Source organism: Clostridium sp. LIBA-8553, assembly GCF_057782465.1.
Genome location: NZ_CM173489.1, coordinates 2,479,877 through 2,537,547, shown reverse-complemented (window position 1 = coordinate 2,537,547; position 57,671 = coordinate 2,479,877). Strand labels below are relative to the sequence as shown.

Annotated in this window: 54 protein-coding genes, 1 riboswitch and 1 other annotated feature (2 of these 56 running past the window's edge); of the genes, 49 read left to right on the top strand and 5 right to left on the bottom strand. The window is 29.8% G+C overall.

Going from position 1 to position 57,671, the window contains the following annotated elements; translation table 11 throughout:
• Window positions 1–521, bottom strand: partial view of a DUF2953 domain-containing protein gene (locus AC2JAQ_RS11255; RefSeq protein ID WP_488456528.1) — the 5' portion only. The gene continues 55 nt to the left of window position 1, outside the view; the window shows 521 of its 576 coding nt (coding positions 1–521); its start codon is at window positions 519–521; its stop codon lies off the left edge, out of view.
• A 147-nt stretch (window positions 522–668) separates the two neighbouring features.
• Here AC2JAQ_RS11255 and AC2JAQ_RS11250 point away from each other — a divergent pair, with 147 nt between their 5' ends.
• The 3 genes from AC2JAQ_RS11250 to AC2JAQ_RS11240 all read left to right on the top strand — a co-directional run bounded on the left by AC2JAQ_RS11250 (window position 669) and on the right by AC2JAQ_RS11240 (window position 4,641).
• Window positions 669–1,544, top strand: a complete 876-nt coding sequence (locus AC2JAQ_RS11250) for a D-alanyl-D-alanine carboxypeptidase family protein (protein ID WP_488456527.1) — start codon at window positions 669–671, stop codon at window positions 1,542–1,544.
• 342 nt (window positions 1,545–1,886) lie between these two features.
• Window positions 1,887–2,867 (top strand): sulfide/dihydroorotate dehydrogenase-like FAD/NAD-binding protein, encoded by a 981-nt coding sequence (locus AC2JAQ_RS11245; protein WP_488456526.1) that lies wholly within the window; start codon window positions 1,887–1,889, stop codon window positions 2,865–2,867.
• Between the two features lie 496 nt (window positions 2,868–3,363).
• Window positions 3,364–4,641, top strand: coding sequence for an FAD-dependent oxidoreductase (locus AC2JAQ_RS11240; protein WP_488456525.1), 1,278 nt, complete (start codon window positions 3,364–3,366; stop codon window positions 4,639–4,641).
• A gap of 347 nt (window positions 4,642–4,988) precedes the next feature.
• Here AC2JAQ_RS11240 and AC2JAQ_RS11235 read toward each other — a convergent pair whose 3' ends face one another.
• Window positions 4,989–5,192, bottom strand: coding sequence for a permease (locus AC2JAQ_RS11235; protein WP_488456524.1), 204 nt, complete (start codon window positions 5,190–5,192; stop codon window positions 4,989–4,991).
• A gap of 494 nt (window positions 5,193–5,686) precedes the next feature.
• On the opposite strand from AC2JAQ_RS11235, the gene AC2JAQ_RS11230 reads away from it, so the two are divergent.
• Window positions 5,687–6,112, top strand: coding sequence for a hypothetical protein (locus AC2JAQ_RS11230; RefSeq protein ID WP_488456523.1), 426 nt, complete (start codon window positions 5,687–5,689; stop codon window positions 6,110–6,112).
• 49 nt (window positions 6,113–6,161) lie between these two features.
• Here AC2JAQ_RS11230 and AC2JAQ_RS11225 read toward each other — a convergent pair whose 3' ends face one another.
• Both AC2JAQ_RS11225 and AC2JAQ_RS11220 read right to left on the bottom strand, forming a co-directional pair.
• Entirely contained in the window at window positions 6,162–6,677 is a 516-nt protein-coding gene (locus AC2JAQ_RS11225; RefSeq protein ID WP_488456522.1) for a GNAT family N-acetyltransferase, read from the bottom strand.
• A 223-nt stretch (window positions 6,678–6,900) separates the two neighbouring features.
• Entirely contained in the window at window positions 6,901–7,515 is a 615-nt protein-coding gene (locus AC2JAQ_RS11220) for a hypothetical protein (RefSeq protein WP_488456521.1), read from the bottom strand.
• Between the two features lie 332 nt (window positions 7,516–7,847).
• Here AC2JAQ_RS11220 and AC2JAQ_RS11215 point away from each other — a divergent pair, with 332 nt between their 5' ends.
• The 3 genes from AC2JAQ_RS11215 (at window position 7,848) to AC2JAQ_RS11205 (ending at window position 10,665) form a co-directional block, all read left to right on the top strand.
• The gene (locus tag AC2JAQ_RS11215; protein ID WP_488456520.1) at window positions 7,848–8,630 is read left to right on the top strand and encodes a conserved phage C-terminal domain-containing protein; all 783 of its coding nucleotides are present in this window, start codon (window positions 7,848–7,850) and stop codon (window positions 8,628–8,630) included.
• A gap of 84 nt (window positions 8,631–8,714) precedes the next feature.
• Window positions 8,715–10,013: a DnaB-like helicase C-terminal domain-containing protein gene (locus AC2JAQ_RS11210; protein ID WP_488456519.1), complete on the top strand. Its 1,299-nt coding sequence runs from the start codon at window positions 8,715–8,717 to the stop codon at window positions 10,011–10,013.
• 121 nt (window positions 10,014–10,134) lie between these two features.
• Window positions 10,135–10,665, top strand: coding sequence for a PH domain-containing protein (locus AC2JAQ_RS11205; RefSeq protein WP_488456518.1), 531 nt, complete (start codon window positions 10,135–10,137; stop codon window positions 10,663–10,665).
• Between the two features lie 214 nt (window positions 10,666–10,879).
• Here AC2JAQ_RS11205 and AC2JAQ_RS11200 read toward each other — a convergent pair whose 3' ends face one another.
• Entirely contained in the window at window positions 10,880–11,374 is a 495-nt protein-coding gene (locus AC2JAQ_RS11200) for a GNAT family N-acetyltransferase (protein ID WP_488456517.1), read from the bottom strand.
• Window positions 11,375–11,798: 424 nt separating this feature from the next.
• Between AC2JAQ_RS11200 and AC2JAQ_RS11195 the strand changes: the two genes are divergently transcribed.
• The 42 genes from AC2JAQ_RS11195 to der all read left to right on the top strand — a co-directional run.
• Entirely contained in the window at window positions 11,799–13,877 is a 2,079-nt protein-coding gene (locus tag AC2JAQ_RS11195; protein WP_488456516.1) for a molybdopterin-dependent oxidoreductase, read from the top strand.
• 12 nt (window positions 13,878–13,889) lie between these two features.
• On the top strand, window positions 13,890–14,303 hold the full coding sequence (locus tag AC2JAQ_RS11190) for a 4Fe-4S dicluster domain-containing protein (RefSeq protein ID WP_322502800.1): 414 nt from the start codon (window positions 13,890–13,892) through the stop codon (window positions 14,301–14,303).
• A gap of 1 nt (window position 14,304) precedes the next feature.
• Window positions 14,305–15,528, top strand: coding sequence for an NAD(P)/FAD-dependent oxidoreductase (locus AC2JAQ_RS11185; RefSeq protein ID WP_322502799.1), 1,224 nt, complete (start codon window positions 14,305–14,307; stop codon window positions 15,526–15,528).
• 401 nt (window positions 15,529–15,929) lie between these two features.
• Complete coding sequence (gene mobB / locus AC2JAQ_RS11180) at window positions 15,930–16,412, top strand: molybdopterin-guanine dinucleotide biosynthesis protein B (RefSeq protein WP_488456515.1); 483 nt, start codon at window positions 15,930–15,932, stop codon at window positions 16,410–16,412.
• A gap of 27 nt (window positions 16,413–16,439) precedes the next feature.
• Window positions 16,440–16,680: riboswitch (molybdenum cofactor riboswitch) on the top strand.
• A gap of 396 nt (window positions 16,681–17,076) precedes the next feature.
• Window positions 17,077–18,297: a molybdopterin molybdotransferase MoeA gene (locus tag AC2JAQ_RS11175; RefSeq protein ID WP_488456514.1), complete on the top strand. Its 1,221-nt coding sequence runs from the start codon at window positions 17,077–17,079 to the stop codon at window positions 18,295–18,297.
• A 53-nt stretch (window positions 18,298–18,350) separates the two neighbouring features.
• A complete protein-coding gene (locus AC2JAQ_RS11170) occupies window positions 18,351–18,944 on the top strand; it encodes a molybdenum cofactor guanylyltransferase (protein WP_488456513.1) in 594 nt (197 codons plus the stop codon).
• A 146-nt stretch (window positions 18,945–19,090) separates the two neighbouring features.
• Window positions 19,091–20,104: a molybdopterin-binding protein gene (locus AC2JAQ_RS11165; protein ID WP_488456512.1), complete on the top strand. Its 1,014-nt coding sequence runs from the start codon at window positions 19,091–19,093 to the stop codon at window positions 20,102–20,104.
• Between the two features lie 83 nt (window positions 20,105–20,187).
• Window positions 20,188–21,159 carry a GTP 3',8-cyclase MoaA gene (moaA, locus tag AC2JAQ_RS11160; RefSeq protein WP_488456511.1) on the top strand — a complete coding sequence of 324 codons (972 nt, stop codon included), beginning with the start codon at window positions 20,188–20,190 and terminating at the stop codon, window positions 21,157–21,159.
• 3 nt (window positions 21,160–21,162) lie between these two features.
• Complete coding sequence (locus AC2JAQ_RS11155; protein ID WP_488456510.1) at window positions 21,163–21,591, top strand: MOSC domain-containing protein; 429 nt, start codon at window positions 21,163–21,165, stop codon at window positions 21,589–21,591.
• A gap of 291 nt (window positions 21,592–21,882) precedes the next feature.
• Window positions 21,883–22,785: a GGDEF domain-containing protein gene (locus AC2JAQ_RS11150; protein WP_488456509.1), complete on the top strand. Its 903-nt coding sequence runs from the start codon at window positions 21,883–21,885 to the stop codon at window positions 22,783–22,785.
• A gap of 262 nt (window positions 22,786–23,047) precedes the next feature.
• Window positions 23,048–24,295, top strand: coding sequence for a replication-associated recombination protein A (locus AC2JAQ_RS11145; protein ID WP_488456508.1), 1,248 nt, complete (start codon window positions 23,048–23,050; stop codon window positions 24,293–24,295).
• 367 nt (window positions 24,296–24,662) lie between these two features.
• A complete protein-coding gene (locus AC2JAQ_RS11140) occupies window positions 24,663–25,124 on the top strand; it encodes an RrF2 family transcriptional regulator (protein ID WP_488456507.1) in 462 nt (153 codons plus the stop codon).
• Entirely contained in the window at window positions 25,117–26,313 is a 1,197-nt protein-coding gene (nifS, locus tag AC2JAQ_RS11135; RefSeq protein ID WP_423237595.1) for a cysteine desulfurase NifS, read from the top strand. The genes AC2JAQ_RS11140 and nifS overlap by 8 nt, the downstream gene beginning before the upstream one ends.
• Window positions 26,314–26,315: 2 nt before the next feature.
• Window positions 26,316–26,744, top strand: a complete 429-nt coding sequence (gene nifU / locus AC2JAQ_RS11130; RefSeq protein WP_423237594.1) for a Fe-S cluster assembly scaffold protein NifU — start codon at window positions 26,316–26,318, stop codon at window positions 26,742–26,744.
• A 25-nt stretch (window positions 26,745–26,769) separates the two neighbouring features.
• Window positions 26,770–27,849 (top strand): tRNA 2-thiouridine(34) synthase MnmA, encoded by a 1,080-nt coding sequence (mnmA, locus tag AC2JAQ_RS11125; protein ID WP_488456506.1) that lies wholly within the window; start codon window positions 26,770–26,772, stop codon window positions 27,847–27,849.
• Window positions 27,850–28,050: 201 nt separating this feature from the next.
• A complete protein-coding gene (locus AC2JAQ_RS11120) occupies window positions 28,051–28,527 on the top strand; it encodes a PRC-barrel domain-containing protein (RefSeq protein WP_488456505.1) in 477 nt (158 codons plus the stop codon).
• A gap of 90 nt (window positions 28,528–28,617) precedes the next feature.
• Window positions 28,618–29,655 carry an AI-2E family transporter gene (locus AC2JAQ_RS11115; protein ID WP_488456504.1) on the top strand — a complete coding sequence of 346 codons (1,038 nt, stop codon included), beginning with the start codon at window positions 28,618–28,620 and terminating at the stop codon, window positions 29,653–29,655.
• 273 nt (window positions 29,656–29,928) lie between these two features.
• Window positions 29,929–30,099, top strand: a binding site (T-box leader).
• A 165-nt stretch (window positions 30,100–30,264) separates the two neighbouring features.
• On the top strand, window positions 30,265–32,904 hold the full coding sequence (gene alaS / locus AC2JAQ_RS11110) for an alanine--tRNA ligase (protein WP_488456503.1): 2,640 nt from the start codon (window positions 30,265–30,267) through the stop codon (window positions 32,902–32,904).
• Window positions 32,905–33,046: 142 nt separating this feature from the next.
• Window positions 33,047–33,304: an IreB family regulatory phosphoprotein gene (locus AC2JAQ_RS11105; protein ID WP_003451703.1), complete on the top strand. Its 258-nt coding sequence runs from the start codon at window positions 33,047–33,049 to the stop codon at window positions 33,302–33,304.
• A gap of 47 nt (window positions 33,305–33,351) precedes the next feature.
• On the top strand, window positions 33,352–33,765 hold the full coding sequence (gene ruvX, locus AC2JAQ_RS11100) for a Holliday junction resolvase RuvX (RefSeq protein WP_488456502.1): 414 nt from the start codon (window positions 33,352–33,354) through the stop codon (window positions 33,763–33,765).
• Window positions 33,766–33,780: 15 nt separating this feature from the next.
• On the top strand, window positions 33,781–34,035 hold the full coding sequence (locus tag AC2JAQ_RS11095) for a DUF1292 domain-containing protein (RefSeq protein WP_003459598.1): 255 nt from the start codon (window positions 33,781–33,783) through the stop codon (window positions 34,033–34,035).
• Between the two features lie 20 nt (window positions 34,036–34,055).
• Window positions 34,056–34,508, top strand: a complete 453-nt coding sequence (locus tag AC2JAQ_RS11090) for a Fur family transcriptional regulator (RefSeq protein WP_208337293.1) — start codon at window positions 34,056–34,058, stop codon at window positions 34,506–34,508.
• Between the two features lie 70 nt (window positions 34,509–34,578).
• The gene (locus AC2JAQ_RS11085; RefSeq protein WP_488456501.1) at window positions 34,579–36,246 is read left to right on the top strand and encodes a ribonuclease J; all 1,668 of its coding nucleotides are present in this window, start codon (window positions 34,579–34,581) and stop codon (window positions 36,244–36,246) included.
• A gap of 154 nt (window positions 36,247–36,400) precedes the next feature.
• A complete protein-coding gene (gene typA, locus AC2JAQ_RS11080; RefSeq protein WP_423237585.1) occupies window positions 36,401–38,230 on the top strand; it encodes a translational GTPase TypA in 1,830 nt (609 codons plus the stop codon).
• Window positions 38,231–38,380: 150 nt separating this feature from the next.
• Window positions 38,381–39,409, top strand: coding sequence for an endolytic transglycosylase MltG (gene mltG / locus AC2JAQ_RS11075; protein WP_488456500.1), 1,029 nt, complete (start codon window positions 38,381–38,383; stop codon window positions 39,407–39,409).
• 15 nt (window positions 39,410–39,424) lie between these two features.
• Window positions 39,425–40,069 (top strand): O-methyltransferase, encoded by a 645-nt coding sequence (locus tag AC2JAQ_RS11070; RefSeq protein WP_488456499.1) that lies wholly within the window; start codon window positions 39,425–39,427, stop codon window positions 40,067–40,069.
• 6 nt (window positions 40,070–40,075) lie between these two features.
• On the top strand, window positions 40,076–41,305 hold the full coding sequence (locus AC2JAQ_RS11065; protein WP_488456498.1) for a peptidase U32 family protein: 1,230 nt from the start codon (window positions 40,076–40,078) through the stop codon (window positions 41,303–41,305).
• A complete protein-coding gene (gene udk / locus AC2JAQ_RS11060; RefSeq protein ID WP_423237581.1) occupies window positions 41,305–41,931 on the top strand; it encodes a uridine kinase in 627 nt (208 codons plus the stop codon). The genes AC2JAQ_RS11065 and udk overlap by 1 nt, the downstream gene beginning before the upstream one ends.
• A gap of 120 nt (window positions 41,932–42,051) precedes the next feature.
• Window positions 42,052–43,716, top strand: a complete 1,665-nt coding sequence (locus tag AC2JAQ_RS11055) for a penicillin-binding transpeptidase domain-containing protein (RefSeq protein ID WP_488456497.1) — start codon at window positions 42,052–42,054, stop codon at window positions 43,714–43,716.
• A gap of 66 nt (window positions 43,717–43,782) precedes the next feature.
• Window positions 43,783–44,484 (top strand): RNA polymerase sporulation sigma factor SigK, encoded by a 702-nt coding sequence (gene sigK, locus AC2JAQ_RS11050; RefSeq protein ID WP_488456496.1) that lies wholly within the window; start codon window positions 43,783–43,785, stop codon window positions 44,482–44,484.
• Between the two features lie 179 nt (window positions 44,485–44,663).
• Entirely contained in the window at window positions 44,664–45,716 is a 1,053-nt protein-coding gene (locus AC2JAQ_RS11045; protein WP_488456495.1) for a type IV pilus twitching motility protein PilT, read from the top strand.
• A 78-nt stretch (window positions 45,717–45,794) separates the two neighbouring features.
• The gene (locus AC2JAQ_RS11040) at window positions 45,795–47,033 is read left to right on the top strand and encodes a cell division FtsA domain-containing protein (RefSeq protein ID WP_488456494.1); all 1,239 of its coding nucleotides are present in this window, start codon (window positions 45,795–45,797) and stop codon (window positions 47,031–47,033) included.
• A 13-nt stretch (window positions 47,034–47,046) separates the two neighbouring features.
• The gene (gene ftsZ / locus AC2JAQ_RS11035) at window positions 47,047–48,189 is read left to right on the top strand and encodes a cell division protein FtsZ (RefSeq protein ID WP_488456493.1); all 1,143 of its coding nucleotides are present in this window, start codon (window positions 47,047–47,049) and stop codon (window positions 48,187–48,189) included.
• A 513-nt stretch (window positions 48,190–48,702) separates the two neighbouring features.
• On the top strand, window positions 48,703–49,509 hold the full coding sequence (gene spoIIGA / locus AC2JAQ_RS11030; protein WP_488456492.1) for a sigma-E processing peptidase SpoIIGA: 807 nt from the start codon (window positions 48,703–48,705) through the stop codon (window positions 49,507–49,509).
• 13 nt (window positions 49,510–49,522) lie between these two features.
• Window positions 49,523–50,230: an RNA polymerase sporulation sigma factor SigE gene (gene sigE, locus AC2JAQ_RS11025; RefSeq protein ID WP_488456491.1), complete on the top strand. Its 708-nt coding sequence runs from the start codon at window positions 49,523–49,525 to the stop codon at window positions 50,228–50,230.
• 74 nt (window positions 50,231–50,304) lie between these two features.
• Complete coding sequence (gene sigG / locus AC2JAQ_RS11020) at window positions 50,305–51,078, top strand: RNA polymerase sporulation sigma factor SigG (RefSeq protein WP_488456490.1); 774 nt, start codon at window positions 50,305–50,307, stop codon at window positions 51,076–51,078.
• A 143-nt stretch (window positions 51,079–51,221) separates the two neighbouring features.
• Window positions 51,222–51,494: a YlmC/YmxH family sporulation protein gene (locus AC2JAQ_RS11015; RefSeq protein ID WP_322502764.1), complete on the top strand. Its 273-nt coding sequence runs from the start codon at window positions 51,222–51,224 to the stop codon at window positions 51,492–51,494.
• A 61-nt stretch (window positions 51,495–51,555) separates the two neighbouring features.
• Window positions 51,556–52,005, top strand: a complete 450-nt coding sequence (gene nrdR / locus AC2JAQ_RS11010) for a transcriptional regulator NrdR (RefSeq protein ID WP_423237951.1) — start codon at window positions 51,556–51,558, stop codon at window positions 52,003–52,005.
• 181 nt (window positions 52,006–52,186) lie between these two features.
• Window positions 52,187–52,891, top strand: a complete 705-nt coding sequence (locus tag AC2JAQ_RS11005; protein ID WP_488456489.1) for a purine nucleoside phosphorylase YfiH/LACC1 family protein — start codon at window positions 52,187–52,189, stop codon at window positions 52,889–52,891.
• Window positions 52,892–53,019: 128 nt separating this feature from the next.
• A complete protein-coding gene (locus AC2JAQ_RS11000; RefSeq protein WP_488456488.1) occupies window positions 53,020–54,735 on the top strand; it encodes an ATP-binding protein in 1,716 nt (571 codons plus the stop codon).
• 679 nt (window positions 54,736–55,414) lie between these two features.
• Window positions 55,415–56,752, top strand: a complete 1,338-nt coding sequence (locus AC2JAQ_RS10995; RefSeq protein ID WP_488456487.1) for a DUF512 domain-containing protein — start codon at window positions 55,415–55,417, stop codon at window positions 56,750–56,752.
• Window positions 56,753–56,754: 2 nt separating this feature from the next.
• On the top strand, window positions 56,755–57,671 hold the 5' portion of the coding sequence (der, locus tag AC2JAQ_RS10990) for a ribosome biogenesis GTPase Der (protein WP_423237569.1). It continues 400 nt past the right edge of the window; the window shows 917 of its 1,317 coding nt (coding positions 1–917); the start codon lies at window positions 56,755–56,757; its stop codon lies beyond the right edge, outside the window.

Genomic DNA, 57,671 nt, shown 5'->3' with positions numbered 1-57,671 from the left:
TTTGTGGTAATTATACCTTCAATTTCAAAAGATAAGGAATTATTATCATTAAATTTAGGTTTTATATTTTTAGAAAATTTTTTTAAGTTAAAAAATGAATCAAAAATTAAGAATAATAAAGATAAAATTTGATGTATAAATCCATAGGTTAAAGCGGTTAAAGCAGCATCTTCTGTTGAATATGTTAAACCAAATGAAAATTTTAAAGAAGGTTTAAATCTATTTCCAATCAATGATTTGAGTAATCTAGTTACATTTATTCCATAATCGGTTTTTAAAAGTCTTTTTTTTTCATCCAAAGGTTTCTTAGAAGATTTTTCTGAAGGAGATTTTTCACAGTATTCTTTACACTGTTTTTTATGTTTATATTTAATAAATCTACGTAAAGAAAATACTTTGAATTTATAAAAATAAATATTTACATCTTCTTCTGAACCAATTACTTTTATTTTAATTTTAATTGGACAAAATATTAGAACTAGAAGTAGGAATAATATAAAAAATAAAAAAAATTTTAGCACGCCATAAACCTCCTTAACATCTATACATTATTGTCAATAATAGCTTAAATTATCCAAGAATATACTAGGTTATTAAACTTATAACTTGGAAAACTAATAAGACAAGGTTTGATAGAGAAAAAAATTAATTTTAAGGAGAGATATTTCATGAAAAAGAAGATTTCAATTCTTATGATTTTTTTAATGGTAATATCTATGAGCACTAACGTTATTGTTCTTGGAAAAGATTTTGATATTCCTAAGGAAATATCAGTAGGAAGTCTAGATATTAAGTACGGAAATGGAAAACAGTGCAAAGATATTGCTCCAGATGCTCATTTTGCTATTGCTTATGATGCTAAAAACAAAAAGATTTTATATGAAAAAGGTGCCTTTAGATGTGTGCCAATGGCTAGTACAACTAAAATACTTACAGCCTTAGTAGCTATAAATTATTGTGATTTAGATGAAGAAGTTACTATATCAAAAACAGCAGCAAGTATTAGAGGGTCTAAAGTTGGATTTAGAGCTGGAGAGAAGGTGACTATGAGAGAACTTCTTTTTGGGCTTATGTATAAATCAGGAAATGATGCAGCTATTGCTATTGCAGAGCACATTGGAGGTAGCGTAGAAGAATTTGCTATACTTATGAATGATTTTGCTAGAATGCTTGGACTTAAAGATTCAAACTTTCAATCCCCTCATGGATTAGACAGCCAAATGCACTTTTCATCTGCTTATGACTTAGCTGTTTTAATGTCAAAGGCTATGGAAGAGCCATTCTTTAGAGAGATATCAGGAACTAAGGAAGTTGAAGCTACAAAATATGATTTTACTAGAAGCTATAATAACATAAATAAAATGTTATGGAGATTACCAAATGCTAATGGAGGAAAAACAGGCTATACTGGTCAAGCAGGAAAATGCTTAGTAAGTTCAGTAGATCATAATGGAAGAAACATAATTATAGTTGTTTTGAATTGCCCAACTAGATGGGAAGCTACTGAAAGAATTTATAATTATGTAAAAGAGAATTATTCTTAAAATAAAAGGTGTTATATGAAAAGTAACTTAAAATAAAACTTTGATATAACACCTTTTTTATTGTAGAGATGGCTCTAAAGTTTAATATAAATATTCTTGTAAAGCCTCTAGAGTGGAGAAGTTCTTCAAGAATAATTAATTTGTTTCTCATATATCATAATTCCATTTTAATTTTATTATAACAAGAACAGGTTAAGCATTTAGGATGTAAGGAGAAAAGCTTTAAGTTTTAAAAAATTTTAGGAAAATTTTTTAAGATTAGATACTTATTAAGGAATTTTTGTAACAACTTTTAATTGAATTGTATATTTTGATAGTAAGAACTTATATGGGAGGGTTTTTATGGATTATGAAGTAATTGATTGTATAGATGCTGGTACGGAATTTTGTCCTTGTCACTTAGCAGAAGAAGGGGAGTGCATACTTTGTTCGCAGCTTCATGGAAAGTGTTTTTGTGATTGTGTAAACTGGAAGGGAGTTTGTATATACGAAGAGTTTGCAAGTAATGGATTTAAGGCTAAGGAAGGGAGAAAAACCTTCATCTGTAAGGTTATGGATGCCTCAGAAGTTGAGGATGGACTTTTATTTATTGAGTTCAGTGCACCGCATAAACTTTGTATTGACTTACTTGGACCGGGCAAATTTATTTTTATAAGGACTAAGGATAATCCATTTTTTGATGTACCTATATCTGTTTTAGAATCTGATGCAGATAAAAATATAATAAAAGTACTTATTGAAGTTAGAGGAATAAAAACTAAAAGGCTCTTAAATACAGAGATTGGTGGAGAAATAACCATAAGAGGGCCTTATTTTAATGGAGTTTTTGGAATTAAAAATATAAATTCAACTAAGAATGGGAAAGCCCTTGTATTGTGTAGGGGAATTGGACTAGCACCAGCAGTACCTGTTATTAAAAAGTTAGTCAATGAGGGAAATAAGGTTAAAATTCTTTTAGATAAAGCACCTTTTGAGAAGAGTCATATAGAAAAATATTTAGAGGAATATGATGTTGAATATATACCTATGAATTTAATTACAAAGGGTCAAATATCAGAGGAAGCTAAAGAATTTATTAAAAATGAGGGAGCGGATTTAATTCATTGTGCAGGAGCGGATATTTTAACCTATAACCTTATTGAATATTTAAATGATTTAGGTGATGAAACTACTAAGGTATCTTGTTGTAATAATGCAAAGATGTGTTGTGGAGAAGGGGTATGTGGAAGCTGTACAGCTAGATTTGCAGGGCATAAAGTAAAGAGGCTTTGTAAGACTCAAAGTGATCCTAGAAAGATATTTGAAGATAGAAGGTTTATTTAATAGGCTATATTTTAGGTTAATGTTGATTTTTAGCTAGACTTTCAGACCTAGCTTAATTTCGCAAAGTATTGCTATCATCTACTCCAGAATAATAGCTAAAGGTTAAGTGAAAGTCCAAATTTTCAATTTGGTATCTTGAACTTATGCAATCGAACATAGTGAGATTGTATTCCTTACAAAAATAAGAAAAAGCTTCTTAACGCTATTATTCTTACGGATATGATGCAATACTAACTGCTCACTAAGATGGTCTTACAGTTCTATCTAAAAATCAATACTACTTAAAGAATAGAATCTGAATAAAAAAAGTTCGGTTTGAAATTTAATTTATAAATTAGTTAGGCTAAAGAATTTAAAAAAGTTTAATGAAGCTAAGTTTAATTTGCTGAAAGTTATGAAATAACTTTGATTTATATTAGCTTAAAGTTTCAATAATTTTAAAAAACTTTAGCTGGGGAACTTCAAAAAAAGCTTATTTAGAGAAGGGAGAGTTTTTATGAAAGTTGTTGTTATTGGTGGCGGATGGTCAGGGATTGCAGCTGCCATTGAAGCTAAAAAAATGGGAGCAGATGTAGTGCTTTTTGAAAAAACAGATTTACTCCTAGGTCTTGGTAATGTAGGCGGAATAATGAGAAATAATGGAAGGTACACAGCTGCGGAAGAACTTATAGCTATGGGAGGCGGAGATTTAATAGAAATAACTGATAAGTGTAGTAGGCATAAGAATATACCTTTCCCAGGTCATGAGCATGCTTGGCTTTATGATGTTAACCTTATAGAGGGAGAGGTTAAAAGATATGTACAAAGTTTAGGCATTGAAACTAAGATGGTTTCTAGAGTTATTGATATTAAACAAGAGGAAGATAAGATTTTAGGTATATACACTAGTGATGGTCAATATTATCCTGGTGATATCTTTATTGAAGCAACAGGTTCAACAGGACCTATGGGAAATTGCTTGAGATATGGAAATGGATGTTCAATGTGTGTATTAAGATGTCCAGCCTTTGGACCTAGAATTAGTATAAGCTCAAGATGCGGAGTAGAAGATATTCAAGGGGAAAGAGTTGGAGATGAACTTGGTGCATTTAGTGGTTCTTGTAAACTAGCGAAGGAAACACTTTCAAAGGAAATAAGAGAAGAGCTTGATGAAAAGGGATGTGTGGTTATTGAAGTTCCAAAAGAAGATGTAAATTATGATAAGTTAAATGCAAAAGTTTGTCAGCAATATGCTCTTAAAGAGTTTGCAGAGAATGTGGTGCTTTTAGATACAGGACATGCTAAGCTTATGACTACTTATTATCCTCTTGAAAAGCTTAGAAAGATTAAGGGTCTTGAAAATGTTAAATATATTGATCCATATGCAGGTGGAAAGGGTAACTCCATAAGATATTTATCAGTAGCACCAAGAGATGATAATATGAAGGTTAAGGGTGTTACTAATCTATTCTGTGCTGGAGAAAAATCAGGACTTTTTGTTGGTCATACAGAGGCCATTGTTACGGGAACATTAGCAGGTCATAATGCAGTAAGACAGTATCTAGGTATGCCTTCTTTAATACTTCCTAGAGCTACTGCCTTAGGTGATATAATAGCATTTGCTAATGAAGAGTCACAATCTAGAGCAGGAAAGAAAATTAGATATACTTTTGCAGGATCAGTTTACTTTAATAGAATGAAGGAATTAGGACTTTACACTATAGATAGAGAAGAAATTCAAAAGAGAGTATCTCAGCTTAATTTAACTGGAGTTTTTAGTAAAAAGCTTGTTTAATTAGCTTATAGTAGTATAAATTAAATAGAATTTGTAAAGAAACTTTAATGTAAAAAGACTAGTTAGGATGGTATCTTAGCTAGTCTTTTATTTTTGGCTCTGTTTTAGATGAATGTTGATTTTAGCTAGCCCTTCAGACCTACTTAATTTCGCAGAGAGTTTCTATTATCTATTTCAAAATAATAGCTAAGGCTTTTAAACTCGCTACCGCTCAAACAGAAAAAGCCTTTTAACGCTATTATTTCTCCATAGATAAAGAAACTCTAAACTGCTTATTAAGATGGTCTTACAGTTCTATCTAAAATCAACACTAGTTTAAAACATAGACTTATTTTTTGATATAAAACTTAATTTTTCTTTCTAATTTCATTAAGTATTATTGCTGTTGAAACGCCAACAACTGAAGCTAAAAATAATATTGCAAAAAATATTCCGTAAAGATAAGAATATAATATTTCGTTAGTAAAAAAATTTGCACAAGATACAGCAATTAAAAAACCTAAAACATATATGCCAATGCCTATCAAAATATATTTAGTTATTTTATTCATATCTTATTACCTACTAACATGTATTCAAGAATCACAAACATCACTCCCATCAAATGTAAATTAAAGTATATTTTATATTCATATACTTTGGTTTACAATAGAATTTGTGCAATTTGTAATAAATTAACTAATTATTAATATATCATATATTTATAATCATAGTTCTAATTCTGAAATTCGATAAAAGCATCAAATTGCTTATTCTTGTTTGAAGGGGATACACAATTGATGTTTTGGATGCTTTTAGGGTAACGAAGGAATTAAATTTCTCTTTGTTCTTTTTATTTTAATATAGTTATAAGTTTATTATATTTTTATAAATTAAATAAATAGTAGGAAGTTAAGATGATAGAATTAATTTATGTACAGTATAATTTATATAAATTAATTAAAGGAAAGCTTACTAATGAAAAATTGGTAATCAGGAAACTAAAAAAAGGGTTATTTTTTTATATTATAAGATTAGGGTATATGGGAGTATTAGGAGGAGTTATATGAAGATATGTAGAAGATGTGGAGAGGTGAACGAAGATAAAAATTTAATCTGTAAAAATGCAGAATGTTTTAGTAGAGAATTTGATGATTATGAAAAAGTAAGCAATGATGTGAAAAGTAACTTGAGAAATAAAGCTAAGATAAAGAAAAATTTAGAAACAGGTATTTTAGTGGTGTATTTCTTAATCCTTTTAATTGTAGGAACTTTTAATTTTAAAGAGTTAATGCTTTCTAAGGTTATTGCAGCTGTAGCATTAAGTATTATAGGAATTCTTTGTGTGAAATTTACAGGTTTTATTTTTGAAATTCAGTATGTTTTTTCTTTAAGGGATTCTAACAGGGAGAATATGTCTGATATGTATGATAGCTATTTAAAGTTACTTGGTATTTTAGCTTTAATATATTCAGTTTATTTATTATTTTAAATTATAGTATAGGTGTATTAGTAATACACCTATGCTATACAGATAATGCTTATTTGTCATGTGTAAAATCTTTAGATAAATATAATACTAAGTCATCATCATTTTTACAGTCAGCGTACTTCTCTAAGACCATATTATTATACCAAACCCCACTACCATCGGGAACATAACCTCTTTTTACATACATTCTCTGTGCAGGACCGTATCCGGAATGAAGTCCTACACCTAAACAAATCTTGTCAGAATATTCTTTAACAACGTTTTCGATTTTATTCAGTAATGCTGTTCCTATTCCATTTTTCTGATATTTTTCAAGAACATTAAAGTCACGAACAGTAGGAATATTCATGTTTGCAAAAGGACCATTTTCATCATTTGGAAGGAGTGTTGCATATCCAAGTACTTGATCTTCCATAGAAGCTACAAAAATTCTTCTGTCACCGTTTTTTTGTTCTTTATAATACTTTTCAAATAATGAAATTGGCTTTTCCCAGCCTTGTAATTCAAAAGCTTTATTAAATTCAAGTATATCTGATTTAAGCATATTTCTAATTTGAATATTCAATATTTTCACCTCATATTATATAAATTATCTGTATATTATCACATTCAAAATAACCTTTCAATTGTAAGTAAATATATTTTTGTACAAAAACAAGTGCTATGTACTCTTTAATATAAGGTGAAGAAAAATTTAACCCTCTTTCTTATTAAAAAAGAGGGTTAAACTAATTTTATATTTATAAGTATCAACACTTAAAAATTTTGATAATATCTTATTTTTAAACTTAAAAGTTATTTATAGCTTTTTCTTCTGCTTCAGATAAAGATATTAAATAAAGAATTACAAAGGGTTTTATTAAAAAGTTTAATACTTCTCCTACAAAAGGAAGAAGATTAACCCAAAGAATAAATATCATTGCAAAAATAACATAAATATAGTTCTTCTTGTTTACTATGGTGTGCCCTGAGATTGATATAATCATAAGTGGAGTTATTATAGCATTTATTAATAAACCTAATAAAATTAAGGCTGTTACTGGAAATTTAAATGGCAATGCTGTTATTACAACTCCTATCATAGAATTTAAAAAGGCAATAAGTATGTACCAAAATGCTCCTAGTTTTAATTTTGATTTACTAAAAACAAAAATATCTTTAAAGCTTAGATGAATATCTTCCTTAGAACACTTATCTATTGAAACTATAACACCACAATCTATTACAATAGTAAGTACAATAATGAAAAGACTAAAAATTAAATTAGCTATTTTTATTGATCCTATTGATAATACATATAGTATAAAATAACTTAAAAGGCATATAAGAAATATATTTTTTTTGTTCCCTAAAAGAACATTTTTAAAAATGCTCATGATATCTTGAAATCTAATTCTTTTCATATTTTTCTCCTTAAAATTTAAATCTTATGTAATTTTTTTTCATAATGTTATTATAATGCATTAAGGACAATAGTACTAATACTTAAGTTGATATATATTAGAAAAAAGGATTATTTATGTAAAACTAAATATAAATTCAGAGCAAAAAGATTCTATAAAAGTAGTTACACACAAACTACTTTTATAGAATCTTTTTTTGGAGAAAATTACAAAAATAAATTTTTTTAAAATTTCTACACCTGAAAGGCAAAGTTAAAAGTATTTATATAGTGAAAGGGATTTTAACATACAAATATATAAATTTTTTAGGTGTTATTTGGGGAGGGGAGTTTATGAAGTTTACTTATTTAGGATTTAATCAAAAAAAGGCTTTAGAAATGGGATTAGATTCAATTGATTTAGGAATATTAAGATATTTTGTAAATTTCATGGTGACAGGAGCTATGATTAAAAGAGAAATTGATGGTGAATTTCTTTACTGGATGCAGTATGAAAAATGTTTAGAAAATGTACCAATCTTAGGAATTAAAAGTAAATGTGCATTAAAAAGAAGGTTAAATAAATTAGTGGATGCTGAAGTATTAGTTTTTAAATTGATCAAAATAGGTGGGACCTATACTTTTTATGGAATAGGAAAGAGATATGAAGAGCTTATTTTTCATAATAAACAGATGAAAAAAGAGAGTGTAGAAATACATAGGGATTCTTATAGAAAAAAGCAGTCCGCTGAAAAGCAAAGAGGGGTCGGCTCATATGAGGAACCCCCTTCTGCTGAAAAGCTGAACCAAAATATTAATCTATTAAAAAATAATAATATATATACTTCTGTAATTGAGTATTTAAACAAGAAAACAGGAAAGAGCTTTAAAAGTAATACAACAAAAAGTAGAGAACTTATTAGGGCAAGAATTAGAGAAGGCTTTCATGAAGAAGATTTTAAAAGAGTTATAGATAATAAGGTTAAAGCATGGCTTGGAAAGGAGCAGGAAAAATATTTAAGGCCAGAAACTCTTTTTGGAAATAAATTTGAGGGATATTTAAATGAGGGTTTAGGAAAAGACTTTAACAAAGAAGAAAATTCCTGGGAAGGATGTAACAGTGATTTTTCCTATTAATGATTTTAAAACATAATCTAAAAATATATTTGTAGTCAATTAGTTTGTATTTGAGAATTAAATACTTTTAAGGGGAGAGAGAATATGAGTTTAAAAGAGAATATTATAGCTTGTGAGAAAAATATTTTAGGAACAATAATTAGAGATAATAATTATATGGTTAAAGCCTTGTTTACTTTAAGTGAAGATGACTTTTTGAGTGGAGCTAATAGACTTATATTTAAAGGGATGAATGAGCTTTATTCAAATAATATTCCTTTTGATTTAGAAGTTTTAATTAATAAGCTTATGCAATTCATAAAAAAAGGAGCTTTAAGTATAACCTATGTTACAGAAGTTTCAACTCACTGTGTTCCTTCAAGTTTTCAGAGCAATCTTAAAATTGTGAAGGAAAATAGCAATGAAAGAAAACTTTATGAAGCCTTTCATAAGGTTAAAAATAGTGATGATTCTATTGAGAAAAAGATGGAGTATGTACAAAATGTATTGGCTAACATAAATAGAGTGAGAGAGGAAAATAAGATTTATTCTATGGAAGAGATGCTTGATACATCCCTGAAAAGAGCAGAGGAAATTAGAAATAGTGAAAGTGGTTATGCTGGATTTATCACTGGGCTTAAAAGTGTTGATGAGGCAAGCAATGGCTTTGAAAGAAAAAAATTTACTATTATTGGGGCTAGACCTTCCATGGGTAAAACAGCTTTTTCTTTAGAACTTTTAGAAAGGCTTAATGGAAAAATATTATATATACAGCTTGATATGTCTGTATCTGGAATGGGAAGTAGAATTTTAGCTAGAAATACTGATTTAGAAAATGGAAAGATATCAAGGGGAAGACTTAATGAAGAGGAAGAAAAAAGGGTTAAAAATGTTTATGAAAGATTAAAAAGCGAAAAAGATATAACAATATATGAGCCAGACTCCATAACAATGCCTCAAATAAGGCTTTTAGCAAAGGAGATTCAAATTAAAAAAGGTGGCTTAGATATTATAATAATTGATCATGTAGGCATGATTAGACCAGTAACACAAGGTTCTGTATATGAAAAGAAAACAGAGATTTCCCATGGATTAAAGTCTTTAGCTAAGGAGCTTAATGTTGCCATGATAGGATTATGCCAGTTAAATAGAGGAGCAGAACAAAGAGGTGACAAAAGACCACTTCTAGGAGATTTAAGAGATACTGGAAGTTTTGAAGAGGATGCTGATATTATAATGCTTCTTTTTAGAAAGGGTTATTATAAACCTAGGGAGGATAAGAAGAATTTGAAAGAAGATGTTTTAGAAGTTAACTTTGCAAAGTGTAGAGATGGAAGAACTGGCATCATTAAGCTTAAATATAATCTTGAAACACAAAGACTTTTTGAGTTAAATGAAAAATAATATAAGGTTTGGGTTTAGAAATACTAAGTATAGCATAATAAATTTTAAGATTGGGTGTGAATGAATTATTTTAATTGATTTCCATATAATGTTATAATGATTAATAAAAGGGGGCTGCGGTATGAGAAGGTTTGGAGAAAACTTAAGGAAAAGTGAATCAAAAAAAGAGTTCTTTACTGAGAGTATTAAGAGAAGAGAGAGCAATAAGGAACTAGAAGAAATTGAAAGAGGACTTCTAGAAGGAGAAAAGATTCAACATTTTATTTCAGATTTATATGGGGACAGCAATATGTTGATAATTTTTACTACTTCAAGACTTATATATGTGGACAAACGTTACGGGGAAACAAAACAAGAAGAAATTACTTTAAGTCAAATTAAATACATAGAGAGTGATGTTGATTTTGGCTATGGAAAAATAAGAATATGTTCTGAGAAAGTGGCCTTAGAGATTGAGAAAATAACTGAGTCATCCCTTAGAAAGATATTTTCAGTGATTAAAACTTCAAAAGAAAGAGAAGATGAAAGTGTTAAAAAGTTAAGAACGGGATTTAGTCTTACAGAGCAAATTGAAAATCTTACTATGCTAAAAGAAAAAGAGATTATTTCAGGTGAAGAATTTAATAGAGCTAAAAGTTCTTTGACTCATTAATTAATGAGTAAACTTTCAAGGTTGAATAGTTATTTGCCTTTTGGAACTTTATTTAATATTAGTCTTTAAAAGATAATAGTACAAATAGTGATGTTAGTATAAAAAGTCCAGCAATGATTGTTGCTGGACTTTAGTTCGTCATAGTATAAGATTATTCATTGAGTTAATTCAGAACAGCCTAGGTAAATTGGAATTTAAATTATTATATTATTAACTATATTTGAAATAGAAATTTAACTTGTGGTATTGATTTATCTACATTATTTTCGTCAATTTTAATTATTGTACCACCCATTTTACTATAAAACTGTTGTCCAGAAAAATTATATTTATTACATGAAACAATAAATTCTGTTATACCTTGATTTTTTAATTCATTTTTTGCAAATTCAAATAATTTTGAACCAATTCCTTTTCCCTGATACTCTTTTATTATATAGAGTAAACCTATATCATGAGTATATTTATCAAATGCTCTAAGAATCTCTCCACAACTCATGTATCCGATAATTTTTGATTCATTTAAAACAATAAATAACTTTTGAGATTGCTTTTTGATCATATCTTTAAATTTATTTTCATTGTAATCAATATCATATTTATCTAATTTATCATTGGGATAAATACCTCTATAAGTTGTTTCCCATACAACTTTTTTTAATATTGCTAAATTTCTGCAATCTTCATATGTTGCAAGACGAATTTCCATTTACTTTCCTCCTCTAGATAATTTTGTATCTATAGCTTGAATTAAATTTTAAACATTCTAAATAAATGTATTTTTGTCTATATGATAATTTGATATTTAATTATACCATGATTTTCATGAAATTATAATTTGTTGTAAATAGCTGTATAATTAATTTTTATATCTATTATATGTATATTTTCAATAGAAGGAGATTGGGGGATACTGGAGTTTTGTAGACCTTAGTTTTAGGGGAAATCATATCTAGTATATTTAAATTACTATATTTGATAAAATAAAAACAGGTACAAGCATTGCTTTCTAATAATATACACAAAAAGCGTGATAATTATCATATTATTTTAGGAAACATAATGTTATAATTCAATTAAGTATGATAAAAAATTAACAATGTTTGATTATGTTTATGAACGGAGGAAAATGTATGAAGAGAGTACAATCTACATGTAACTATTGTGCACTTGCATGTAATATAGATTTTTACACAGAAGATGGTAAAATCAAAAAAGTGGTTCCTACACCTCATTATCCAGTTAATAAGGGGTTTTCTTGTATTAAAGGACTTAATTTAGATAAACAATGCACTAAATTTAAAGGTTCAAAAAAGCCTTTACTTAAGATGGAAAATGGAGAGAGAAAAGAATTAGAATGGAATGAAGCTTTTGATCTGTTTGCAGAAAAAATGACAGCCATTCAAGAAAAGTATGGTAAAGAGAGCGTAGCTTATATAAGTACAGGACAATTACCAACAGAAGAAATGGCTCTTTTAGGCCATGTAGGAAGAACTTATATGGGAATCAATGGTGATGGTAACACTAGACTTTGTATGGCTACAGCAGTTGTTGCTCACAAGCAAAGTTTTGGATTTGATGCACCTCCATATACATTAAATGATTTAGAACTTTCAGATACTATATTTTTTATTGGAGCAAACCCAGTTATAGCTCATCCAATAGCTTGGGGAAGAGTTAGAAAAAATAAGGATGCTAAAATAATCACTATAGACCCAAGAAAATCTGAAACAGCTATGAACTCAGATATGTGGATTGATATAAAAACTAAGGGAGACTTAGCTCTTTTCTATACTTTAGCAAACGTGCTTATAGAAAAAGGATGGATAGATGAAGAGTATATAAATAACCATACTGAAGGTTTTGAAGATTTCAAAGAACATGTTAAAAAATATACTTTAGAAGATGTTGAAGAGAGAACTGGAATCTCTAAAATGAGAGTTTTAGAACTTGCAAAAATAATCCACGAAGGAAAGAGAGTTTCATTCTGGTGGACAATGGGTGTTAACCAAAGTTATGAAGCTGTTAGAACAGCCCAAGCCATAATAAACTTAGCTTTAATGACAGGAAACATTGGAAGAGAAGGTACAGGTGCTAACTCTCTAACAGGTCAATGTAATGCTATGGGATCAAGAGCATTTAGTAATACAACTGGTCTTTATGGTGGTGGAGAATATGACAATAAGGAAAGAAGAAAAGTTGTTGCTGATATTTTAGATATAGATGAAGAAATGCTTCCAACAAAGCCTACTCTTCCATATCCTGCAATTATAGATGGAATAAACAAGGGTGAGATTAAAGGATTATGGGTAGTTTGTACTAACCCAAGACATTCATGGACTAATAATGAAACATTTAAAAAGGCTATGGAAAACTTAGATTTCTTTGTTGTTCAAGATATATATGAAGATACAGATAGTTCAAGCGAATGTGATTTATACCTACCTTCAGTTCCTGCAATTAAGAAGGAAGGTGTCTTAATAAACACTGAGCGTAGACTTTCTGCCTTAGTTCCTGTTTTAGAGAAGGAAGAAGGAGAATTAAGCGACTATGAAATATTCTTAGGAATTGGAGAAGCTTTAGGAATGGGTAGCCTTTTAGATAAATGGAGAACTCCAGAGGATGCTTTCAAACTTCTAAGAGAATGTAGTAAAGGAATGCCTTGTGATATTACAGGGGTATCTTATGAAAGATTAAGAGGTTCTAAGGGACTTCAATGGCCTTGTAGAGAAGGAGAAGAATTAAAGTCAGATGAGAGAAGACTTTTTGAAGACGGAAAATACTATACTCCAAGTGGAAGAGCTAAATTTGTATTTGAAGATGTAGCTGAAAATCCAACTGCTACAAATGAAGAGTTCCCATTTAACTTCAACACAGGAAGAGGAACAGTAGGACAATGGCATACTCAAACTAGAACAAGAGAAATCCAGGCTGTAACTAACATAGTTCCAGAAGTGGCTTATATAGATATAAACAGAAAAGATGGAGAAAAGCTTGGCATAAAGCAAAATGATGAGGTGTTAGTTCATTCATCAAATGGAGTTACATCTAAATTCACTGCTAGATTAACTGATAATGTTAAGGAAAAAGAGTTATATGCACCAATACATTACATAGAAACAAATGCATTAACACCATCTATATTTGATCCTTATTCAAAGGAGCCTTCATATAAGACAGTTCAAGTTAATATAGAAAAGGTTAGAAAGTAGGAGGGATTTACTGTGAAAAGAATAAAAATAGATAGAGATAAATGTGTAGGATGTTTAACATGTACAACTGCTTGTATAGTTGCACATGATTCAGAGGACACAAGAAGTAGAATAGCTATAACAAGTGAAGGTAAATACACTCCTATTTTCTGTAGACACTGTGATAGACCAGAATGTGTTTATACTTGTATGAGTGGAGCAATGAAAAAAGATAATGAGACTGGTTTTGTAACTTATGATAAGTCAAGATGTGCAAGTTGCTTTATGTGTGTAATGGCATGCCCTTATGGTGTTTTAAAAGCTGAGCATGAAATGAATAAATATATAATGAAATGTGATATGTGTGCAAATACACCAGAAGGAACTCCTCAATGCGTTGCAAAATGTCCAATGGGAGCAATAACTTTAGAGGAGGTAGAAGAGTAATATGAGATATGTTGTTGTAGGTGCATCAGCCGCTGGAATAAGTGGAGCAAAAACTCTTAGAGAAATAGATAAGGATGCAGAAATAATATTAATATCAAAAGATGAAAATGTATATTCAAGATGTATATTACATCATTATATAAGCGGACATAGAGATGTTGAAGCTTTAGATTTTACAGACAAAAACTTTTTTGAAAAATATAATATAGAATGGAAAAAAGGTCTTGAGGTTACTTCAATAGACCCGATGGCACATATTTTAACTCTTTCAAATGGAGAAGAAGTTAAATTTGATAAAGTATTATTAGCTACAGGAGCTTCAGCATTTATTCCTCCTATAGAGAATTTAAGAGGAGCTAATAATGTAGTTGGCTTAAGAAATTTAGATGATGCTATCAAAATAAAAGAAGAGGCAGAAAAGGTTAAAAATGTAGTTGTTTTAGGGGCAGGACTTGTAGGAATAGATGCTATTGCTGGCCTTGTAGGAAAAGGACTAAATGTTACTTTAGTTGAAATGGGTGATAGAGTTCTTCCTATACAACTTGATAAATATGCTTCTTCAAAGTATGAAGAAAGATTTGAGAAGGCAGGAGTAAGCTTAAAACTTGGTGTTAGAGCGGAAAAAGTTATTGTTGATGAAAACAACAATCCAAAAGCATTACTTATAAATACAGGAGAAGAAATTCCTTGTGAACTTATAATAGTTGCTACTGGAGTAAGATCAAATGTAGCCTTCTTAAAGGATAGTGGAGTTGAAACTGATAAGTTTGGTTTAATAATAAACGAAAAAGGTGAAACTAATACAAGAGACGTTTATGGTGCAGGAGATATTACAGGAAGAAATCCAATATGGCCAACAGCAGTAAAAGAAGGTATAATAGCTGCTAATAATATGACTGGAAATGAGATATTCATGGAAGATTTCTTTGGTAGCAAAAATACAATGAACTTCCTAGGTCTTACAACAATGTCTTTAGGAAATGTAAATTCTCCAGATGATTCTTATGTAGAAGAAATAGAGATTGATGGAGAAAACTATAAGAAGATAATCCATAAAGATGGAAAGATATATGGAGCAATAATTCAAGGAGATTTATCTTACGCTGGAGTTTTAACTCAACTTATAAAAGAAAAGATAAATGTTTCAAGAGTTAAAAAGCCATTATTTGAAGTTGATTATGCAGACTTCTTTAACATAAAAGAAAACTTAGAATACACTTACTAGTGGCTAAAAGTAGAGCTCTGTTTTAGCATGGGTTGATTTTTAGCTAGACTTTCAGACCTAGCTTAATATCGCAAAGTATTGCTATCATCTACTCCAGAATAATAGCTAAAGCTTTTAAACTCGCTTCGCTCAAACAGAAAAAGCTTCTTAACGCTATTATTCTTACATAGATAATGCAATACTAGTTGCTCATTAAGATGGTCTTACAGTTCTATCTAAAAATCAACAATAGCTTAAAACAGAGACAAAAGCAAAAATATATTATAGATAATTAGTAAGTTATAATTTTTCAGTTAGTATTATAAAAGCTGAATTATCTTAAAAAAAGAGCTATAATTCTATTAAGTAAATATATCTTATATAGTTTGTGTATATATGCTTTGTTAGGAGGGAGTAGAGCCTTGGCTAAAATTATTAATGTGGTTGCAGGTTGCTCTAATACAGGAAAAACTGTTTTAATAGAAGGGCTTATAAAAGAGCTTAAAAAAAGAGGAAAGAGTGTTGCTACCATAAAACATGATGTTCATGGATTTGATATAGATAAAGAAGGAAAAGATACTTGGCGTCATAGAAAAGCTGGGGCAGAGGCTGTTATAATTTCCTCTAAGAAAAGAATGGCTTTAATAAGAGAAGTAGAGGAAGAAATTCCTTTAGAAGAGCTTATAGATCAGGTTAAAGATTTTGACTTCATAATAATAGAAGGTTATAAAAAGAGCCCATATAAAAAATTAGAAGTTTTTAGAGAAGGAGTTAGTAAAGAGATAATAACTCCAAAGGAAAAACTTATAGGAATTGCTAGTGATGCTCCATTATCACTAGAGGAAGTTAAAGTTGTTAATTTAAATGACTATGAAGAAATTGCTGACCTTGTAATGGCAGATTAGTATAAAAGTGCGTTAAAGCACTTAATATAAAACTTAACTCTCCAAGCTTAAAAATCTAAGGAGTAATATCTATGATTTTTAATCCTGGATTACTAATATATTATATACCTTATTAACATTAACTTTTTACTCAACAAAAAAATAAATGTTTAAGTAATATTATTTGGAATTAAATTTATTATAATTTTTTATTTTAGTAATCCACAGGGTAGGGTTTGAAAGAACTTTGCCTCCACGTACTTTGGGAAGGAGAATAAGCAAAACTTTGAAACTACAAAAGGCTTAAGAAATTTACAAAATAGTATATCTTAAAAACTCACTATTTAATTATTTATTGAAGAGTTTAATTGTTTAGGATTAAAGAATGATAATAAATAAACCTTGCTAAGTTAACTAAAATAACACTTATAATTCTTTAATTAGTAGACAGAGGTATCTGAATTTTGAAGATTTCATTGATTAGTTATGTTTTGAAGTTTCAGTGTTAGACGATGTTTTAAGTGAATATTGATTTAAGATAGGGCTTTAAGAAAGTCTTAAAAATCAACAATAGCTTAAAATAGAGTCTAATATTATGGTCTAAAAAGACTATTTAATGCTTATTATTCTTGTTTCTATAACAAAAATAATAGGCATTTTTATTTTGTAAAGGGATGGTGATATTTTGGAAAAATTTATAGCTTTAGAAGAAGCTCTTGAAATATTAAATAAGCATACTAAGGCTTTAAAAAGTGAGGTTGTTAGCATAAAGAATTCTTTAAAGAGAGTTTTATATGGTGATGTTAAATCAAAGATTAATAATCCTCCCTTTAACAAATCAGTTTTTGATGGGTATGCTTTTAAATCAGAAGATTCTAAGGGAGCATCAAAAGAAAATCCTGTAGAACTTAGAATAGTAGATGAGATATTTGCAGGAATGTGGCCTAAAAGAGAGATTAGAAAAGGTGAGGCTGCTAGAATCATGACAGGAGCTCCAATTCCCATGGGAGCAGATTGCGTTTTAAAACAGGAAGAAACACATAGAATAGGAATTTTAGTTAAAATATTTAAGGAAATGAAGACTTGTCAAAACATTTCCTTTATAGGAGAAGATATAAAAGAAGGAGATCTTTTAATTAAGCAAGGAAAAAGACTTGATTATGCTGATTTAGGCATAATGGCAAGTTCAGGTATAACTAATGTTCATGTATACAGAAAACCAAAGGTTTCCATAGTGAGCACTGGTGATGAAGTGTGTGATATACATTGCCTTTTAAAAGCTGGGAAAATATATGACAGTAATTTATATAGTTTAGGTGGAAGAATAGAAGAATTAGGATATGATGTTTTATCAATGGAGCATGTTGGAGATGATATTCAAGCCATAGGAAAGGCAATAGAAGAAGCTTTTCAGGAAGCTGATGTGGTTTTTACAACTGGAGGTGCCTCAGTTGGAGATAAGGATCTTATGCAAGATGTTGCTGAGAGTTTAGGTTTTGAAAAGTTATTTTGGAAGATAAAAATAAAGCCAGGTTCTGCTGTTGTTTGTAGTAAAAGAGGAGATAAGCTTTTAATAAGCCTTTCAGGAAATCCCAATGCAGCATTAACAACCTTTGAGTTATTAGGAAAACCAGTTCTTAAGAAGTTAGAAGGAGAAGAGGAATCTGTATGCATTAAAAGAGAAAAGGGAGTTTTAATGGATTCTTTTAATAAGAAAAGTCCACAAAGAAGGTTTTTAAGAGGAAATATAGTTTATAATGAAAGTGGAGGTAAGGTTTACATAACTCAGATTAAAAGTGGAAATGGAATTTTAAGTTCTCTTTTAAATGCCAATTGCCTAATAGAAATTGAGGCTGGAAATGAAGGCTTGAATACTGGAGACATAGTAAATATAATAAAATTATAATAAAAAACAATTTTGTTATAATTTGAAAAAAATATAGGAGCTTTATTAAGGTTATGAAAAAAAGTGCTGCTATTTTAGCAGGAGGAAAAAGTAGTAGGATGAATTATAGAAACAAGGCTTTTTTAGAGTATGAAAATAATTATTTCATAGAAAGAATAATAAAAGCCTTAGAGGATTATGAGGAAATAATAATTATATCAAACAATCCAGATGACTATAAAACCCTAGGATTAAAAGTTTTTAAGGACATATATCCTAATCAAGGTCCATTAAGTGGAATTCATTCTGCTTTAAATCATATTAAAAATGAGTATTGCCTAGTTGTTGCCTGTGATATGCCTTTTATAAATAAAAATGTAGTTAATTATTTAGGAAATATAAAAGAAGACTATGAAATTTTAATTCCTGAAGTAGAGGAAAGGTTACAACCTCTTTGTGCAATATACAAAAAAAGTTGCAAAGAACTCATGGAAAAAGAACTTATAAATAAAAGTAATAAATTAATAAAAACTTGTATGAAATTTAATGTGAAAATAATTAAAGAATTTCCTTTTATAGAAGAGATACATAAAAAAGAAATGAAGAATTTTTATAATATAAATACAGTTGATGAATACAAAAGTTTAATAGAAAAAGTAGAAGAATGATAACCTTTTATTACATAAGAAACACTAAAGGGAGGTGAACTGTTTAAAGTTATTTGAATTAATTAATATTTTAAGAATTAACTAAAAATTAGTGTTTATTTAAAATGGGGATTGAATTGAGAATAACTTATATAAACAGGATTAGTATGAAACAAATAAGAGTTGAAGATGCAATTGGAACAATATTATCTCATGATGTAACTCAAATAATACCAGGAAAATTTAAAGGAAGAGCTTTTAAAAAGGGACATGTAATAAGAGAAGAAGATATAGAAAAACTTTTATCTATAGGTAAAGAGCATATTTACGTATGGGAGAAAGAAGAAGGAATGCTTCATGAAAATGAGGCTGCTGAAAGATTAAAAGACTTAGTCTGTGGAGAGGGATTAAGCTTTGGAGAAATAAAGGAAGGTAAGATAGAATTTATAGCCAATAAGGATGGGCTTTTAAAAATAGATAAAGAAAAATTATTAGAGCTAAATATGTTGGGAGAAATAATAGTTTCTACAATACATGGAAACTTTCCAGTTAAAAAAGGAGATAAGGTAGGAGCTACTAGAGTAATTCCTCTTGTTATAGATGAAAAGAAAATAATTGAGGCAGAAAATTTAATAAAAGATAAGCTTATAGAAGTTAAGGATATAAAAAAGAAAAAGACTTTTGCCATAACTACAGGAAATGAAGTTTATAGTGGAAGAATAAAGGATGCTTTTGGTCCTGTTCTTAAAGATAAACTTAAAGAGTTTGATATAGAAATGGAAAGACAAGTTATTCTTCCAGATGATAAGGAAAAAATAATAGAAGAAATAAAAAAAGCATTAGATGAAGGTGCTGAGCTTATACTTTGTACAGGTGGAATGTCTGTTGATCCTGACGATGTAACTCCAACAGCTATTAAGGAATGTGGTGGAGAGTTAGTAACATATGGCTCACCAGTTTTACCAGGTGCAATGCTTCTTTTAGCGTACTATAATGATGTTCCTATTATAGGAATTCCAAGCTGTGCTATGTATGCAAAAAGAACAGCTTTAGATTTAGTACTTCCAAGAGTTTTAGCAGATGAAAAATTAACTTTAAGAGATATTGCAGAGTATGGACATGGCGGACTTTGTTTAAACTGTCCAGTATGTACTTTCCCACACTGTTCTTTTGGAAAGTAATTATTTAAGAAAGAGGCTTTGTTTTATGAAAATATTGATTTTTAGAAAATCAAGTTTATTATGTAGAAAAAGTAGGTGAAAAAGTGAGGGATAGGTATGGAAGAGAAATTGATTATTTAAGGATTTCTCTAACTGATAAATGTAATCTTAGATGTGTTTATTGCATGGAGAAGGATTATAACAACTTTATTGAAAATAATAAGCTTATGACTTTAGATGAGGTGCTAAGGATTGTTAAGGAATGTGCAGCCCTTGGAATAAAGAAGGTAAGACTTACGGGAGGAGAACCTCTTGTGAGGGATGGAATCGTAGACTTGATTAAAAATATTAATAAAGTGCCAGGTATTGAAGAGATTTGTCTAACTACTAATGGAATTTTATTAGGTGATAAGGTAAAAGAACTTAGTGAAAATGGATTAACAAGAGTAAATATAAGTTTAGATACATTAAAAGAGCATAGATTTAATGAAGTAACAAGAGTAGGAACTTTACATAAGGTACTATATTCAATAAAAAAATGCCTAGAAAATAATGTTAAGGTTAAGATAAACGCTGTTATATTAGAAGATTTTAATAAAGATGAAATTTTAGACTTAGTAAATCTAGCAGAAAAAAATCCTATAGATGTTAGGTTTATAGAACTTATGCCTATTGGAGAAGGTAAAAAGTTTAAGGGAGTTACTAATAAAGAAATTTTAGAAATCATAAAAAAAGAAGAAATAGTATTAGATAATGGAAAAACTTTAAGATTAAATGGACCTGCTAAATACATAAATATAGATGGATTTAAAGGAAAAGTTGGTTTTATAAGTGCCATGAGTGATTGTTTCTGTGAAGATTGTAATAGGATAAGAGTTACTCCAGAAGGATTTATGAAGCAATGTCTTCATTGGAAATATGGGGTTAACTTAAAGGATAAAATGAGAGCTGGAATAAGTGATGAAGAGCTTAGAGAAATAATCAAAAAAAGTATTTATGAAAAACCTGAGAAACATAATTTTAAAGTGAAAGAAAAAGATGAAGATAAAAGATTTATGTATGAAATAGGAGGATAAAAAATGAGCAAGGTAAGAGCTATTTGTATAAGTGAAAAGAAAGGAACAGCTAAATTTCAAGTTGATAAGGCTGAATTCATAGAGGATTTCGGAATTAAAGGGGATGCTCATGCTGGAAAGTGGCATAGACAAGTAAGTTTATTAGCCTTTGAAAAAATAGAGGACTTCAGAGCAGATGGCGGAAATGTAGATTTCGGAGCTTTTGGAGAAAACTTAGTGGTAGATGGAATAGAATTAAATAAACTTCCTATAGGACAAAAAATAAAAATTGGTGATGTTCTTTTAGAAGTAACTCAAATAGGGAAAAAGTGTCATGATAAATGTGCTATATATTATCAAGTAGGAAGATGTATAATGCCAGCGTATGGTATATTTACTAAAGTTTTAAAAGGTGGAATCATATCACTAGATGAAGAGGTAGAACTTCTATAATAAATCAACATTTACTTAAAATAAAGTTTAATTAAGTAACATCTTTGATAACTCCACTAGATAAAGAATTAATTTATAAGATTTAAAGAGGGTAAAAAGAATATCTATATACCAAAGATTCTAATTTTTTATTAGAATCTTTTTTGTTGTATAATTACTAATATATAATGCGTAGGTTGGAAAAAGTAATTTTAAAAGTTAGTAAATATTTATTAAAATTTGATTTGTATTTAGTTTTTTTATTTGAAATAAGGTTTTATGCTTAATTTTAAAGGATTGGAGGACGATTAATTGAACATTGTATTAGATATTAAGAACAGGTTATCTGTATTTAAAAATTTCTATGATACTATTAGGGTAGTAGATCCTATAAAAAAGAAAGTTCTTTCAGAACATATTGATCAAAATTGTAATCAAAAGTTAACTATTAATGGTGATTTTTCTAAGGTTAATTGTCATGAAATATGGAAAAAAATTTCAGGATGCAATAACTGTGTAGCTAAAAAGGCATATTTAGAAAATGACACTTTTGTTAAGTTAGAGCACAATGAGAGAAAAATATTTCTGGTTATAGCTTCTCCTGTAGAAATTGAAGGAAAAAGATATGTGGTTGAACTTTTGAAAGACGTAACAGAAAATGGCGAGATAGTGGATAGATGCGAAGAAACCACCTATTTAGATATAAAAATGAGTAATATTGGAGAAACTCTTGTTAAAGATTATTTGACCGGGGTTTACAATAGAAGATACATAAACCATAGACTTTCAAAAGAAATAGAGAGAAATTTAAATAGAGATATGCCTACAACTATAATAATGGCAGACATAGACTGTTTTAAAAATATAAATGATACATATGGGCATTTGATTGGAGATAAGATATTAAAAGATTTTGCCGTTGTTTTAAATGAAAATATTAGAATAAGTAGTGATTGGATTGGAAGATATGGAGGCGAAGAGTTTTTAATTGTTTTAAATGATACTGATAAAAAAAATGGAGTTCTTGTAGCTGAAAAGCTTAGAAAGATAGTTGAAAATAAAAAGTTTATATATGATGATATAAAAATAAGTTTAACAGCTAGCTTTGGAGTGTTTGAAATTTTAAAAAAAGAAGATATATCTGATATAATAAAACATGCTGATAATAAACTTTATAATGCTAAAATAACAGGAAGAAACAAAACTGTGTTTTAAGTGAAAATCCAAATTTAAAATTTAATATCTTAAATTTATAAAATCGAACTTAGTGAGATTACATTTCTAAAAACAGAAAAAGTCTATTAATTCTATTATTCTTTCATAGATAAAATTAGAATTTAATTGCTCATTAAGACTGTCGTACAGTTTTATCTAAAATAGTCTAAACAAAGTCTTAATATATGGATAGTTCACTATTTTAGGTAAACTTGAAAAGATATTATTAAATAGAGTTAAGAGAGGAGGTAAGTTATCAAAGTTGAGACCTTTAGCAGATATTATGAGACCTAAAAGTTTGGAAGATATGGTTGGTCAAAGGCATATTATTGGAGAAGGAACTCCTTTAAATAAGCTTATTAAAAATAAAAATATAATGAACTGTATTTTTTATGGTCCACCTGGAGTTGGAAAAACCACTTTAGCTAACATAATTTCAAATTATACAGATAAAAAATTTTATAAAATAAATGCTACTACATCTTCAATAAAAGAAATACAAAGCATTACTTCAGATATAGATAATTTATTAAATTTTAAAGGAATAATACTTTATATAGATGAGCTTCAGCATTTTAATAAAAAGCAACAACAGGCTCTTCTTGAATTTATTGAAGATGGAAGAGTTGTCTTAATAGCTAGCACTACGGAGAATCCATACTTTGTAATTCATAAGGCTATATTGAGTAGAAGTACTATATTTGCTTTTGAGCCTGTAAGTACAGAGGATATAATAATTGCTTTGGAAAGAGCTGTTAGCAAGCTCGAGAAGGAAGGATATAATATTTCTATTGAGGAGAATGTCCTAAGATATATTGGAGAAATAGCTCAAGGAGATGTTAGGAAAGCTTATACAGTATTAGAGTTAGGTATTAAATCTCAGGATAAAGATAGTATTGTATTAACTAAGGACTATATAGAAGAGTTAGGACAATCTAATTTAAAATCCGATGCATCTGGAGATGATTATTATAATTTACTAAGTGCACTTCAAAAAAGTATAAGAGGAAGTGATCCAGATGCAGCGGTTCATTATTTAGCAAGGCTTATTAAAGGTGGAAATATGGATAGCATAGTCAGAAGGTTAGGGGTTATTGCTGCTGAAGATGTAGGACTTGCACATCCTAATGCACTTCAGGTTGTAAATAGTGGAATAGATCTTTGTTTAAAGATAGGTATGCCTGAGGCAAGAATAATATTATCAGAACTTGTAATTTATTTGGCCACTCTTCCTAAATCAAATAGTGCATATATTGCAATAGATAGTGCCTTAAGTGATTTAGAAAGAGTCAATGCAGGTGATGTGCCAAAACACTTAAAAGATACTCATTATAGTGGAGCAAGCAACTTAGGGGTAGGTGGTTATCTATATCCACATAACTATCCAAATAGTTACGTAGCACAGGAGTACATGCCTGAAAATATGAAGGGAAAAGAATATTATAAGCCTAAGAATAATAAGTACGAAGAAAGTATAAAGGCTTATTGGAAAAATATTAAGAATAAATAAATTTAGTTTTAGGCTTCGTTTTAGATGAGTGTTGATTTTTAGTTAGCCCTTCAGACCTAACTTACTAAAAATCAACATTAGTTTAAAATATAGCTTAATTTTAAAAGGAGTTTAAATTTTGTCATTAGAAAAAACATTTAATTTGAGTCTTTTTTGTAAATATACAAGACTTAAAAGCGTTATTTTTATGATTTAGTAAAAACTCCTTTAATGTTGTGATTACAAGGAACAAACTGGATAAATTTGCTTAAAAATATTTATTTCTTTTAGTTAAGAATAGGTAAATATTATTGTTGACAAATTTACTCGGTTTTGATATTATAATCACATAAAGTACATCGAATTAGTCAGATTTAGAGGTGATTAAATGAAATTATCTACCAAAGGAAGATATGGTGTAAAAGCCATGGTTGATTTAGCTATAAATTATGGTGGGTCACCTGTGTCAATAAAATCAATATCACAAAGACAAAATATATCTGAATATTATCTAGAGCAATTATTTAGTTCTCTAAGAAAAGCTAAGCTTATAAAAAGTATTAGAGGAGCTCAAGGAGGATATATTTTAAATAGACTACCTGAAGAAATAACAGTAGCAGATATTATGGAAGTATTAGAAGGTCCAATAGAAATATCTGAATGCTTAGAAGATGTAGTCTGTAGTAATGTTGATTGTTGCGCAACTAGACTTTTATGGAAAAAGATAAAAACAAGTATAGATGAAGTTACTAATTCAGTAACTCTTAAAGATATAGTAGAAGATTATAAAGCTATGAAAGAAAAAAGTGAAGCTTTAAAAATTGTTAGTAGGAGTGAAGAAAATGAATAATAGAGTTGTTTATATGGACTACTCAGCAACTACATATGTTAAACCAGAAGTATTAGAGGAAATGTTACCATACTTCACAAATAAATTTGGAAATCCATCAGCATTTTACGGAGTTTCAAGAGAATCAAGAATGGCTGTAGATACTGCTAGAGAAAGAGTAGCTAAAGTTTTAAATGCAGATACAAATGAAATCTACTTTACTGGTGGCGGATCAGAAGCAGATAACTGGGCAATAAAAGGAATAGCTTTTGCTCATAAGAACAAAGGAAATCATATAATAACTACAAAAATAGAGCACCACGCTGTATTACATACTTGCCAATGGTTAGAAAAACAAGGATTCGAAGTAACTTACTTAGATGTAAATGAAGAAGGATTCGTTGATTTAGAAGAATTAAAAAATGCTATTACTGATAAAACTATCTTAGTTTCTGTAATGTTTGCAAACAACGAAATAGGAACTATAGAGCCAGTTAAGGAAATCGGTAAAATCTGTAGGGAAAGAAAAGTAATATTCCATACTGATGCAGTTCAAGCTGTAGGAAATGTTAAGATAGATGTTAAAGACATGAACATTGACTTACTTTCATTAGCTGGACATAAAGTTTACGGACCAAAAGGAATCGGAGCTTTATATATAAGAAAAGGTATAAGAATAGATAACTTAATCCATGGTGGTGGCCAAGAGAGAGCTAGAAGAGCTGGAACTGAAAACATCCCTGCAATAGTTGGATTAGGAAAAGCTATGGAAATCGCTGGACAAAATTTAGATGAGCATATAGCTAAAGTTTCTAAGTTAAGAGATAGATTAATAGAAGGATTATTAGAAGTACCATTTACAAGATTAAACGGACCAAAAGATGGTAGCAAGAGATTACCAGGTAACGTAAATGTATGCTTTGAGTTTATAGAAGGTGAAGGAATACTTCTTTCATTAGACTTCGAAGGAATCTGTGGTTCAAGCGGAAGTGCTTGTACATCAGGATCATTAGATCCATCACACGTGTTATTAGCAATAGGACTTCCTCATGAAATAGCACATGGATCATTAAGATTAAGCTTAGGTGAAGGTACAACTGAAGAAGACGTAGATTACGTATTAGAAAAAGTACCACCAATAATTGCAAGATTAAGAAGTATGTCACCATTATGGAAAAACCATTTAAGAGAAGTAGAAGGAGAGAATTAATCATGATATATAGTGAAAAAGTTATGGATCATTTCAGAAACCCAAGAAATGTAGGAGAAATAAAAGATGCTAACGGAATCGGAGAAGTTGGTAATGCTAAATGTGGAGATATAATGAGAATATATCTTAAAATAGAAAACAACATCATAGAAGATGTTAAATTCGAAACTTATGGATGTGGATCTGCTATAGCTTCATCAAGTATGGCTACAGAGCTTATAAAAGGAAAAACTGTAGAAGAAGCTTGGGAATTATCAAATAAAGCTGTTGCTGAAGCTTTAGATGGTCTTCCACCAGTAAAAATGCATTGCTCAGTATTAGCTGAAGAAGCTATACACAAAGCTATAAACGACTATAGAAAAAGTCAAGGTTTAGAACCTTGGGATATGAAAGAACATTCACATGACATACATGAGCATGTTCACGGCTAAGAATAATAATTAAAGTGGTGATTTTGTGACAAAGAAAAAGGTTGTTATAGGTATGAGTGGCGGAGTTGATAGCTCCGTTGCTGCTTACCTTTTAAAGGAACAGGGATATGATGTAATTGGTGTTACAATGCAAATATGGCAAGAAGATAAGGAATATGAAGAGAGAGAAGGTGGATGTTGTTCTCTTTCAGCCGTTGATGATGCAAGAAGAGTTGCTCAGAAAATAGGCATTCCTTTTTACGTTTTAAACTTTAGAGATAGTTTTAAAAGAAACGTAATAGATTACTTTGTTGATGAGTACATACAAGGAAGAACTCCAAATCCATGTATTGCATGTAATAAATATCTTAAATTTAATGAGCTTTTACAAAAAGCTAAAGGTATAGGTGCTGACTATGTTGCTACAGGTCACTATGCTAAAATTGAAGAGAGAGATGGAAGATTCCAACTTATAAGAGCAAATGATGACAGAAAAGACCAAACATATGCTTTATATAATTTAACTCAAGAGCAGTTAGAGCATACTTTAATGCCTTGTGGAGAATACACTAAGGATAAGATTAGAGAAATTGCTAAAGAAATTGGTCTAGATGTTCATAATAAGAAGGACAGTGAGGAAATATGCTTTATTCCAGATAATAATCATGGAAGATACATATGTGAAGCTGCTCCAAACAAAGTTAGAGAAGGAAACTTTGTTGATAAGCAAGGAAATGTTTTAGGAAAACATAAAGGAATAGTTTATTACACAATAGGTCAAAGAAAAGGCTTAGGATTAGCTCTTGGAAGACCAGTATTCGTTACAGATATAAACCCTGTAACTAACACAGTTGTAGTTGGACCAGAAGAAGATATCTTTAAAACTGATTTAGTTTGTAAAGAGGTAAACTTAATATCTGTAGATGAACTTGAAGGGCCAATGGAAGTTGAAGCTAAAATTAGATATTCAGCTAAACCAGCTAAGGCTACTATAAGTCCTATGGAAAATGGAAGAGTTAAGGTTTCTTTTGAAGATAAACAAAGAGCCATAACTAAAGGCCAATCTGTAGTTTTCTATAAAGATGATTTAGTTGTAGGTGGAGGAATAATCGAAAGCCTACTTTAATAAAAAGCTCCCGCAAGGGGGCTTTTTTATTTTAGCTTTTTATAAGTTTTTAGAGAATATTGTTCGAGAGTTAATGAACTACGCTTAATATGGAAATAATTCTAAAATAAGATTAAAACTACGTATTTTTTGGAAAGATATAGATAATACTAAATATATTACTAATGACTTTGCTTGAATTAGGAAGGGATGACTTTTAGGATGTATAGAGTAAGAGATTTAATTGGCCTTAAGGTTTTTGATTCTAATGGAAAAAAGGTTGGAGTTGTATGTGATCTTGCTATGGATTATTTCAATGGAAAAATCATGGGATTCATAGTAACAAAAAAATTATTTTCAAAGAGAGATTATGTAGATTTAACTAATGTAATTTCCTTAAGTGAGACTATTATGGTTCAAGGAGTACATATACATAAAGGATTAAAATTTAGCGAAATAAAAAATTTTGATCTAATAAATAAGGATGGACATATGATTGGTATATTAGAGGATATTTTAATAGACTATGATTTTTATATAAGAGGACTAATTGTGGTTGGGGGAATCTTTGATAAGTTTAAGAATGGAAAAAGAGTTGTTCAACTAAAAGAGACTATTTTGGGAGAGGAGAATATTTTGTTTTTGGGTAACAAGAATATAAATATGAGAATGCTTCCTGCCAAATGTTATAAAGACTAAATAATTATTTAATCAGTTTATAAAAGAGAAAGGATTATTCTATTATTTGTCTTAGATTATTTTTGATATTAAGTGAAAGAAGGAGTTAGAATGTTTGAGGCTTTGAAAAATAAAAGAAAATTAACTAGAAATATAATCATTATATTGATAGTAGCTTTATTTATATTTCTTTTCTATAAATTTGAAGCTTTTAGAAATACGGTTCTCATAATAATAGCATCAGGAGTTTTTGCATATATTCTAAAACCTTTAAATAGAGTTCTGTATGAAAAAACAAAACTTAATAAGAACTTTTTAGCTATGGTTGTGGTAGTAGGAATAATTCTTCTAATATTATTCTTTTTCATGGCTCTAATTCCAAGTATGTTTAAAGAGGGAGAAAGCTTTGATGGCCTTATAAATAGTATTGAAACTTTTATAAATGACTTATCAATGAAAATGAAGTTTATGGATTCAGGAGTTTTTAATGTTATTGAGGTTCAAGCTACAGAAAAATTGAATATATTTATAGCTAACTTTGCTAATAATATTATAAATAATTTAATTGGATTCTCTGAAAATATTTTAGCTTTTGCTGTAATACCGGTTTTAGCTTACTATTTTTTAGCTTATGGAGAGTTGCTTTCTAATAAATTTTTATATTTTTGCCCTATGAACAAAAGAGCCTTATTAAAAAATCTTGGAAGGGATATAGATAGGGTTTTAGGTAAATATATTTTAGGTCAATTGCTTTTAAGTTTATTAGTTGGAGTTATGACTTTTATAGGGATGCTCATATTAGGTTTAAAGTTTCCATTATTATTGGCATTCTTAAATGCCTTATTAAACATAGTACCTTACTTTGGAGCTATTTTAGGAGCAATTCCAGCGATTATTGTGGCACTAGTGGAAGGGCCAAGTAAAGTTTTATGGGTTATATTAACTTTCTTAATAATTCAACAAATAGAAGGAAACTTAATAGCACCTAAAATTACAGCAGAGAGTATAGATATGCATCCAATATTAATCATAATATTGCTTTTAATTGGAGAACAAATAGGAGGGCTTATGGGCATGGTATTTATAGTTCCTATAGCAGTTATAATTAAGGTGATATATGAAGATTGGGATTATTATATGTTTTTATAAAAGGCTAATATTTTAAACTCATATTGATTTTTAGATAGAACTGTAAGAACATCTTAATGAGTAGTTAAATCAGAAGGACTAGCGAAAAATCAACATTCACTAAAACAGGGTCTTATAAGAAGACATAGCCAAAAGAGAAGTTTAGTATTTGTGTGAAATATTTAAGTTTAACATATAATATAAAGGAATTTTAATGAAATAGACATACATATAATTGGCAATTATATTGACATGTGAAGAAATTTTTCTTATAATTTGCCTATAATAACTAAATAAAAAGCGTTGACGAGAATGAGTAGGCATTTATCTTTTATCCAGAGAGGAAGTGGGTGGTGAGAACTTCTTAAAAGAGGTGTTGAAGCTATCTTTGAGCTATATTTTTTAGAGTGATGTAGTTTTACATAATTAGGGTGGTACCGCGGAGCATAGGCTTTCGTCCCTTGAGTTTTAGGGGTGTTTGTTTTTATGTTCTTTTTTTGTGTGTAAAACTAATGATAAAATAAAAAAACTTATCTGATAGCTGAGTAAATTTTTATTCTGTTTTAAAGAACAGAGAGATTAAAGATTGAAGCAAAAGGATAAATACATAAAATTTGGAGGTAAAGAATTATGAAATTCATGGGAGCAAATGAATTAAGAGAAAAGTACTTAAGCTTTTTTGAAAGCAAAGATCATTTAAGATTACAATCATTTCCACTAGTACCTAAAAACGATAAGAGTTTATTATTAATAAACGCTGGTATGGCACCTTTAAAGCCTTACTTCACAGGATTAGAGGAACCACCAAAGAGAAGAATAACAACTTGTCAAAAGTGTATAAGAACTGGTGATATAGAGAATGTTGGTAAGACTTCAAGACATGGTACATTCTTTGAAATGTTAGGAAACTTCTCATTTGGAGATTACTTTAAAGGAGAAATAATTCCTTGGGCTTGGGAGTTCATAACAGAAACTTTAGGAATTCCTAAAGATAAGTTATATGTAACAATATACTTAAATGATGATGAAGCATATGATATTTGGACTAGTAAAACAGATGTAGATCCAAGCAGAATATTCAGATTAGGAAAAGATGATAACTTCTGGGAAATCGGAGTAGGTCCATGTGGTCCATGTACAGAAATCCACTTCGATAGAGGAGAAGGAAAAGTTGAGACTGTTGAAGAGTTCTTAGAAGCATCAGATGCTGATAGAATAGTTGAATTCTGGAACTTAGTTTTCACTCAATTTGATAAAGATGAAGAAGGAAACTATAACGAGTTAGCTCAAAAGAACATAGATACAGGAATGGGTCTTGAGAGAATAGCTACAATAATGCAAGGTGTTGATAACATCTTTGAAATAGATACAGTTAAAAATATATTAAACAAAGCATGTGAATTAACAAATGCTAAATATGGAGAAGATAAAAACACTGATGTATCATTAAGAATAATAACTGACCACGGTAAGAGTGTTACTTTCTTAATATGTGATGGAGTTCAACCATCAAACGAAGGAAGAGGATATGTTTTAAGAAGACTTCTTAGAAGAGCTGCTAGACATGGTAGACTTTTAGGGGTTAAGGGAATATTCTTAAATGAAATGGTTGATGCAGTAGTTGAAAACTATGGAGAAGCTTACCCAGAGCTTAAAGAAAAAGCTGATTACATTAAGAAGATAATCAAGTTAGAAGAAGAAAGATTTAATGAAACAATAGATTCAGGTATGGATATACTTATGAGCTATATTTCAGAAATGGAAGAAAAGAATGAGAAAGTTTTATCTGGAGCTAAAGCTTTCAAATTATATGATACTTATGGATTCCCTCTAGAGCTTACTCAAGAGATCTTAGAAGAAAAAGGATTAGAGTTAGATATAGAAAACTTTAATAAAGAAATGAAAGAGCAAAGAGAAAGAGCTAGAAATGCTAGAGGCGAAAGCAGCTACATGGGAAGTGAAGAAAGTCCAGTAAACAAGGTTGATGCTTCAATAGTTACTGAGTTTGATGGATATGTTAACTTAGAACTTAACTCAAAAGTTATAGTTTTAGGAAACAACGAAGAATTCAAAACTGAACTTTCAGAAGGAGAAGAAGGATTCTTATTAACAGAGAAAACTCCATTCTATGCTGAAATGGGAGGTCAAGTTGGAGATAAAGGTAACATAACTTCAGAAACTGGAATGGCAATAGTTACTGACTGTAAGAAGAATGTTGGTGGAAAATTTGTTCACTACATTAAAGTTGTAGAAGGAAGCTTAAAAGAAGGTCAAGAAGTTAAATTATCAGTAGATGCCTCAAGAAGAGCTAATGTATGTAAAAATCATACTGCAACTCATATGTTACATGAAGCTTTAAGAGAAGTTCTAGGAGATCACGTAAACCAATCAGGTTCATATGTTGATGAAGAAAGATTAAGATTTGACTTTACTCATTTTGCAGCTTTAACTGAGGAAGAATTAGAAAAAGTTGAATTATTAGTAAATGAGAAAATAATGACTGTAGCTGTAGTTGATACAAAAGAAATGTCATTAGATGAAGCTAAAAATAGTGGAGCAACTTGTCTTTTTGACGAAAAGTATGCTGAAAAGGTAAGAGTTGTTGCTGTTGGAGATTTCTCAAAAGAATTATGTGGAGGAACTCACGTAGCTAACTCAGGAGAAATTGGATTATTTAAGATAGTTTCAGAGTCAGGAGTTGCAGCTGGTATAAGAAGAATAGAGGCTGTTACTGGAATAAGTGCTTTAAAATTCATGGAACTTAAGAACAATATGCTTAAGGAAGCTGCTTCAATGCTTAAGTGTAATGAAAAAGATGTTACTAAGAGAATAGCAGCTCAATCTCATGAGTTAAAAGAAAAAGATAAAGAGATAGCAGAACTTAAAGCTAAATTAGTTCAAGGTGCTGAAGATGACATATTAAATAACAAAGTTGAAATAAACGGAGTTGAATTAGTTACAGCAGAGCTTAAAGATGTTGATGGAAACTCATTAAGAGATTTAGCTGATAAGGTTAGAAATAAATTAAATAACGGAATAGTTGTTCTAGCAAGTGATAATGATGGAAAAGTAAATCTAGTAGCTATGGCAACTAAAAACTCATTAGCTAATGGAGTTCATTGTGGAAAAGTTATTAAAGAAGTTGCATCAGTTGTAGGAGGCGGTGGAGGTGGAAGACCTGACATGGCTCAAGCTGGTGGAAAAAATCCAGAAAATATAGCTAAAGCATTAGAAAAAGCAAAAGAAGTTGTAGAATTACTTGTAAAATAGTTGTACTTTTATGTAAATATAGTTTATAATGATTATAAAGTAAAGCGTGAATAAAAACTAATTTAAAAGATAATAATATATGTAGATATATAAAATAAATATATTTACTGTAAGGGGGTGAGCTGCTAGTAAGCAGCGTGTTATGAGTAACAATTTTGATCACACAATGCAGTTTGATTTTAGTAAAAATAAGGAAGATTTAACTAAATCAATATTAACTGATGTATACAACTCACTAAAGGAAAAAGGCTATAACCCGGTTAATCAGCTAGTTGGATACTTAATTTCAGGTGACCCTACTTACATCACTAATTACAACGGGGCAAGAGCTTTAGTAAGGAAACTGGAAAGAGATGAAATACTTGAAGAAGTTATAAAATCTTATCTAGAGATAAAATAACAAAGAGTGCCCGAAAGGGTACTCTTTCGTTTATATAAGGAGATTCAATGAGAATTTTAGGTTTAGATATCGGAAGTAAAACTATAGGCGTCGCTGTAAGTGATCCACTTGGATGGACTGCTCAAGGTGTAACAACTATAAAGAGAGATTGCTATACTAAAGATGTAGAGGCAGTTATGAAAATATGCAAGGAATATGGAGTAGAAACTATAGTTGCAGGTATGCCAAAAAACATGAATGGAACAATAGGACCTTCAGGAGAGATGGTAAAGGGTTTATGTGAACAAATCCAAAAATCTTTTGATGGTAAGATAGAGTTTTGGGATGAAAGACTTACAACTGTTGCTGCTCATAGAGCGATGTTAGAAGCGGATTTATCAAGAGCAAAGAGAAAGAAAATAGTCGACAAAATAGCGGCTACTTATATATTACAAGGATACTTAGACAGAATATCAAAGTAAAAAAGGAGAAATAATATGAATAACGATTTACAACCAATAGTTTTAGTTGATGAAGAAGGAATAGAAACAACATTCAACGTAGTAACTAAATTAGATATAGAAGAGAAAGAATATTTCTTATTATCACCAGAAGGTGAAGAAGATGTAGTTATAGCTATGCAAGTTGTTCAAGATGAAGATGGAGAAGAAACTTTAGCTCCAGTTGAGAATGATTTTGAAATTGAAATGATAGAAGAAGCTTATGCAACTTTATTCGCAGAAGAAGAATAACGGCAAAGTGAGGTTTTAATATGGCAAATATAGCTTCAGTAGATTTTGATGCTTTAAAAGAAGAATTAAAGAAAAAAGGATATAAGTTAACTCCTCAAAGAAGAGCCATAGTTGATACTATAATACAGAATGAGGGGAAGCACTTAACAGCTGAGGAAATTTATGACGAGGTTAAAAAAAGTTGTCCAGAGATTGGATTAGCTACCGTTTATAGAACAATAATTCTTCTAGAAGAGATGGGTGTAATCTATAAATTAGATTTAGAAGATGGATGTAGTAGATATGAGCTTGCTCATGATGATGAAGAACACAGACACCATCACTTAGTTTGTAATAAATGCGGAAAAGTTTTTGAGGTTGAGGCGGATTTATTAGACGAATTAGAAGAAGAAATTGAAACTAAATATGGTTTTGAAATATTAGATCATACAGTAAAGTTTTTCGGAATATGCAAGGATTGTAAAAATGAATAGAGAAATTTTCTCAAATGAGGAAACCTCTTTTATACATAAGCGTATCACTACAAAAAAGAGGAGGGAAAATATGAAACGTGAAAAACTAAAGGTTAAAATTATACCTTTAGGTGGTTTGAACGAGATAGGTAAAAATCTAACTGTTATCGAGTTTAAAGATGATATAATCGTAGTTGACTGTGGACTTAAGTTCCCAGACGAAGATATGTTTGGTATTGATATAGTTATTCCAGACATATCATATCTTGTTAAGAATGCAGATAAGGTTAGAGGAATATTTTTAACTCATGGACATGAGGACCACATTGGTGCCTTACCATATGTGTTAAAAAATTTAAATGTACCTGTTTACGGAACAAAACTTACTTTAGGAATAGTTGAAACTAAATTAAAAGAACATGGTTTATTAAGTACAACAGAACTTATAAGAGTTAAACCAAGAGATATTATAAAATTAAAGTCATCATCAGTTGAATTTGTAAAAACTAATCATAGTATAGCAGACTCAGTTGCTATAGCAGTACACACACCATTAGGAGTTGTACTTCATACAGGTGACTTTAAAGTAGACTATACTCCAACTGACGGAGAGGTAATGGATTTTGCTAGATTTGCAGAGCTAGGAAGAAAAGGAGTTCTTGCAATGATGGCTGACTCTACAAATGTAGAGAGACCAGGATATACAATGTCAGAAAGAGCTGTAGGAGAAAATCTTAAGAAAATATTTATGGGAGCAAAGGGAAGAATAATAATAGCAACATTTGCTTCAAATATACACAGAATACAACAAATCGTTGAAGCTGCTGAAATGACAGGAAGAAAGATTGCTGTTTCTGGAAGAAGTATGGAGAACATAGTTCAGGTTGCTATAGAACTTGGCTATTTAACAATAGATAAAGATTCTTTCGTTAGCATAGATGCTATAAATAAATATCCAAATGAGCAAGTTGCAATAATAACTACAGGAAGCCAGGGGGAGCCAATGTCAGCTTTAGCTAGAATGGCATCTTCAGAGCATAAAAAAGTTAATATCATTGAGGGTGATACTGTAATAATATCTGCTACTCCTATACCAGGAAATGAAAAGTTAGTTTCTAAGGTTATAAATCAACTTTTCAAAAAAGGTGCAGAGGTAGTATATGGGAAATTAGCCGATGTCCATGTTTCAGGTCATGCTTGTCAAGAGGAATTAAAGCTTATGCAGGCACTTGTTAAGCCAAAATTCTTTATACCAGTTCATGGTGAGTACAGACATCTTAAGCAACATGCAGAGCTTGCTGTTGATGTAGGATTACCAGAAAAGAATTTCATGATAGGTGAAAATGGAGATGTTATAGAAATCACTAGAGATTCAATTAAAAAGAATGGATCTGTTACTTCAGGTCAAATCTTTGTTGATGGTCTTGGAGTAGGTGATGTAGGAAATATAGTTCTAAGAGATAGAAAGCATCTTTCACAAGATGGAATACTTACAGTAGTCGTTACTATTTCTAAAGAAACTGCTTCAGTTGTAGCAGGGCCAGATATTATATCAAGAGGTTTTGTTTACGTAAGAGAATCAGAAGATTTAATGGATGAAGCTAAGCAAATAGTAAAAGACGTCTTAAGAGACTGTGAGAAAAAAGGAATATGTGATTGGGCTACTATGAAATCTAGTATAAGAGATGGACTAAGAAGTTTCCTTTATGAAAAAACAAAAAGAAAACCAATGATATTACCAATAATAATGGAAATATAAAAAATTTTAGATGATAATGTATAATGTAACTGTTTAAGTAAAAATGTTATGTTGACTTTTTTGAATCTTAACAGTAGAATCTAATAAGGTAAAGAAAATTGGGTACTTTAAAAGTATCCAATTTTTTATGCACATAAAATTGGAGGAATATATAATGAGTAACGAATTCACAAGAAATGACATTAGAAATATAGCTATAATCGCCCACGTTGACCATGGTAAAACAACTTTAGTTGACGCATTATTAAGACAAAGTAACGTTTTTAGAACAAACGAAAAAGTTGAAGAGAGAGTAATGGACTCAAACGACTTAGAAAAAGAAAGAGGAATTACTATCCTTTCAAAGAACACTGCTGTTCACTATAATGGAATTAAAATAAATATAATAGATACTCCAGGACACGCTGACTTCGGTGGAGAGGTTGAACGTGTACTTAAAATGGTTGAAAGTGTTTTACTTGTAGTAGACTCATATGAAGGGGCTATGCCTCAAACAAAATTCGTTTTAAGAAAAGCTCTTGAGTTAGGATTAAAACCAATAGTTGTTATAAACAAAATCGACAAGCCAGATGCTAGACCAGAAGAAGTTATAGATGAAATCTTCGAGTTATTCTTAGAGCTTGGAGCAGATGACGAGCAATTAGATTTCCCTATAGTTTATGCTTCAGCTAGAGATGGAGTAGCTACAATTGATATAGATGAACCAAAAGATAACATGAAAGACTTATTCGATACTATAATTGAAAAAGTTGAAGCACCAAAGGGTTCAATAGAAGATAGCTTACAAATGCTAGTTACAACTTTAGATTCAAGTGAGTATGTTGGTAAAATAGCTATCGGTAAAATAACTAGAGGAACAGCTAAGAAAAACCAACAAGCGGCTGTTGTAAGACAAGATGGAACTGTAACTAAATTTAAGATATCAAGTCTTTACACTCATGATGGATTAAAGAGAGTAGAAGTTGATGAAGCTCAATTAGGAGATATAGTTGCAATAAGTGGTATATCTGATGTAAATATTGGAGAAACTATAACAGATGCACAGAATCCAGAAGGATTACCATTTGTTAAAATAGACGAGCCTACATTAAACATGAACTTCATGGTTAATGACTCACCTTTTGCTGGTAAAGAAGGAGATTTCGTAACTTCAAGACACTTAAGAGACAGATTATTAAAAGAGTTAGAAACTAACGTAAGTTTAAGAGTAAATGAAATAACTCCAGACTGTTTCGAAGTAAGTGGAAGAGGAGAATTACATCTTTCAATACTTATAGAAACAATGAGAAGAGAAGGATTTGAATTCCAAGTTTCTAAGCCAAATGTTATAACTAAAATTGAAGATGGCGTTAAGGTTGAGCCAATGGAGCACTTAACTATAGACGTTCCAGAAGAATTCATGGGACCTGTTATGGAAAAATTAGGACCAAGAAAAGCTGAGATGGTAAACATGACTTCAGCAGTAAATGGATACTCAAGATTAGAGTTCAGAGTACCAGCAAGAGGTCTTATAGGATTTAGAAATGAATTCATGACAGATACAAAGGGTAACGGAATAATGAACCATGTATTTGATGGATTTGAAAAATACAAAGGAGAAATCCCAGGAAGAAGTAGAGGATCAATCGTAGTATTTGAATCAGGAGAAGCAGTTACATACGGATTATTTAATGCTCAAGAAAGAGGAACTTTATTTATAGAACCAGGTACAGAGGTTTATGCTGGAATGGTTTGTGGAGAATGTTCAAGAGCAGAAGATATAGATGTTAATATATGTAAGAAAAAACAATTAACTAACACAAGATCATCAGGAGCTGACGATGCTTTAAAATTAACTCCAGTAAGACAAATGTCACTAGAGCAATGCTTAGAGTTCATAAATAATGATGAGTTAGTTGAAGTTACTCCAGTAAATGTAAGAATGAGAAAGAGAATTCTAGATAGTGCTGAGAGAAAGAGAGCAATAAATAGAAGCAAAAAATAATTAAATTGAATTTATAGATAAATTTTGAAAAAGTAACTTTGTTTATATAAACAAAATTTAGTAAAACAAGTTTGTTTTTACAAAAAAAAGATTTATAATTAGATAAATGGCTTCCCGGCCATTTATCTTTAAATATAAGGGGGTACTACTGTGAAAAAGCTAAAAAGCTCTAAGAGTATGGTCTTAATAGCCGTATTTTTAATTTTACTTTTGATTAACTTAGCTGTATTTATAGTAAAATATAACTCGATAAAAAATAACCCTTTAGAGTCTAACAAATCAACTATAACATTTAAGGTTGAGAATGGAGAGTCACTTCATGGTCTTTTTCAAAGATTAAACAATGAGAATATACTTAGAAGTTCATTCTTTTCTAAGATATACATAAAGTTTAATGATGTAAAAGAAAGCATAAAACCAGGAACATATACTGTTGGTAGTGATATAAATCTCCCAGATTTTATAAATGTATTAACTGAGGGAAAAGTATCAGAAGCTAAGGTAACTTTTCCAGAAGGTTATACAGTTGATGATATAGCTAATAAGTTAGAAGAAAGTGGAGTATGTACTAAAGAGGAGTTTATAAAGGCAGTTAAAGAGTATCCATTACCGGCATTCATAAAACCTAATAAGGAAAGAAAATATGAATTAGAAGGATTCTTATTTCCAGATACATATACATTTCCTAAAGGAACAACACCAACTCAAGTTGTTGAGATGATGTTAAATAGGTTTAAGCAAGTAATGAGTGAGATACAGAGTGAATTAGGCATTACAATTCCAGATGACCAGTATGAGAAATATGTAACTATAGCATCTATGATTGAAAAAGAAGCTAGAGATGATAGTGAGCGTCCTGAAATAGCATCTGTTATATATAACAGAACAGAAAAGGGAATGCCATTACAAATTGATGCAACGGTCTTATATGCTTTAGGAGAGCATAAAGATACAGTGCTTTATAAGGATTTAAAGGTAGATTCACCATATAATACATATAAAATTAAAGGACTTCCAGTCGGACCAATATGTAACCCAGGAAAGCCTTCACTTTTAGCTGCAATAAGACCAGCTAAAACAGACTACATATATTATTTATTAAATCCATCAGATAATAAACACTATTTCACTAATAGTTACGAAGATTTCTTAGCTAAAAAGAAAGAATTTGGATACTAAAATTTGGAGGAGCAAATGAGTGGAGTAACCTTTGACTATATGGAAAAGTATCTTAGAGATCTTATTCCAGATAGAAATGATGAATTAAAAGAGTTAGAAGACTTTGCAAAAGAAAATAAAGTACCTATAATCCAAAAGGAAGGTGCTAAATTTCTTGAATTTATGGTAGCTATGAATAAGCCAAAGAAGATTTTAGAGCTTGGAACAGCTATAGGATATTCTTCAATACTTATGAATAAAGCTACTAATGGAGATTGTCATATTACTACAATCGAAAGAGATGATAATATGATAAAATATGCTACAGAGAATATCAAAAAATTTGGTTTAGAAGATAAAATCAAGATTTTACAGGGAGATTGCTTAGAAGTTTTAGAAAGTCTTGATGAAAAATTTGATATGATATTTATGGATGCAGGTAAAGGGCACTATAATCACTTTTTACCAGAGTGTTTAAGACTTTTAGAGGATGACGGAATTATAATAGCAGATAATGTATTGTTTAGAGGAATGGTTGCTTCTGATGACTTAGTAAAAAGAAGAAAAATAACTATTGTTAAAAGAATGAGAACATATTTAGATTTAGTCTCGAAGGATGAAAATCTAATAACAACTGTTATTCCTATGGGAGATGGAATTGCGTTAACTAAGAGGAGGTAAGCAAACATGAGAAAACCAGAAATATTAGCACCAGCAGGTAGCTTAGAAAAATTAAAAACAGCAATAGATTTTGGAGCAGATGCAGTTTATATTGGAGGAAGTAAGCTTAATTTAAGAGCTTTCGCTGATAACTTTACTAACGAGCAAATAGCAGAGGGAGTGAAGTATGCTCATGATAGAGGAAGAAAAGTTTATGTTACTATGAACGTATTCCCTCACAATGATGATTTAGAAGGATTAGAAGAATACATAATTGGTCTAGATAAGTTAAATGTAGATGCAATAATTGTTTCAGATCCATCAATAATCATCACTGCAAAGGAAGTTGCACCAGACTTAGAAATACACTTAAGTACTCAAGCAAACAATGTAAACTGGAAGTCAGCTAAGTTTTGGCATAACTTAGGAGTTAAGAGAATTGTCTTAGCTAGAGAACTTAGCTTCAAAGAAGTTGAAAAGATACATGAGAACTTACCAGAAGAATGTGATTTAGAAGCTTTCGTACATGGTTCAATGTGTATGGCATACTCAGGTAGATGCTTAATATCTAACTATATGACAGGAAGAGATTCAAATAGAGGAGCTTGTTCTCAAGCATGTAGATATAAGTATTACTTAATGGAAGAGAAGAGACCAGGAGAGTATTTCCAAGTTATAGAAGATGATAAAGGTACATACATAATGAACTCAAAGGATTTATGTATGATAGAATATATTCCAGAGCTTGTTAAGAGTGGTATATACTCATTCAAGATAGAGGGAAGAATGAAGAGCCCATACTATGTTGCAGCAATTGTTAAAGCTTATAGAGAAGCTTTAGATAAGTATTGGGAAGATCCAGAAGGATATGAATTTGACCAAAAGTTAATGGATAATCTATTAAAGGTTAGTCACAGAAGATATCACACAGGATTTTATTTTGGAAAATCAGGTGAGCAAGTTTATGAATCATCATCTTATATAAGAGATTATGATATCGTAGGAGTTGTTAGAGATTATAACGAAAAAACTCAAGTTGCAACTATAGAACAAAGAAACAGATTATTCGAAGGAGATACAGTAGAAGTCTTAACTCCAGTTGGAGACTACTATGAAATCCAAATGAATGATATGAAAGATGAAAAAGATGAAAAAATAGATGTTGCTAACAAAGCTCAAATGATATTCAAGGTTAAAATAGATAAGCCTGTAAAGATAAATGATATGTTAATTAAGTGCAAGGAGGCAAACAGCTAATGAAGAGACCAATTTTTATAGGAATAACAGGTGGTACTGGTTCAGGTAAAAGTACAATAGCAAAGGAAATATACAGACAATTTGGTGAAGAATGTATTGCTATGATAGAGCAAGATTCATACTATAAGGATCAAAGTCATTTAACAATGGAGGATAGAGTTAAAACTAATTACGATCATCCACATGCGTTTGATAATAACCTTTTAGTTTCTCATTTAGAATCACTTCTAAATGGACATTCTATACAAAAACCAAGTTATGATTTTGCAATACATAACAGAGTTGAAGAAACAACTACAGTTGAACCAAAGGAAATTGTTATTGTAGAAGGAATATTAATCTTAGAAGATCCAAGAATAAGAGAGCTTCTAGATATAAAAATTTACGTTGATACAGATGCCGATGTTAGAATCATAAGAAGAATGGTCAGAGACATAAACGAGAGAGGAAGAACTATAGAGTCTGTTATAAATCAGTACTTAAATGTAGTTAAGCCTATGCATAACCAGTTTACAGAACCTACAAAGAAATTTGCAGACATAATAATACCAGAAGGTGGACATAATAAAGTTGCTATAGATATTATTGTTGCAAAAATAAAAGAGGTTTTAGGACAATACGAATAATATTATTAGTTGAATATTTATCTTAGAAAGTTTACTTAAATAATAAGACAAAATTAATAAGATATTGCTGAATAAAATACCCCTAACTTGGCTAGAATTTTAGCCAGGAGGGGTATTTTTATGTTTAATAGGAAAAGAAAAACACAAATTAAAAATAGATTATTAAGTTTAGTTTCTTTGCTACTTTTATCATTAATATTGCTTAATATGCGGGTTTATTATGTTCAAAAAAAATATAGTACAACAGAAACGGGAAATTTTAAGGGAAATCATAAACAATATGAACAAATTTCTGACTACAATTATTCTCTTCTAGATAGAAATGGAAAGAGTATGTTTGAGTATGATACTAAATACAAGATAGTTATAGATTCTATGGCCTTCAAATTAAATAATTTAAATCAAAACTTAGAAAATATAATGGCTTTTAATTATATTATGAAATCAGAGGACAAGGATTTTTCCTTTGATTCTGTAGTTAGAAATGGAGGTAAATTATACTACGATGTATCGAAAGATAATTTTGATAAAATAAATAGCTTAAAAAATATAAAGGGAGTTTACACTTATGTAGCTCAAGAAAAGAAAAAAGATGAAAGTTGGAAGATAGAGAATATGTTAACTTCTACTAAAGGTTTTGCCTTGGTAGAAAATGAAAATAAAAAGGTTGAGACAAAGGAAATTGATAAAGGAGAAAAGTCTCTAGAAATGATAATAAATAAGGAATTAGAAAATAATAAAGATCCTAAAATTGTTTTTGAAAGAGACCATGATGGGCTATATGGAGAAGGAGAGTATGATATACCAGAGAGCAATCTAAATGTTAAATTAACATTAGATAGTGAAATGCAAAAAATAGTTAGAAATGTATTAGCAAAAGAAGAATATAAAACATTTCAAAATGCTGGAGCTGTTCTTATTGATAGTGCTAGTGGAGAAGTATTAGCCTTAGCACAAAAAAACGAGGGAACACCTAATGTTGTTTTGGGTTCTGGAAGCATTAGTGGATATGAGGCAGGATCCATATTTAAAATTCTAACTTTAGAAGCAGCTATGGAGTTAAAAGGGATTAACCTTTCAGATGAACTAAGATGTGATGGATTAGTTTGTAAAAAAGAAAAAATACATGGAACAATAAGCGTTAGAAAAGCCTTTGAGGTTTCTTGTAATGATGTTTTTTCTAAACTAGGAGCTGAAATCGGCACAAAAGGTCTTTTAGACTTTTCAAAAGAACAAGGTATTTTCTCTTCAGTTTTAGGCTTAGATGAAAAAACAGGAATGGAAACTAAAGGAGCTGTACCAGAGAATGTTAGTATAACTAACCTTTCTATTGGTCAATCAATGCAAACAAGTTTAATTCAAATGGCTGGAATAATATCTCCAGTTGTTAATGAAGGAGAGTATGTACAGCCATATATATTAAAAGGATTTGAGAATCAAAAGGGTGAAATGATAAAAGAATTTACTGAACTTAGAAAGGATGTAATTTCTAAAGAAACAGCTAATAGTTTAAAAAATGTAATGAATTCTACCGTTGAAGATGGGACTGCTATTGTAACTCAAATTGAAGGAGTAGATGTAGGGGCTAAAACAGGAACAGCAGAGGCCTTAGGAGAAGAACTTCATGGATGGTTTTTAGGATATTTTAAATACGAAGGAAAATATTATACTCTAGGGGTTATGGTACCAAATATAAAGAATGTGTACGAGGATAAAAAGCCAGGTGGAGGTAATACTGCAGGCCCTATTTTTAGGGATATAGTTTTAGAACTTACAAAAAAATAAATAGTTTTAGCAATATTTTAGCTACCAACTCATATTATAGTAATAAGCATTAATAGGGGGAACGGCATGTTCATGTTACAATACTTATTAGAATTAGTTGGTAGCAAAATCTTTTTAACTGGATATGTAACGGGAAATTCTACTTTTCCAAAGCCTTTGAACGAAAAGGATGAAAAAATGTACTTAGAAAGGTTAAAAAATGGAGATGGTGAGGCTAAACGAATACTAGTTGAACGAAATTTAAGGCTAGTGGCACATATAGTTAAGAAGTATTCTTCAAGTTATCAAAATTCAAGAGAAATGGATGATCTTATATCTATAGGAACAATAGGATTAATAAAGGCCATAGATTCCTTTGATACTAGCAAAGGAATACGGCTTGCAACATATGCAGCAAAGTGTATAGACAATGAAATACTAATGCTTTTTAGAAATAATAAAAAGACAAAGGGAGAAGTATTTCTTCAAGATCCTATAGGAATAGATAAAGAAGGAAATGAAATATGTCTTATAGATATTTTAAGTAGTGATGCAGATTCAGTTTTAGAGACCGTTGAAAATTCATTACAGGTTAAGGCTCTTTATAAAAAAATGTCTGATGTTTTAAGCTCGAGAGAAAAGGAAATACTTCAGATGAGATATGGGCTATTAGATGGTGATATAAAAACCCAGAGAGAAATAGCAGGAATTCTTGGTATATCAAGGTCATATGTATCTAGAATAGAAAAAAAGGCGTTAAAAAAATTAAATAAAGAATTCAAATATTAAATGATACTTAAGAAACTGAATAAAAAAAAATAAGTTTTATAAAATTATGGAATTGATATATCATATGGTTTATAATATTTATTATACGATAAAAAAGGTGACTTTTTCTATGAATAATTTGTTCATTTCTTTGTGAAATGGACAAATTATTTATTGAGAGTCAAGTTTAGGAGGAGATTATGCAAAGTTTGACAGAACTTTTAGAATTGACAGTTAAAGAGGGAGCATCTGACTTGCATTTAACAGTAGGTATTTCTCCTATAATAAAGGTTAATGGAAAATTAGTAAGGTTAGAACATGAAATATTACGTCCTGAAGATACCGAAGCATATGCTAAGGAAATACTACAGGATGCCTATGAAAATTACAATGCTATTGGAGAGTATGATACATCCTATTCAATACATGGTAAAGGTAGATTTAGAGTTAATATATATAAGCAGAGAAATAGTACAGCATTAGCTATAAGAGTTATATCTTTAGAGATGCCAAGTTTAGAAAAGTTAGGATATCCTGAGGTTTTAAAAGATGCATGTAAACTTAAAAGAGGACTTGTACTTGTTACAGGACCAACAGGAAGCGGTAAGAGTACTACGCTAGCAGCTCTAATAAATGAAATAAACAACAATAGAGAGGCTCATATCATAACTATAGAAGATCCAATAGAATTTTTACATAAACATAATAAATCTATTGTAAATCAAAGGGAGATAGGTAAAGATACTTTAAGCTATGAAAGAGCATTGAAAGCAGCTTTAAGGGAAGATCCTGATGTTATTTTAATTGGTGAAATGAGAGATTTGGAAACTATTTCTACAGCAATAACAGCGGCTGAAACTGGACATTTAGTATTTTCGACTCTTCATACAATAGGAGCAGCTAAGACTATAGACAGGATAGTAGATGTTTTCCCACCACATCAACAAGAACAAATAAAAATACAATTAGCATCTGTTTTACAAACAATTATATCACAACAGTTGGTAGAAACAGTTGATGGTGAAAGAACTGCAGCCTTAGAAATAATGGTTGCTACACCAGCTATAAGAAATTTAATAAGAGAAGGAAAAACACATCAAATAGAGTCATCTATACAAACAGGAAGTAAGTATGGAATGAGAACAATGGATATGGAATTAGCTAATCTTTTTAGAGAAGGTGTCATAACACAAGAAACTGCGATAAATTCTGCTATAGATAGAGAAATTCTAAGTCGATTATTGATGTATTAAATATAGAGGAAATTTAAGAGTTTAAGAGAATATATATATTAATCACAATTTTTAGATAGGGAGGTACACATAGAAAAAATGTCTAAAAACATAGTGGGACTGGATATTGGAAACAGAAATATCTGTGCAGCTATATCTGGTGAAAATGAAAGTGGAGAATTTGAATTATTAGATTTTGTAGTAAAAGATGTGCATGGTGTATCTAAGGGGAAAATAATAGATGAAGAATCTGTTATAGAGACCGTAAAAGAATGTCTAAAAGAACTAGGGGAAAAAAGTGGACATAATATTCAAGGTGTTTACTTAACATTAAAAAATAATGAGTGTAAAATAGTGGAGAACAAGGGATATTCCTATACAGATAATGATGATTCATTAGTTTTCAAAGAAAACTTAGAAGAGGCTTATATAGAGGGAAGAACATTAAATCTTCCTGAAGAGGAATGTGTAGCTGATAGTGTAATAAATTCATTTTACACAGAGGAAGTTGGATTCGTAGAGAATCCAATAGGAATGAAAACAGAAAGAATAGAAATAGATGAAGATTTAATTGTTGCACCTAAGTCAAAAATAAGTATACTAAATAAGATTGTTCTAAAGGCGGGCTATGAAGTTTCTGGGACAATTGGATTAGGCTTTGGATTTAAAAATATATTTTTGAATAAAAAAACAGAAACTTCTAATATTGTAATTATTGATGTTGGTGCTGAAGAAACTCAAATATATAGTTATAAAGGAAATATATTGAAGGATATAGACTATGTGCCTTTAGGTGGAAGGAACATAAGTAAAGATTTAGCAATATGTTTATCAATATCAGAAGAAGAGGCAGAAAGATTAAAATTGCAATATTCTTCAAAATATTATAGTATTAGAAAGGATTATAATAATATTTCCTTTGATGATTATATATTAGATACCTATTTAATTCATGACATTATAGATGCTAGATTAAGTGAAATGTTAGAAATTATTAATAACAAATTGGTAGAAAAAGAAATTCTAAACACTACAGATATGATAATCTTAACTGGTGATGGTATTAGTTATTATGAACACATTAAGGAAAGATTGGAATATATATCTGATAAAGACGTAAGAATTTTTACGAAAAAACAATTTTTATTTGACAATTCTTCAATAATTAATGCAATTAGTATTGTTAAAGAGGTATATGATAGGTTAAAATTAATATGTGATGAAGAGTTACTTTCAGGTAAGAAAGTAACCATTGATAAGGAAAATAAAAGTGAAAATAAAAGTGTAAAGAAGAGAGGGCTTTCCAAAATAATGGCGTTTTTAGAAGAGCTTTTTTAAAGGAGGAATTGGTTTGTTAGATTTTGATGTAGATATACAGTCATTTACTAATATTAAGGTAATTGGATGTGGAGGCGGAGGCGGAAACGCTGTTAATAGAATGATTCAAGAAGGTTTAAGAGATGTTGAATTTATTGCTATAAATACAGATAAACAAGCTTTAACATTGTCTCATGCCCAAAATAAAATTCAAATAGGTGATAAACTTACAAAAGGACTAGGCGCAGGAGCTAATCCTGAAATAGGTAAAAAAGCTGCTGAAGAGAGCAGAGATGAAATAACAGAAGCTATAACAGGAGCTGATATGGTATTCATAACTGCTGGTATGGGCGGTGGTACAGGTACAGGTGCTGCACCAGTAGTTGCTGAAATAGCTAAGTCAATGGGGATATTAACAGTTGGTATAGTTACTAAGCCATTCCCATTCGAAGGTAGAAGAAGAATGACTCATGCTGAAATGGGTATAGCAAACTTAAAAGAAAAAGTTGATACATTAGTTACAATACCTAATGAAAGACTTTTATCAATGGTTGATAAGAAAACAACTTTATTAGAATCATTCAAAAAAGCTGACGATGTTTTAAGACAAGGTGTACAAGGTATATCAGACCTTATAACTAATCCTGGATTAATAAACTTAGACTTTGCAGACGTTAGAGCTGTTATGTTAGATAAAGGATTAGCTCACATGGGTGTTGGATATGGTAAAGGAGAAAGCAGAGCACAAGATGCTGCTAGAGAAGCAATATCATCTCCTTTATTAGAAACATCAATAGTTGGAGCTACTGGGGTTTTATTAAACGTAACAGGTGACTCTGAATTAGGATTATTAGAAATAAATGAAGCTTCTGAAATAGTTCAAGAAGCTGCTGACCCAGATGCTAACATAATATTTGGTACTGTTATTGATGAAAACTTAAAAGATGAAATAAGAATAACAGTTATAGCTACTGGATTTGAAAAAGAGCGTCAAAGAGTAGGCGGTATAGGATCTCAAGGAACAGTTAGTAGAGAGCCACAAGTTCAGAGAGAAGTTGTAACTGAAAAAGTAGAAGAAACAATAGCTGAACAAGAAGTTGCATCTACTTCAGAACCAGAAAAGAGATATAATGATGATTTAGAAATACCTATGTTCTTAAGAAGAGGCAGAAGATAATCTTTTAAATCATAAAAGCACTTATAGTATAGATTGCTATAAGTGCTTTTACTTTTTATATTAGCTCTGTTTTAGATTAATGTCGATTTTTAACTGACTTTTCAGGCTTAGATTAATTTAGAAAAGTAGTACTATCACCGTAAAAATCAATATTAGTTTAAAATAGAGTGATTTATTAATTTAGCTTATAAAAATTATAATGAAAGCTATGAAAAATTAAAAGATTATTTCTTTATTTACAAAATATTGGTAATATTAAAAATAGAACATGGAAAATATTATTGAATATTATGATTTAAGATTTAATAAACTATGAATTTACATTGAATGAATACATTTTCAAAACAAAATTAGACAAATAAAAAAGAATTATAAAGTTAAAAAACTTATATAAAGTAAAAATATGTAGAAAAATGAAAAAAAAAGAAGATAGAAAATATGCATATAGAATATATAATGACAAAATTTTAGAACAAGAAGCTTTATAATTATAAATAGGGAGTGAGTTGATTTATGACTGTATATGTTGACATTGTCATATTAGAAAATTTTTTAATTAATTTTTTTCTACTTTATCTAACTTTACAGACCTTAAAAGAAAGGATAATTTACAAGAGAATATTGCTAGCAGCTTTTTTAGGTGCAATATACACTTTATTGGTGTTCATTCCGGATTTAAATATACTAACATCATTGCCTTTTAAACTGCTTTTTTCTTTAGGAATGATTTCCATAATTTTGGAAAAAAGAAATATTAAGACAATTGGGAAAATGTATATAACTTTTTTAGTAATAACTTTTGCTTTTTGTGGAGCTTGTTTCATGTTTGCTTTAGTTGAAAATCAATATAGTTTTCTAGAATCCTTTACTATAAATAATTATTCAACAAAGGGAATGATATTCTCTTTAATTATAAGTTATATACTTGTTAGTGGAGTTATGAATCATTTTAAAAATAGAGCCATGATTAATAACTTTATATATGATTTAGATGTTTGCATTGATTCGGAGGTTATAAGTCTTAAGGCTTTTTTAGATACAGGAAATGGACTTATAGAACCTGCAACAGCACTGCCTGTAATAATAGCAGAAAGAGAGAAATTTCAAAGAATAAACATTAAGGAAAAAGATCAATTTAAAATACCGTATAAGGTGGTTGATGGGAATTCAGGATATATGAAAGGGATTAAAATCGACAATATAAAGCTTTGTAATGTTAATGGGGAAACAATGACAAGAGATGTAATCTTATGTTTTTGTGATAATAAACTGAGTAAAGAAGGAGAATATGAGGCTTTATTGTCTAGAGGAATTATATAGGGGTGATTAGGTTATGTTAAATATAAGACTTTTACTTAATAAGTTATTTACTAAATTAGATATTATGGTTGAGCCAATTTATTATGTTGGAGGAAATGATGTTCTTCCAGCACCACTTACTAAGGAAGAAGAAGAAGAGCTAGTTAACAAGTTAGGGGAAAATGATGAAGCTATTAGAAGCATACTTATCGAAAGAAATTTGAGATTAGTTGTTTATATAGCTAGAAAATTTGAAAATACTGGAGTTGGTGTAGAAGATTTAATTTCAGTAGGAACTATTGGACTTATAAAAGCGGTAAATACTTTTAATCCTGAGAAAAAAATAAAGCTTGCCACTTATGCGTCAAGATGTATAGAAAATGAAATTCTTATGTATCTAAGAAGAAATAGTAAGGTTAAGGCAGAGATATCATTTTATGAACCTTTAAATATAGATTGGGACGGAAATGAACTTTTATTATCAGACATACTTGGTACAGATGATGATATTGTTTACAATTTGATAGAGGATGAAGTAGATAAAGAATTGTTATTTACTGCTATGAAAAATCTTTCAAATAGAGAAAAAGAAATTGTTGAATTAAGATTTGGACTATGTGGATATAAAGAAAAAACTCAAAAAGAAGTAGCTGATATGCTTGGTATATCACAATCTTATATCTCAAGATTAGAGAAAAAAATTATAAAAAGATTAAAGAAAGAAATTAACAAAATGATTTAAGAGTATAAAATTAACCTCTACAGGTAATAATTAAAATGCGGAAGGGAATTACTTCGAAGGGGTTGATTTCAATTATGATGATAAATAAAGTAGAGATATGTGGAGTCAATACAGCAAAATTACCAGTTTTAAAAGAAAAAGAAATGAAAGAATTATTGCTACAAATGCAGAGTGGAGACAATAGCGCTAGAGAGAAATTTATTAAGGGGAATCTGAGATTAGTGCTTAGTGTAATCCAAAGGTTTAATAACAGAGGTGAAAATGTAGATGATTTATTTCAAGTTGGTTGTATAGGACTTATGAAATCTATAGATAACTTTGATTTATCACAAAATGTTAAATTTTCAACTTATGCTGTACCCATGATAATAGGAGAAATAAGAAGATACTTAAGAGATAATAATACTATAAGAGTTAGTAGATCTTTAAGAGATATAGCTTACAGGGCTTTATTGGTTAGAGATAGATTAGTAAATGAAAATAATAAGGAACCCACTGTATCTCAAATAGCGAAAGAACTTCAGATTCCTAGAGAAGATGTTGTTTTCGCTTTAGATGCAATACAGGATCCAGTTTCTTTATTTGAACCTATTTACCATGATGGTGGAGATGCGATATATGTTATGGATCAAATAAGTGACTCAAAGAACCAAGATGATAGTTGGCTTGAAAATATAGCAATAAAAGAGGCTATGAAAAAATTAAATGAGAGAGAAAAGTTAATTTTAAATTTGAGATTTTTCAATGGAAGAACTCAAATGGAAGTAGCAGACGAAATTGGTATATCACAAGCTCAAGTTTCAAGGTTGGAAAAAATAGCATTAAAGCACATGAGGAAGTATGTATAGAGCTCTTTAGAGCTCTATTTTTTTATGACTAGAATTTTAAAAATTTATGTTATTTAGGATTTTTCTTTTCTTATAATTAATAAATATAAAAATACAACATATAAATTAAATATAAGAATTTGATATTTTAGGAGGAGTTAAATATGGAAGAAAATTTATTTTCTTTAAATAACTTAAGGTCTATGGAGGTCATAGATATAAATGAGGGAAAAAAATTAGGGCTAATATGCGATGTTAAGATAGATTGTGATGATAATAGGATATTATCTATCATAATGCCAGGAGAAAAAACATCCTTTTTTAGTAAGTCAGAGGACATAGAAATAGATTGGTCTGATGTATATAAGATTGGAGAAGATGTTATACTAATAGATTCAAAAGGGAAAAATATACTAGATGTTGAAAAATATATATAGAAATTAGGAAAAAAAGAGGGTATAATGATATTACAACTTAGAGAAAGGCGTGGAATTTAAAATGAGATGTCCTTACTGTTCTTATGAGGAAAGTAAAGTTGTGGATTCTAGATCTGCAGAAGACTACAATGCAATTAGAAGAAGAAGAGAATGTTTGAAGTGTTCTAAGAGATACACAACTTATGAAAAAGTAGAAGATATACCAATACTTGTTGTAAAAAAAGATTTAAGCAGAGAAAGTTTCAATAAAGAGAAGATAATAAGCGGACTGATTAAGGCATGCCAAAAAAGACCCGTATCTAGAGCTCAGGTTGAAGAAATAGCTGCTGATATTGAGCGAAACATAAGTAATAAAATGATGGTAGAAATAAAGTCTGATTACATAGGTGAAATGGTAATGGAAAGACTTAAAGCTATAGATGAGGTTTCATATGTAAGATTTGCCTCTGTATATAGACAATTTAAGGATATTAATACTTTTATGGAAGAAATAAAAAATTTAATGAAATAATTAGAAGCTATCTTAAAGCATTTTCTTTAAGATAGCTTTTTTATAGTTTTTAAAAATTTAGTTTTTATTGTGAATAGGATTTAACCGGAATTTAATTTAATAAAGTATGAAATTATGGTAATATGATAAAATAAGTAAATCTTTTAAAAGTACGTTAAATTTATGATTTTGAGGTGAGAATATGAAGAGAGAAATTATAGAAGATAAAGAGTTTATTTCATTTAATGATGGAAATATAAAAGTAAGATTTTCAACAGCTTATAACAATATTAATTATAAAAAAGAAGATGAAGATGGAAAAAGGAATTTAGAAGCTTTAAAAGAGATATTTTCTCTTGATAAGGTTGTCTATGTTAATCAAACACATAGTCATGATTTTATAGACGCAACAGGAGAAAGTTTTAAAGGAGACAGGAACTGTGATGCCATAGTTACAAAGGACAAGAATACCCTAATTGGAGTATTTACTGCAGACTGTGTTCCAGTTATAGCTTATGATAAGGACAAAGAAGTTATTGCTGCTATCCATAGTGGCTGGAAAGGCACATATAACAAAATCGTTAGAAATACTTGTGAATATATGAAAGAAAAATATGATTGTGAAAATATTAAAGTAATAATAGGACCTCATGTAAGAGAATGTTGTTATGAGGTTAGTGAAGAGTTAGCAGATAAATTTAGAGATGTTTTTGGAAAAGAAGTGTGTAATGGTAGAATGTTGAATCTTGAAAGATGTGTGAAAATTCAGCTTGAAGGAATTGTTAAAGAAGAAAATATTATTTCTGTTGGAGTATGCACTTATTGTGAAGAGGAAATAGAAATGCATAGTTATAGACAAAAACAAGAGATGGCAGGAAGATTATTCTCAGCAGTATTTATTGCTTAAAACTATGTTTTGAATTTAAATTTTAATAAGAATAGTTTTTAAGGTTGAGAACTTTAAATACTCTAAGGAGTAAAAAGAATTCAAGCTTAATAAACTATTCTATTTTATAAATTGAGGATGGATAACCGATGAAAAAAAGAATTATTATTTTTACAACATTAATAATAACCTTTTTCTTAGCAATAATGACTTCTATATATTTAGTTATATCTAATCACAAGTATTTAGAGGAATCAAAAAGTGTTTTAAATGAGTATAACAAGGTTATAGCTTTATTGTTAGAAAATGATCAAGGTAATATAAAGGATGAATTAACAAGAATAGAATCAAGCAGTGACATGAAAAATATAAGGATAACTTATATTAGCAAAGAGGGAAATGTTATTTTTGATACCCATAAAAAATTAAGTGATGAAAATGAGAGCTACCTTCAAAGAGAAGAAATAATAGATGCTATTAAAGAGGGATCTGGAAATAGTGTTAGATATAGTGAAGATTTACATCAAAATATGATTTATAGTGCACTTAAGCTTAAGGATGGCTCTATAATAAGAACCTCTATAGCAGTTAAAAATGCCCAAATATTAGATACTACTAATACTAAGTATTTAATATTTGGAGTGGTATTAGCTTTAGTAATTGCATTATTGTTAACTGTTAAAATAACAAATATAATACTAAATCCTTTAAAGGAACTAGAACAACTAACAGCTACTATTGCTGGTGGTAACTTTCATAAGAGAGTTAAGATTAATTCCAAGGACGATGAAATTCAAAGTCTGGGAAAAAGTTTTAATCACATGGCAGAACAATTAGAAATAACAATTGAACAGTTTAAGGATAAGCAAAATGGTTTAGAAGCAATACTAAAAAGTATGGATAGTGGTGTAATAGCCTTTGATAGGTATATGAATGTTATAATGATAAATCCTTATGCTAAAAAAATATTCGGCATAAGTGGAGAAATTGTTGGGAATAAACTTTTAGATTATATAACAGATGAAAAAATAATAAAGGCTTTTTGTGGTGGAAAAGAGAAAGTAGAAATTGAAGTTAATTATAATAACGATCCTAAGATTTTAAAAATAAGAAGAGCAAGTATAATAAATGAGCCTGAAATCATAGGTACAGTTGTGGTTATTCAAGACATTACAGATATTAAGAAGCTTGAAAATATGAGAAGTCAATTTGTTGCTAATATATCTCATGAGCTTAAAACTCCTCTTACATCAATAAAGGGATTTGCAGAAACCTTAAGGTATGTTGATGATGATGAAACTAGAAATAAGTTTTTAAATATAATAGATGAAGAGTCTGATAGATTAGCAAGACTTTTAGAGGATATACTATCTCTTTATGAAATTGAACAAAAGAGAAGCACTGTTTTAGAAGAATTTAATGTAGATAAAGAAATAGAAAAAGTATATTTCTTGTTAAATGATCAAGCGAAGAAAAAGGGTGTTGAAGTATTCTTAGACACAAATAGTAATTGTATTCTCATGGGAGATAAGGATAAGTTTAAACAAATGCTATTAAATCTTGTAAGTAACTCTATTAAATATACTGAAAAAGATGGCATTGTAAGAGTTGAAAGTTATACTCATGATATGAATCTAGTCTTAGTTATTGAGGATAATGGTATTGGAATAAGTGCAGAAGATCTTCCAAGGATATTTGAAAGATTTTATAGAGTTGATAAGGCTAGAAGTAGAGAAAGTGGCGGAACTGGACTTGGTCTTGCCATAGTTAAACACATAGTAAGGCTTTTTGATGGAGACATAAGTGTAAGTAGCGAATTAGAAGTAGGAACTAAATTTGTAATAACAATTCCTATAAATATATAGAAGGTTTTTAAGCTTTAGAATATTTAAATATAGTGCATTTAAGTAGAGCACAATTTAAATAAAATTTTAAGTTAAAAATATTATGTGTGTTAATTAAATTTGGTAGATACTTTTAATTACGTATAGTAAAATATACTTAATAGATGGAGTTAAAAATAAGTAATCCTCTAAAAATATTTTGAGGATTACTTTTTAACGTTAAAGTATTACTATTGTTTAAAGTAAGATTAAGTAGTTAATAATTTAATATATGGTTATATTTTAGGTAGATGTTGATTTTTAGCTAGCCCTTCAGACCTAGCTTAATTTCGCAAAGTATTGCTATCATCTACTCCAAATAATAGCTAAAGGTTAAGTGAAAGTCCAAATTTTCAATTTGGTATCTTGAACTTATGCAATCGAACTTTAGTGAGATTGTATTCCTTAATAACATGCTCAAACAGAAAAAGCTTCTTAACGCTATTATTCTTACGTATATGATGCAATACTAAATGCTCATTAAGATGGTCTTACGGTTCTATCTAAAAATCAATACAAGTTTAAAACATAGCCAAAATAAATAATAATTAGTTAAAAATTATACAAAAGAGTGATATATAAGTAGAAAGTTATTTAAGTTGACTACATTATTTAATTAAGGTAATATAACATAGATAGTACTAAAATAGGAGTGAAGCATATGAAGAGTAGAATTGCTGAAGTCTTACCAGGTGGAATTGGTGAGGAATTAGGCTTTGAAAAGGGAGATATACTATTAAGCATAAACGGTACTAAAGTTGAAGATATACTTGATTATAGATTTTTATTAGCAGACGAATATATTGAGGTAGAGATATTAAAACCAAATAAGGAAATTTGGGAGTTTGAAATAGAAAAGGATTATGGTGAAGATTTAGGAGTGGAATTTGAAGAGGCCATCCTAGATAAAGCAAAAAGTTGTACAAATAAATGCATATTTTGCTTCATAGATCAATTACCAAAGGGAATGAGAAAAACTCTATATTTTAAGGATGATGATTCAAGACTTTCATTCTTACAAGGTAACTTTGTTACTTTAACAAATATGAAGGATGAAGATATTGATAGAATCATAAAATATAGAATAAGCCCTATAAATGTATCAGTTCATACAACAAATCCAGACTTAAGAAAAAAAATTCTTAATAATAGATTTGCAGGGAATGTATATGAAAGATTACAAAAACTAGCTGTTGCAGGTATAACAGTAAATGCTCAAATAGTTGTTATGCCAGGAATAAACAATGGAGAGGAATTAGTTAGAACCGTAGAGGATCTTTATAAATTACGTCCTTCAATTGAAAATGTTGCAGCTGTACCAATTGGAATAACAAAATTTAGAGAGGGATTAGCTGACCTTGAAATATATAATAAAGAAACGGCTAAAGAAGAGATAAATAGAATAAGAGTTCTTCAAGAAAAATATATAAAAGAAATGGGAAGTCCATTTATAAGACTATCAGATGAATTCTATGTTATGGCAGAGGAAGAAGTTCCAAATGAAGAGTTCTATGGTGGATATGAGCAATTAGAAGATGGAGTTGGAATGATAAGACTTCTAAGAGAAACTATGGCTCAAGATATAAATGATAAATTAACTAAAAGTGGAAAAGGTAAATTTACTCTTATCACAGGAACATCTGCATTTAAAGAATTAGATAAGGTGTGCACTGACATAAGAGAAGCAAATAATAACATAGACATTAAGTGTAAAGCCATATTAAATGATTTCTTTGGGCATACAATAACTGTTGCAGGCCTTTTAACTGGTCAAGACGTTATTGCTCAACTTAAGGATAACATTGATAGTGAATATTTAATAATGGCAGATAACATGTTCAGAAAGGGTTATGAGCCAGGCGATATAACTCAAAGAATAATGTTAGATGATTTGACAGCAAAGGATATTGAAGAAAGATTGGGAGTTAAAGTTATAGTTTGTAACTATACAGGGGAAGACCTAATAGATTTAATAAACGAACACTGTGAGGAGGAATAAGAATGAGCAAACCAATAGTTGCTATGGTTGGAAGACCGAATGTAGGTAAATCGACTCTTTTCAATAAATTAGCAGGAAAAAGAATTTCAATAGTACAAGATACACCAGGTGTTACAAGAGATAGAGTGTACGCAGAATCAGAATGGTTAAACAGAAAATTCACAATGATAGATACAGGTGGAATAGAGCCAGAAAGTAGCGACGTAATTGTTAAACAAATGAGAAGACAAGCGCAGATCGCTATAGAAATGGCTGATGTAATAGTATTCGTTGTTGATGGTAAGGAAGGGCTTACTGCTGCTGACCAAGAGGTTGCACAAATGCTTAGAAGAAGTAAAAAGCCTGTTGTTTTAGTAGTTAACAAAATAGATAGATTAGCATTAGAAGAAAATAGTTATGAGTTTTACAATTTAGGAATTGGAGATCCTGTAACTATATCAGCATCTCAAGGATTAGGTCTTGGAGATATGTTAGATGAAGTTGTTAAATACTTCAACGATCCTTCAGAAGATGAGGAAGAAGATGAGTACATAAGAATAGCTATGATAGGTAAGCCAAACGTAGGTAAATCATCACTTATAAACAGATTATTAGGTGAGGAAAGAGTTATCGTAAGTAACGTTCCAGGAACAACTAGAGACTCTATTGATAGTTATTTAGAAACAGAAGAAGGAAAATTCATACTTGTTGATACTGCTGGATTAAGAAGAAAAAGCAAGGTTAAAGAAGAAATTGAAAGATATAGTGTAATCAGAACTTATGCTGCAGTAGAAAAGGCTGATGTAGCTATACTTGTAATAGATGCAGAACAAGGAATAACTGAGCAAGATGAAAAAATAATAGGATATGCTCATGAAATGAACAAAGCTATTATGGTTGTTGTTAACAAGTGGGATTTAATTGAGAAGGATGATAAAAC

What these genes read in the sequence shown, in the direction of transcription:
- udk (WP_423237581.1), top strand. Translation starts at nt 41,305, where the DNA reads ATGAAGAGACCAATTTTTATAGGAATAACAGGTGGTACTGGTTCAGGT.
- AC2JAQ_RS11140 (WP_488456507.1), top strand. Translation starts at nt 24,663, where the DNA reads ATGAAATTATCTACCAAAGGAAGATATGGTGTAAAAGCCATGGTTGAT.
- sigG (WP_488456490.1), top strand. Translation starts at nt 50,305, where the DNA reads ATGATGATAAATAAAGTAGAGATATGTGGAGTCAATACAGCAAAATTA.
- AC2JAQ_RS11245 (WP_488456526.1), top strand. Translation starts at nt 1,887, where the DNA reads ATGGATTATGAAGTAATTGATTGTATAGATGCTGGTACGGAATTTTGT.
- nifS (WP_423237595.1), top strand. Translation starts at nt 25,117, where the DNA reads ATGAATAATAGAGTTGTTTATATGGACTACTCAGCAACTACATATGTT.
- AC2JAQ_RS11205 (WP_488456518.1), top strand. Translation starts at nt 10,135, where the DNA reads ATGAGAAGGTTTGGAGAAAACTTAAGGAAAAGTGAATCAAAAAAAGAG.
- AC2JAQ_RS11015 (WP_322502764.1), top strand. Translation starts at nt 51,222, where the DNA reads ATGGAAGAAAATTTATTTTCTTTAAATAACTTAAGGTCTATGGAGGTC.
- spoIIGA (WP_488456492.1), top strand. Translation starts at nt 48,703, where the DNA reads ATGACTGTATATGTTGACATTGTCATATTAGAAAATTTTTTAATTAAT.
- AC2JAQ_RS11085 (WP_488456501.1), top strand. Translation starts at nt 34,579, where the DNA reads ATGAAACGTGAAAAACTAAAGGTTAAAATTATACCTTTAGGTGGTTTG.
- AC2JAQ_RS11170 (WP_488456513.1), top strand. Translation starts at nt 18,351, where the DNA reads ATGAAAAAAAGTGCTGCTATTTTAGCAGGAGGAAAAAGTAGTAGGATG.
- AC2JAQ_RS11235 (WP_488456524.1), bottom strand. Translation starts at nt 5,192, where the DNA reads ATGAATAAAATAACTAAATATATTTTGATAGGCATTGGCATATATGTT.
- AC2JAQ_RS11120 (WP_488456505.1), top strand. Translation starts at nt 28,051, where the DNA reads ATGTATAGAGTAAGAGATTTAATTGGCCTTAAGGTTTTTGATTCTAAT.
- AC2JAQ_RS11195 (WP_488456516.1), top strand. Translation starts at nt 11,799, where the DNA reads ATGAAGAGAGTACAATCTACATGTAACTATTGTGCACTTGCATGTAAT.
- AC2JAQ_RS11200 (WP_488456517.1), bottom strand. Translation starts at nt 11,374, where the DNA reads ATGGAAATTCGTCTTGCAACATATGAAGATTGCAGAAATTTAGCAATA.
- AC2JAQ_RS11185 (WP_322502799.1), top strand. Translation starts at nt 14,305, where the DNA reads ATGAGATATGTTGTTGTAGGTGCATCAGCCGCTGGAATAAGTGGAGCA.
- AC2JAQ_RS11070 (WP_488456499.1), top strand. Translation starts at nt 39,425, where the DNA reads ATGAGTGGAGTAACCTTTGACTATATGGAAAAGTATCTTAGAGATCTT.
- ruvX (WP_488456502.1), top strand. Translation starts at nt 33,352, where the DNA reads ATGAGAATTTTAGGTTTAGATATCGGAAGTAAAACTATAGGCGTCGCT.
- sigK (WP_488456496.1), top strand. Translation starts at nt 43,783, where the DNA reads ATGTTCATGTTACAATACTTATTAGAATTAGTTGGTAGCAAAATCTTT.
- AC2JAQ_RS11230 (WP_488456523.1), top strand. Translation starts at nt 5,687, where the DNA reads ATGAAGATATGTAGAAGATGTGGAGAGGTGAACGAAGATAAAAATTTA.
- AC2JAQ_RS11165 (WP_488456512.1), top strand. Translation starts at nt 19,091, where the DNA reads ATGAAACAAATAAGAGTTGAAGATGCAATTGGAACAATATTATCTCAT.
- AC2JAQ_RS11040 (WP_488456494.1), top strand. Translation starts at nt 45,795, where the DNA reads ATGTCTAAAAACATAGTGGGACTGGATATTGGAAACAGAAATATCTGT.
- sigE (WP_488456491.1), top strand. Translation starts at nt 49,523, where the DNA reads ATGTTAAATATAAGACTTTTACTTAATAAGTTATTTACTAAATTAGAT.
- AC2JAQ_RS11250 (WP_488456527.1), top strand. Translation starts at nt 669, where the DNA reads ATGAAAAAGAAGATTTCAATTCTTATGATTTTTTTAATGGTAATATCT.
- AC2JAQ_RS11220 (WP_488456521.1), bottom strand. Translation starts at nt 7,515, where the DNA reads ATGAAAAGAATTAGATTTCAAGATATCATGAGCATTTTTAAAAATGTT.
- AC2JAQ_RS11240 (WP_488456525.1), top strand. Translation starts at nt 3,364, where the DNA reads ATGAAAGTTGTTGTTATTGGTGGCGGATGGTCAGGGATTGCAGCTGCC.
- AC2JAQ_RS11055 (WP_488456497.1), top strand. Translation starts at nt 42,052, where the DNA reads ATGTTTAATAGGAAAAGAAAAACACAAATTAAAAATAGATTATTAAGT.
- AC2JAQ_RS11105 (WP_003451703.1), top strand. Translation starts at nt 33,047, where the DNA reads ATGAGTAACAATTTTGATCACACAATGCAGTTTGATTTTAGTAAAAAT.
- AC2JAQ_RS10995 (WP_488456487.1), top strand. Translation starts at nt 55,415, where the DNA reads ATGAAGAGTAGAATTGCTGAAGTCTTACCAGGTGGAATTGGTGAGGAA.
- nrdR (WP_423237951.1), top strand. Translation starts at nt 51,556, where the DNA reads ATGAGATGTCCTTACTGTTCTTATGAGGAAAGTAAAGTTGTGGATTCT.
- AC2JAQ_RS11115 (WP_488456504.1), top strand. Translation starts at nt 28,618, where the DNA reads ATGTTTGAGGCTTTGAAAAATAAAAGAAAATTAACTAGAAATATAATC.
- AC2JAQ_RS11065 (WP_488456498.1), top strand. Translation starts at nt 40,076, where the DNA reads ATGAGAAAACCAGAAATATTAGCACCAGCAGGTAGCTTAGAAAAATTA.
- alaS (WP_488456503.1), top strand. Translation starts at nt 30,265, where the DNA reads ATGAAATTCATGGGAGCAAATGAATTAAGAGAAAAGTACTTAAGCTTT.
- AC2JAQ_RS11215 (WP_488456520.1), top strand. Translation starts at nt 7,848, where the DNA reads ATGAAGTTTACTTATTTAGGATTTAATCAAAAAAAGGCTTTAGAAATG.
- AC2JAQ_RS11155 (WP_488456510.1), top strand. Translation starts at nt 21,163, where the DNA reads ATGAGCAAGGTAAGAGCTATTTGTATAAGTGAAAAGAAAGGAACAGCT.
- AC2JAQ_RS11005 (WP_488456489.1), top strand. Translation starts at nt 52,187, where the DNA reads ATGAAGAGAGAAATTATAGAAGATAAAGAGTTTATTTCATTTAATGAT.
- typA (WP_423237585.1), top strand. Translation starts at nt 36,401, where the DNA reads ATGAGTAACGAATTCACAAGAAATGACATTAGAAATATAGCTATAATC.
- AC2JAQ_RS11045 (WP_488456495.1), top strand. Translation starts at nt 44,664, where the DNA reads ATGCAAAGTTTGACAGAACTTTTAGAATTGACAGTTAAAGAGGGAGCA.
- AC2JAQ_RS11210 (WP_488456519.1), top strand. Translation starts at nt 8,715, where the DNA reads ATGAGTTTAAAAGAGAATATTATAGCTTGTGAGAAAAATATTTTAGGA.
- nifU (WP_423237594.1), top strand. Translation starts at nt 26,316, where the DNA reads ATGATATATAGTGAAAAAGTTATGGATCATTTCAGAAACCCAAGAAAT.
- AC2JAQ_RS11000 (WP_488456488.1), top strand. Translation starts at nt 53,020, where the DNA reads ATGAAAAAAAGAATTATTATTTTTACAACATTAATAATAACCTTTTTC.
- AC2JAQ_RS11095 (WP_003459598.1), top strand. Translation starts at nt 33,781, where the DNA reads ATGAATAACGATTTACAACCAATAGTTTTAGTTGATGAAGAAGGAATA.
- AC2JAQ_RS11090 (WP_208337293.1), top strand. Translation starts at nt 34,056, where the DNA reads ATGGCAAATATAGCTTCAGTAGATTTTGATGCTTTAAAAGAAGAATTA.